The organism is Cloacibacillus sp. An23, assembly GCF_002159945.1.
Lineage (GTDB): Bacteria > Synergistota > Synergistia > Synergistales > Synergistaceae > Caccocola.
Genome location: NZ_NFJQ01000006.1, coordinates 1 through 56,049, shown reverse-complemented (window position 1 = coordinate 56,049; position 56,049 = coordinate 1). Strand labels below are relative to the sequence as shown.

The window sequence follows — 56,049 nt, the reverse complement described above, 5'->3', positions numbered from 1 at the left end:
CCGTCGCAAACGGAGCGTGGGGGACGCAGAACTTTATAACCGTATTCGGTTCCAACGTGACGATTAAAGACGTCGCCATCATGCCGAAATTCGACGTTGACGGGGACACCAACAAAACGGTCGAGGTATGCGGCGAAGGATTCACGATGGTCAACTGCACGCTCACTCCGAATACAAAATACAGCGACGCAAGCGGGACTATAACTTCGACGGCCGACGGCGGAAGCCTGTGTATAAGCGAGGGAACGAACGCAACTATTACCGGAACGACCTTCGTCAAAGCCTGCGTGTTCGCAAACGACCCGACAGAAGCCGACGTCGTTACTATAAGCGGCTGCACCTTCGACACGCCGGCGGAAGACACATACTTCATCGGCAACACCACATGGGCTACGCCTCCGAGTACCGATATGGGGACGATGAACGTCACAGACTGCAAATTTATAAATGTTCCGCTGGGCTATGACAAAGTCATACTCCACCGCATGGACGGGACGTTCAACCTCGAGAGAAACACCGTCACTCTCGCCGACGGTACTGCTGCCTCGTTAAAGGACATGATAGCGTTCGATTCACTTGAAAGAAACGGGGAGATAATAGAGCCGACGGCAGAAGGGGCTGTGGTGAAGCTTACAGAAGACGGACATGTTTACAGCATTACGCCAAAGAAGAGCGACGACGGCGCCTATACTCCTGTATCCGAAGACGTGACGCCTGACGTCGCTGCTCCTGTCGCGACGCCCGCGGGCGGCGAGTATACTGAAGCGCAGACCGTAACGCTGACGGCTGAGGACGAGACGGCGGCTATCTACTATACGACCGACGGCACAGACCCGACGGAAGCCTCGACTCTTTACAGCGGAGCCATTACGATAGACAATACGACAACGCTTAAGGCCATCGCAGCAGTCAACGGCGCGTACAGTGCGCCGTTGACTGAGGTCTACACAATAACGACGGGCGGCCCCACATCGCCCGACGTGCCCGAGGAGCCCACCTCGCCCGACATTCCTCCCAGCTCGGGCGGAAGCGGCGGCGGATGCTCGGCGGGCTTCGGCGCTCTCGCGCTGCTCGCGGCAGTTCCGATGCTGTTCAGAAGGAAGAAGTAGTTTTTTCAGGTTTAAGCGTCAAAAAAGCAGTAAGCGGAGCCTTGCGTCCCGGCTCCGCTTTTTTCGTATATTTTGTTTGCTGTCATGTAAGCCGTCATAACATATCTGTTTAACTCTTATGCCGAACTTTATGCAGCCACGCAAATCTTTTGCGCCCGATAAAGCGGGGCAGGCTCTGCGGGGCCTCCGTCCCATACCACGCAGCCGCTATTATGGCTGCAGCGCTCTAATTCAGCCTCAGTGTTCAGGACGGAGGTTCCGCGCTGAAAATTCGCGGGACGACGGTATTTTTATAGAGATATATGGGCATTCAGCCATGATGGAGAGACTGCAAATTTTGCTGCTCCGTGCGCCGTCCGCGGCGTTATTCTCCGTACCCGGCTTTTCCAGTTTTTATCAGAGGGCGCAGCTTGCCGCGTATTTTTTTGAGGCGCGCGGCTACCGCCTGCTGGCTTATGCCGAGCTCCCGCGCTATTTCGGCCTGAGTGAAGCCCTCCATGAGCGCCTGCGTCATGTCGAGCTCGCCCTTCGTGAGTATGCGGCGCAGAGTCTCGCGCAGTTCGGCTTCGCCGAATTTTTCGTCCTCGGCCCCTTCCGTCTCCTCTATCGCCTCGAGCAGCACCTCGCCTCCGCCGTTTGCGCGCCCGCGCAGCCTCTCAGCCGCGTCGCGCACGCGCGAGGGTATCCTGTTTCGGAGGAAGAGCGGCAGCCATTTCCTGTCGCGGCACTGAGGGACGAGGACGACGAGCGCCATGTAGCCCTCCTGCACGAGATCCTCGTATTCCGCGCCGCGCCCCTGATATTTCGCCGCCGCCGATTTTACGAGCGGCGTGTAGTCGCGCGCTATCCGCGCCATTTCGCAGGCGTCAGTCATCGTTTATCTCCAGATGTATGAAGTTCCGTTCAGGGTAGGCTATCGCTTTCGAAAATCCCGCGCGCCGCGCGAGGCCTCGGACGTGATCCTGTTCCGCGCGCGGGACGGCTATGTCGGCGGCGAGGCCGCGCATGTGGCGGCTGCGCGCCGCGCCGCCGACCTCCGCGTTGTGCCGCGCGCAACGGTATCCGCTCGTTATTACGACGGGCCGCCCCCACGATCCGCGCAGTTTTTGCAGCGCGAGCGCGAGGCGCGGGTGCAGCATGACGGTGTGACAGCATGGGCACTGAAATTCCCGAAGGCTGAAGTTTTCGGTTATCTTAAAGTCGTTGAGGCGCATTTATCTTTCCTCCTTCGTCATGGCCGCCGCGCCTTATGCCGCGGCGCGGCGGCGGTCTCGCCTCCACGTCACCCATTGCGGGCGGAGGCCTTTTCCATTACGTTTCCGAGGTTTATCACGGCTTTCGTCAGCTCCTCGAGCCGCCTGTCCATCCTTATGAGAAGGTATGACGCGACGGCTACGGAAAAGCCGTTCTGCACCATGCTGGCCGCAAACTCTTCCATTTTCACCGCCTCCTTCCGGCGCGCGGGCGCAGCAGCCGGAGCAGCGCCGCGAGCGCCGGGCGCATTATTTTTACAAGTTTTTCCATTTTTTGCGGGACGTTCTCCTTTTATAGTTTTTTGCCAGGGTTTTTTGATGAGATGATTATAGTATGTGTTTGCTAAAAAAGAAATACTATATGTTTTTTAAAAATCGGGGAGGGGCGTCCCCTCCCCTTCTGGTTTACGCCGTGGGCGTAAGTTCGATTGCGGTCGAGGTGCGGTCTATGAGCTCCGCGCTCTCGCAGGAGGCGAGAACGACCGCGAAGGGCTGCTGTTCGAGTATGAGCTCCACCGCGGCCTGCACCTTGGCCGCGCCCTCGGGGTCGGCGAGGGTCGGAGCCGCATAGTCCATACTGACGTAGAAGCTCTTTCCCGCGTCGGTCACGAATTTGATTTTTACCGTTTTCATTGCTTTCACCTCCTTCGTCCTTTTTCCCGCGGCTTTCGCCGTACTCTGCTAGGCGCTTTCGATGAGCTCGGTGTCGTACTTCCTGACGGAGGCGACCGGGTACTCGAGGAGCTCCCCGAGCGCCGAGGCGAGCGCGCTGAGCGTGTCCGCCGTCGCCGCGCCGCCGATGTTGGAGAGCGATACCGTCTTGGTGACGCTCTTGCCCTCTTCCTCGCCGAGCGAGATGGTGAGGCGGAGCGAGCTGCTTACATGCTTGAACTGTGCCATTTCGTGTTCCTCCTTTCTCCGTTTGATGACAATAATAGTGGGAAGGAGACGTTTATTTTACAAATAGTTTTCTTTTTCTTTTCCGCACGATTTCTGAGTAATCCTTCGGAGAGGGCGCGGCGATGCTACAATAGGCGCGTGTATTACAGTGAAAGGAGTTTGATGACGATGAAGAAATTTCTCGCGGCGCTGCTCGCGGTACTCATATCGGCCTCCGCTGCCGCCGCTTATCCGCCGCCCCCTCCGCCGCACGGCAGAGGCCCGGCCGGGCCGCCTCCCAGAAGGCCGATGGGGCCGCCGCCTCCGCCTCCGCACCACCGGCATCCGCACGACTACTGCCGCGACGGAGACCTTTTCAGCGGCCTCGCCGTCGGACTGCTGATCGGAGCGCTCGCGAACGCCGGGCACGACGACTCAGCCGCCCAGGCGCGGGCGAAGGCCGAGGAGGAGCGGCTCGCCTACGAGCGCGACGCCGCCGAAGTGCGCGACGCCGCGCGCAGCCTCGCTGAGACGCAGAGCGAGAACGTCATGCAGATAGTCTCGAAGCTCGGGCCCGACCACGCGCTCGAGGATCTCGACAACTACTGGCAGGCCCACGGGCAGCCGACGCTCCAGGACGTGAACAGGCCGCCGAGAAAGCTCAAAGTCGCGGGCTTCAGCCGCAACATGGCGCTCGTCTACGACATCGACCGCGAGCGCAGCACGGTGACCGTGACGGTGAGCGCGCCGGACTACGACGTTTCGGAGACGCGGTCGCTGCCGTATGTCTATACGCCGCCCGTCCCTGCCGCGCCCGTAAGGAGCGTGGAGCGGACGCTGGGCTTCACGGTCTCCGACGATTCGCGCAGCCCCGACGGACGTCTCGTGATAACCTCTGTGACCCCGGGGACCGCCGCGGCCTACGCGGGCGTCGCAAACGGCGCCGTGCTCTACGCCGTAGACGGCAACGACACGGCGCAGGCGGGCGCGGAGCAGCTAGAGGCCTACGTGAACGGCAGAGCCGCAGCCGGAGCGACGGTGAAGATAACCTTCTCCGACGGCGCGGGCCGCAAAACGGTGGAGATAAGGCCCTAGCCTCGCGAAGGCGAAATATACGGAGCAGCGGCGCGGGAGTCCCCGCGCCGCTTTTTCGCACGCCTGGGACGGCGCGCAATCGTGCGATGATTTATTTACATCGTACGATTTATGTTATAATTTTGTACGATAAAAGGAGCTGATAACATGTCTATAACTGCCACAGAATTCAAGGCCAATCTCGGAAAATATCTCGCTATGGCGGAGACAGAGGACGTTTACATAACGCGCAACGGCAGGGTCGTCGCGCGGCTGACGGCTCCGTATAAGAACAGGATGGAGCTCGCGGAGTCGCTCTTCGGCGTCATCCCGGCGGACATAACGCTCGAGGAAGCCAGAGACGAGAGACTGAGCGGGATATAATGCGCGCGCTCATCGATACGTGCGTCATAATCGACGCGCTTCAAGAGCGCCGCCCGTTCGCGGACGAAGCGAAGGAGGTATTCCGCGCCGCCGCCGCGTGTCTTTTCGACGGCTATATCGCGGCGAAGGCGTCGGCTGACATTTATTACATCATGCACAGGCACACGCACGACGGCATGGCGGCGCGGGAGACGCTTCGGAAAATCTACACGCTTTTCAGCCTTCTGGACACGACGGCGGAGGACTGCATAAACGCCCTCGCCCTCGCGATGTCGGACTACGAGGACGCGATTATGTCAGCGACGGCGGCGCGCGCAGGGATGGACTGCATCGTGACGCGCAATATCAGGGATTACGCCGTGTCGCCCGTTCCAGCCTACACGCCGGATGAATTTCTGTCACTTATACGCCGGACTTCCTAATACCAGTCGTGTTTCTCGTTCCGGTCGAGCGCGTTGATTTTTTTCATTTCTTCGTCCGTGAGCGAGAAGCCGAAGATGTCGAGGTTTTCGCGGATGTGCGCGGGGTTCGACGAGCCGGGGATGACCGTCACGCCTTTCTGCAAGTTCCAGCGCAGTACGGCCTGAGCCGCGGTTACGCCGTGCGCTTCTGCTATTTCTTTTATCGTCTCGTTTCCAAGCAGCTCCGCCGTCCATCCGCGGCCGCCGAACGGGTACCAGCCCTGCGCCGTTATGCCGAGGCTCTGTATGTAAGGTATCACGTCGTTTTCCTGATAGTACGGATGTATTTCGTTCTGCACGAGCGCGGGCCTGATCTTCACTTTCGGCAGGAAATCTTTCAGTTCCTTCACGTACCAGTTAGAGAGGCCGAGCGAGCGTATTTTCCCGGCCTCCGCCGCGCGCTCCATCGCGCGGTATGCTTCGACGTCGCCCGCGCCGGGGTGGTGCAGCAGCATCATGTCCACATAGCCTATATCGAGCTTGCGCAGCGCCTCTTCTATCGCCTCGTCCGCGCGCGCGAACTGGCTCGGGTAAATTTTTGTTATCACGAATACCTCTTCCCTCGTCACGCCTGAGTCTCGCACGGCGCGCCCGACGGCGGCCTCGTTGCCGTACATGTACGCCGTGTCGATGAGCCGCCCGCCCGCGGCGAGCAGCGCCCGGACGGAGGCGTAGCACTCCTCGTCTGAAAGGCTGTACGTTCCGAGCCCGGCGAGCGGCATTTCGTGTCCGCTGCCGAGCGTCACGGTTTTCGTCCCGAAGTCGAAGCCTCCGGGGTTTTCAGCAGTCTTTCGCTCTTCCGCAAAGGCGCAGGCCGCGCCGCAAAGCAGAGCGAAAAGCATAGCGCAAAGTATAGTCCGCGTCATATCGTAATTCCTCCCTGAAACAGGCTGCGGCGCAGAATATTTTCGCCGCCTCCCGCATTATTGTGTCGCAGTGCGAAAATGTAAAATGCCCGCTTTCTATCGCGGCCCATGCTCCAAAGTAATGGCCCTCCGCTTCGCTCCCGCGCTTTACTCAGCCGCGGCGCTGTTTTACAATTTATAAAAAACCGGGGGAATCACGATGGACAGACCTCTTCTTCATATAATCAGCCACACGGACCTGGACGGCGTAACGGCCGCGGCGCTCGCGTGGCACGCGAAGGGCGGGCGCGTCGCGCGCGTCTCGCTCACCGGCTACGGCGAGGTGGATACGCTGATCCTCGAGACGCTCGCCTCGGGCAAGGAGCCGCTCGTGCTGGACCTCTTCTGCCAGAAGGAGCAGACCATAGACGAGGTGGACAGGCTCTACGACGAGACGCGCCCGCCTTTCCTATTCGACCACCACAAAAGCACCTTCGAGCGCTACGGCAACAGGAAATGGGCCGTCATAGATACGAACTACTGCGGCGCTCTGGTCTACTGGAACTGGCTCTCCGAGCGCGCGCAGGACGCCCGGACGAAGGACGTGCTCGCGAAGCTCGAGCCTATAGTGCGCATCGCGAACGACCGCGACCTCTGGCTCGGGCAGATGCCGGAGAGCCGTCTGTGGCAGGCGCTCGTGACGATGTGCGGGCAGTGGGCCGTCTTCGCGCGGCTCGCGGCGAACCCGGACGCGGCGCTGACGCCCGAGGAATTCGACGGCGCGTCGGAGTTCACCGAGCGGCAGGAGGCGCGCTTCGCCGAGGCGAAGGAGCACATATGGCGTCACGGCAAAGAGCTGGCCTTCCTATGCGACGGCATTCTCGAATACGGCGACGTTTCGGACTTCTGCGGACTGCTGCTCGACCGCGACGATAATCCGCCCGAAGTGGCGGCGGTGGCGGCGCGCAGGCTCGGCGGCGACTGGGCCGTCTCGATGCGCAGCCGCGACGGCCTCGCGGGGCGCGTGCTCGCGCTGCTCAAAGACGGCAAAAAAGTGCGCGGCGGCGGACACGGCGACGCGTCCGCGCTCTACTTTCCGCGCAACTACACGCAGGAGCAGATGCGCGACTCCATACTCGCCGCGATAAAAGTGGAAAAGGAACGCAGCGCGGCGCCGAAGGTGACGCTCGGCGACCTTTTCAAAGGGCTCGCGTAAAATGAAAACTCTCGCCCTCATATACGCCTCGGAGGGAACCGGGCACAAGTCGGCGGCCTTCGCGCTGCGCGAGGCTTTCCTCGCCGCGAACCCGGACGGCGAGGCCTTCTGCCTCGACATACTGGACTTCGTGCCGCCCTTCATGAAAAGCCTATTCTCCGGCGGCTACGACGTGATGGCGCGCAGCGCGCCGTGGCTCTGGTCGCGCTTCTACTGGGGCTCCGACAGGCGCGGCGGACAGGCCTCGGCCTTCGAATGGGTACACGGACAGTTCTGCCGCGCATGCCTGCCGAAGCTCCGGCAGCGCCTCGCCTCGAAAGGCGCGGAGGCCGCGATATTCACGCACTACTTCGGAGCCGCGGAGTTCGCGGCGATGAACAGGGGACGCGCGCCCGTGTACTTCGCCGACACCGACTTCGAGACGCACCGCTTCCAGCGCAGCGCGGAATTCGCCATGAGCTTCGCCGGCAGCCCGCGCGCCGCGCGCCAGCGCATAGCCGAGGGGATAACCAACGTCGTGACGACCGGCGTCCCCGTCGCGCGCAAATACGCAAAAATGCCGTCGAAGGCTGAGGCGCGTGAAAAGCTCGGCCTGCCGCATGACGCTCGCGTCGTCCTCGTCAGCGGCGGCGGCATCGGCGCGGGCCCCGTCGCCGAGGCCGCGAAGTCGCTCGCCTCGCGCGGCTTCCACGTGCTCGCCGTCTGCGGCGGCAACGCAAAGCTCCGCGCGCGCATGAAAGCCTACTTCATGTATAAGGAAAACGTGCGCGTCGAAGGCTTCGTCAAAGACATGGAAAACTACTACGCCGCGGCGGACCTCGCCGTGATGAAGCCAGGCGGACTCTCCGCCTCCGAGGCGCTCTGCGCCGGGCTGCCGATGCTGCTAGCCGACCCGATACCGGGACAGGAAGAGCTGAACCTATCCTACCTGACCGCGAACGGAGCGGCGCGCCGCCTCGTACTGCCGCAGCGCGCAGCCGAAGCCGCCGAAAAGCTCTTAGAAAACGGCGAAGCGCGCGAAATGAGCGAAAAAGCCAAAGCGATAGCCCGCCCATACGCCGCCGCGGAGATAATCGCCGCCGTGACGGAAAACTCGGAAATCTGGTAAGCGCCCAAAGCTGAACGAAAGCGCCGCTCTCTGCGGAAGGCTTACAGCAAGCTTATAGCATTTTCCATTTTTGTGAGAATCACGCCGCCCCGCGAATTTCCGTCTCCGAGTGAAGTGGGGCGGCGGTCGTTTGCAGTTTAGTAAGCTCGCTATGCAATGTTTACTGTGCGTTCTTAACTGCCTGGTATCAGATAAGATAACGGTTAAGAATGTCGGAAATACTGTCGTTCAACGTGTCAAGGATACTTTCAGCCTCTTTGATCTTCTCTTCAAGTTCGTTTACCTTGGCGACCGTTTCGTCCTGCGCCTTTCTGTCCGGCACGGTGAACGTGATTCCCTGAACCCTGTCTATAGACGCACGCAGCGAACGTGAGAAACCGATTTTTTGCCCTTCCCTTTCTAGTACGTGCGCCATGTAACGCGGGTTGACCTGCGGCGTTTTGCAGCGCAGGACGCCGCAGTGGTCGGTCGGATAAAATTCTATGTTTTCCGGCATGTAAGCCGTCATCCAGTCGCCGTCTATGCCCCACAGGACGGACGGAACGGAAAAATCCGTAATCAGCAGTTCGTTTATATATCCGAAAGGCTCAGTAACGTTCGCGCTGTAGACCGGAATCAAGCCGTTTTCCACAAGCTGCGTGCTGACGACGCGCTTCCCTATAGAAATGTCAAATTTTTCAATATCACTTAAACTTAGTTTTGCCCCCCCCCCGTTAGCGATATCTAACTCATTAAATAACTCTTCTATTTTGTGTCTATACGTCTCAATAGACATACGAGTTGTATTATATTCTTCGTCTATCTTCTCGCATTCTTCGATAATTTGCTGTTGTACAGAAATGGGCGGAACTGGTACATTAAACTGAGGTATCAAAGTCTTGTTACCTCGTGGCATTTTTGTTCCTTTATGGTCTGCCATCATAAAATCAAAGAACACGTCAAGCGATAATACCGCAAACAAGTATTTGGGTAAAATCAAATTCTGATTTGTCACCCTAAATACCAGAACGTCTGGGGAACAGCCGCCATCTATATCTGCATACCATATCTTTTTAAGATATGGCCGTATATTCGATACAAGAATATCATCTCTTTGATAGCGGACAACCGTCTGGATATTTGGAATGCCCTTATAATCCACTACACCTCCTCTGTTTCTAATCATGTTATCGGTTGTTATGAATGAGGTAATGTCAATATCGTCTAAATTTCCCCTATCCATAACATACGGTGCAATCTCACCAAGTTTTTTTAGCGGATACTTGCTGCGGATTGATATTTGCTGCTTTCTTGCCGCAGACAGTTTGAGAGTCTTATTAAAACTTGGTCTCGAAAAATCAAGCATATCTTTTGTATCTACCACAGCTCCGTACGCTTGATGCTCTTCACTAAAAGACGGCGCGGCTCCGTCAAACGACTGCCTGACGGCATGGGCTAAAGTATTCTCCGCTTCGCGGTCTGCGTCGCCGTACATTTTGCCGCCGGGCGCAATTATCTGAATGCCTTCGTTCCCCTTGCGGTTGGACCAGTCATAGCCGAGAAACTCTCTTTGTGCGTTATTATCGGACGGAGCTGTGATAATAACTGTGGTCTGCCGGAAAACCAGCGAGAAATAGAATACCTTTTTTCTTTCAATCTCGTTGGCGTAATTATAGAACGCTTCAAGATACGCAGCTTTTTGCTCCTCGACGTTCATCTTTTTGTAGACTTTCTTATCTTTCAGTTTTTTTGCGTCGGACGAACCGGCGAAAGCTGAGGCGTACATCTTGAAATACGCTGTTTCCTCCAGCTCGGTCAAGGAGTATTTCTTAGCCAAGAACGCATTGTATATATCTTCGTCAACCTCTATCTGTGCCGCGTACGCTTCGAGAATTTCTTTGTCTGTCCACCCGTTGAGCGATGCGCCGCTGAAAATCGCCTCGACGGAATCTTCGGTCAAATCAGCCGTCTTCGGCGGCTCGTTGAATTTTTCAAGAAACATGATAACTGTGTTCGTCCCTGTCGCGCCGAACGTTTTTGAGCCGAGCGAGACGATAGCCCTGATATAGAAATTTTTGAGAAGCTGCTCGCGCGCGCCCGTGTAACTTGCGCTGTCGTTGGAAAGAATCGAACTCGGCAGTATTACGGCGGCGACGCCGCGCGGCTTTAAGAGCTGGCCTATGCGTTCAACAAACAGGGTTTCTATCTCTCCGCCGTTCAGCCCGATACGGTCAAGGAGCTCAAAGCTGTTGTTTTTCAGCTGTAGATGCTGTTTGAAGTCCTTGACCGAGTACGGAGGATTCGCGACGAGAATGTCGAACGCTCCGTTTTCAATTCCCTTGTCCGGCACGTTTTCGAGGCCGTCGCCGAAGATGATGTTTCCCTCTCCCGCGCCGTTCATAAAAAGCGAAATCTTGGCGACGCGCGCGAGGCGGTAGTCTTTTTCAATACCGTAAATATGGTCTCTCGCCCATGCGTTGTTTCCGTCCGACTTCACGAAATAATTGATTGCCTCGACCGCCTCCGTCAGGAAGTGCCCCGCGCCGCAGGCGTAATCTATAACCTTGGGATAGACAGTTCCACGCTCGGATTTCACCATGCGCGCGACAGGCAGGCTGTCCCATATAAAGCGCGTTACCGGCACCGGCGTAAAAAACTGGCCCTCGTTCTGCTTGAAGCCCTTGTTGAGAAGCTGCTCGAACAAATCGCCGAGGAACTGATGCCTTGACGGATAGACGATTCTGTATTTTTCAAACAACTGCACCATTTCCACAAGGATTTTCCCGTTTTGATAAAAAAGTTCTTCGTTATGCACGTCCTTGAAAGCAAATTCGTTGTTTGAGTAGAATTTCAAAATGCGGATCGTCTCTTTTAAGTTCTCGATTGCGTTTTTTCTCTTTGAATCGGTATAGTTTGCAAAAAGCTGCTCTGGGTAATCCGCGGAAACATAATATATTTTCTCGCGCATGAATTTCTCCATGCCGTCGCGGTGAAGCCTCTGGAGACGGTCCTGCAATGTCTCGTATGTGTCCGTGCCCTGCTTGTACTGGAATTCGACTTCGTCGTCTTCTTCCTTTGTGCTTTCGTCTACGAGCTTGCAGATGAACAGGGCTACAAGGCGGTTAAAGGCGTTTTCTTTGTCGCTGACGTTGTTGTGCCGCAGGATTTCTTCAAACTTGTTGACGATTTTGTCTTCCGGGGTGAAGTCGTACAGATTTTTCTTGAGCAGCGGCTTCACGCCGATTTGGTAGGCGACGGAATCGGCGGAAAAGATTAAATCGTCATGAATTTGACAGGCGTAGGTTTCTTTCCACGCGGCGTGTTTTTCCAGAGCGGTATGCGCGTCGCGATAGAGTTTTATCGATTTGTCTTTCTTGGCGAGGATTATGATATTGGCGTCATCGGAGCAAGAAATCGACGGAGCCGTATATTCCACGCCCTCTTTCTTGAAATCGGAAGCGTACAGCACGAGCCACTTACACGACTGCTCCTGCTGCCAGTAAGAAAACAGCTGCGCGCCGTCGCTCTTCGTATCTTTCAGCGCTTTTTCAAACTCTTTGCCCCACGTTTTACATTCGATGATAAAGAGCATATCCCCGTTTTCATCAGTTACGCAGACATCTGCGCGCCCGCCCTTCGCGTCGTGACCGAGATGCCATTCCTTTTCAAGCTCTATGTGTTCAGGGCGGTATCCTTTTTCAAGAAGGCGGTTCACGCACTCAAACACTACGAAGTTTTCTGGCGCGCTGAATCCGTCGTTGCGTTCCCTGCCTTTTATCGCGTCGGGATAATACAGCTTTTTCGCGGAAAAATCCGCGCTCATAGATACTCCGAAAGCGGGGAAATTTTTCTCATACAATTCGCCGTTTTTTGTGAAGCCCAAAAAGAGCAGCAATCCGCTGAAATTGGATTCCGTTATCATGCGCTTTTTCCTTCCAGTTTTTGTTATATCAGCCGCGGCAATTATCGTGCGCCGCGCTTGCCAGCCCTTTGCGCCGCTTTGGCGGCTAAATATGCCTTTGCCGGTCTTTGTGCGGATTCATTCTACCTCTGTCATTTATTTTTTTGACAGCGATATACCAAATTATTATACCTATATTATTTGTAACGGCAAAGAGATTTGGCTCCGGCTGCCACAACGCGTCTGTTAAAAAGCGCCTAAACAGGAGATTTAACTGCGCGGATAGAAAATGCTCTAGGTTCCTCTTTTCGAGGGCGGAGCCTCTCTGTTGGGGGTTGTGAAGATTTATGGAGGGTCGCTGACCTTAGCGCCGCAAGTCGCCACGCTTGAAAAATGAGAACCGCACAAAAGTGCGGCCCCCGCGGCGGCGCTTCGCAGAGCGGCGGCGGGAGCCGTGGTTAAAACTGGCGCGGCAACGCTTTAATTATTTTTCTGGCGCTGCGGAAGATCAAGTATCAGATCCTTCGCCTTCCCCGCGCGCAGCAGATAGCTGTCAGTCGGATGGGCGAGAAGCTTCGCAACGTCTCTGCTCACCTCCATGAGCTTGTCCAGATCTATGCCGGTCTCCACTCCCATCTCGTCGAGCATATGTACGACGTCTTCGCTCGCGACGTTGCCGGCGGCTCCGGGAACGAAGGGGCAGCCGCCGACCCCGGCGAACGACGTGTCGAACCTGTCGAATCCCGCCGACATTCCGGCGAGGATGTTGGCTATGCCCAGCCCTCTGGTGTTATGGAAATGCAGCCACCACGTAACCTCCGGATATGCCGCTTTCATCTCCGTGCACATTTCATACACCTGCGTCGGATAAGCCTGCCCCGAAGCGTCGGAGAGCGAGATCTCGCGCACGCCGACGGCGAGGTATGCCTCGACGATCTCCTTCACGTCGGAAAGCGGTATCTCCCTGTCCCACGGCGAGCCGAAGGCCATCGATATCGAGCCGGAGACCGCTATCCCGCCCTCCTCCGCCGCATCGACGCATTTTCCGAAGCCCGCGACGGTCTCCGCCGGGGTGCGGTTAAGGTTCGCGATGTTGTGCGCCTTGCTCGCCGACACGTTGAGCTTGACCTTACGGCAGCCGCAGGCTGCGGCGCGCTCCACTCCCTTCAGGTTCGCTATCAGCGCGCGGTATTCCACGCCGTCCCTGAACGTAAGGCTGCGAAACACCTCGTCCGTGTTCGCCATCTGCGGCACTGCCTTCGGATGGACGAAAGAGCCGACCTCGACGACGGGATATCCCGCCTCAACGATGCCGTTTATCAGACGGACTTTATCTTCCGCTGAGATTATATTTTTCTCGTTCTGCAGGCCGTCCCTAGGCCCGACCTCGCAGAGAATTACTTTTTTTACAGGATTCATCCATGACATGATATATACCGCCTTTCTTTATTTTTCATGACATTCCTTTTCTTTATAATAACTTAATAAGAGAGATTGACATTTCGTCATGCCGGGCTTGACCCTGCATCCAGCGTCCCTAAATTCACATACGTTACGGAATTTGAAGACGCTGGATTCCGCGTCAAGCGCGGAATGACAATAAAGACAACCGTTTATCTTTGTTAGTTGAATGACCATAAACTGCGGCCGCCGTATTTCAGCCGGCGCGTTCAGCCGCGTGATTTAACCGCCCTCTATATACGCGTCGTATTTTTTGAAGTCCCTGCTCCTCTTCCTGATGATCTCGAGCAGAGCGCTCCCGTAGTGCGTGAATATCCTGTTCTTCACACGGGCCATGACGACTTTGTTGGTCGAGTTCAGCCCGAGTATCGGGAAAATATTCAGATGCTCCTTCTCTTCCTTATTGAGACGGAAGACGCTCGGCAGGTACATCGTAAGGCAGAGGCTGGCGGCGAGGTTTTTCGCGGAAAGCGCGTGATGCAGGTCCGGGTGCGACGACACGTGGATGCAGTTCAGTGATATCCCAAGCCGGTGCAGAACGTCCGAGATCATGATGCTCGAATTGAAGGTCGGAAGGTTGAGCGCGAACGGCACTCCGGTCATAAGCCGAAGGTCTGCGCCGCTTTTGAACATCTCCGCGTATTCCCCGGCCTTGTCGCCGAAATAGGTCTTCATCATGCTGTCGCTGATCACCAAATAAAGATTCTCTTCCAATATGGTTTCGACGTCGAACTGCTTTTCAAGCCCCGGCGAGTAATTCAGTATCGCGGCGTCAAGCTCGCCCGCCGCAAGCATCTTGTGCAGCCACGTGGATTTCGCGCTTTGAGTGTAAAGCGAGACCAGCGGGAAAGTCTTTTTATATTCCTCGATGATGTCGGGCAGAAGTATGCGGAAGCGTCCCTCTGTCGTGCCGAGCCTGATCTCGCCGGTAACGTCGTTGTTGTAGTCCGCGAGCCTGCTGCGAAGATTCTGCTCGAGCGAGCCGGCCTGCTTCAGCGTCTCGTACACCATGCGCCCCGCGTCCGTCAGCCTGAGCGACGGTTTTCTCTCAAAGAGCGTCACGTTCAGCTCCTCCTCGAGATTCGCGAGGTACCGGCAGAGCGCCTGATGCGTGATATAAAGGCGCTTCGCCGCGCCTGATATGCTGCCCTCCTCCGCTAAGACTATGAAATACCGGTAATTTATAAACATCTCGCCATACCTCTGATAGATAAATTTTCCATACAGCCGGATAAATGTGCTAACTGTTCTAAATTTTATATCACCAGAACCGCGCGCGGCTGCAAAAGATTTTTACATTGTTGAAAAATCAATTTGCTTTATTACGTAGGTAAAAGCGCCTAGACTATTAAGCGTCGACAAGGCAGCAAATTCTCAAAACTTTAAAAATTTATATGCTGGGAGTGGTGCTTCATGCCAAGAGAAGCGCTCGAAGGAGTGCGCATATTAGACATAGCGACCGTTATAGCCGGGCCGTGGGGAGCCGGGCTCCTCGCGGACTTCGGAGCCGAGGTCATCAAGGTGGAGATGCCCGGGCGCGGCGACGCGTTCCGCGGGATGGGGCCGCACAAGGACGGAGTCAGCATGCGCTGGCCCTGCATGGGGCGCAACAAAAAAAGCATAAGCCTCGACTTCCACTATGAAGAAGGAAAAGAGCTGTTTCTGAAGCTCGTGGCCAAGAGCGACGTCATCATCGAAAACTTCAGAACCGGCACCCTCGACAAGTGGGGCCTCGGCATGGACGTGCTGCGGAAGGCCAATCCCGACATCATCGTCGTCCACGTCACCGGCTACGGACAGACCGGCCCGTACGCGAAGCTCGCTGGGCTCGGCACGCCCGCCGCGGCCTTCGCCGGAATGACCTACGTCACGGGATACTCCGACAGGCCGCCCGTCAGCCCTCCGTTCGCCCTCGCCGACTACATCGCCGGACTCAACGCGGCGCTCGGCACAATGATAACGCTCTACCACCGCGACGCGCTCAAGGGCACGGCGCAGGAGGTTGACATCAGCCTATATGAAGGCATTTTCCGCATGGAAGAGAACTTCGTCGCGCAGTACGACCTTCAGGGGAAAATAAGGGAACGTTCGCCTATGCCGAGCGGCGCGTCCTGCCCGATAGGGACTTTCCTCACGAAGGACGGCAAATACGTGATACTCGTATGCAGCACCGACCCGGTATTCAACCACCTCTGCGACGCGATGGAGCGCCCGGACTGGCTTCCGAAGTACGCGAAGGCCAAGGACCGACTCGCCGACCCGAACCCGATAATGCAGGCAGTGACGGACTGGGTTGCGTCCTACACCTACGACGAGCTCACCGCGCGCTGCAACGAGTGCGGCGTGCCGATTTCCCCGGTCTACAGCATCAAGGACATATTCGAAGACCCGCAGTACGCGGCGCGCCACGACATCGTGGATGTGCCGTGCGAGGAATTCGGCAGCGTAAAAATGCCGGCCGTCTTCCCGGTCCTTTCCGAAACTCCGGGCAAAATCAAATGGCCGGGCCAGAAGATCGGCGCACAGAACGAGGACGTATATCGAGGGCTGCTCGGCCTGAGCGAAGAGGAAATAACCGCTCTGAAGGAGCGAAAAGTAATCTAGATAGTGCTGGCAAGAGATATTTTTATAATACTCTTAAAAGCAGGATGGAGTCATAGTAAATGCTGGAAGATTATCATAGACATGATATTAGCGATGAAGTATGGGACATGCTGAAACCATTCCTTTACGGAAGGAATAGAGCATAGGATGACAATGCGCACGACAATCGAAAGTTTATTAACGATGTATTCTAATTGAGAATCAAAGCGCCTGGCGGAACTGCCGCCTTAATACGGTAACTGGAACAACGCCAGCATGCGTTTATGCCGGCAGTGTTACAAAGGTGTTTGAGAAAGAATACACAAGGCTATCATAGACGAGCCTGACTACGAGTGGCCCTTGAGTGGTGAGTATATCTCGTCAATTTCTAGTACCACTCGTAAATTTTATTGAGTAAATCATGGGGGAAATGTTTATGACATATTTAGGTGCACTTGGCATCGCAATGGTCGTCATAATGATGGTATTGCTTCTCAGGGGTAAAAATTCTCCGGCAATTCCGTTTGTTTTGATTCCCATTATATTTGCGCTTTTGGCAGGTTTCAATTTATCTGAAATTATTACTTTTACAGTTGATGGCATGAAGCAGGTATCAAGCGTAGCGATCCTGTTCATCGGAACGATTACATATTTTTGCATCATGGGAGAGGTCGGAATGTTTGACCCCTTAGTCAACCGGCTTGTGCGTTTTGCCGACAAGGGGGTCGTCAGTATATTCCTCGCAACCTCAGCAATCGCTATGGTCACGCATCTGGACGGCTCCGGTGCCAGCACATACTTATTGACGATTCCTATCATGCTACCGTTATATGAAAAATTTAAAATCAAAAGACTTGATTTGCTGCTGACAACCGCTCTTATGGCCGGAGTTATGAATCTTCTGCCATGGGGCGGCCCGTTTGTCCGCGTAGGAGCGGTGTTAGGAATCGACCCGAACATTTGCTGGCATATTATGCTCCCGACTCAGATATTCGGCGTGATTTTAGCGTATGTAATTTCTTTCTGCTTGGCAAAGCGGGCGATAAGATACGGCGCAGGCAACACGCTGAATTCAAGCGTTGACACAAGCAATATGATCGTGTCGTCGGGAGACGAATCGCTAAAACGCCCTAAACTCGTCGCCATTAACTGGTTCGTAACTGCGATTATACTAATCGCCCTATTTTTCGGTTTGGTTCCATCGCATGTCATATTCTTAGTCGGCGTAGTAGTAGCGCTGCTCATCAACTTCCGCGGATCAGAAGCTCAGAACGAGCGTATTAAAGCGCACGCCGGACAGGTTATGGCTATGGTGATTATCGTAATTAGCTCCGGTGTTTTCCTCGGAATTTTTTCAGGTACAAAGATGGTCACAGAAATGGTAACTATGCTTATCAAAATCATGCCGCCTTTCCTCGCTCCGGTCTTGCATATCATCGTCGGAATATTCGCGGCTCCGCTTGGAATGCTGATCGGCGCAGACCCATACGCGTATGGTTTTCTCCCCGTCATTTTGGGAGTTACTGAGGCCGCCGGAGTCAGCGGGACTTCAACTGCGATTGCCGTCGTAATGGGCGAATGCGCGGGGTGGACAATCAGCCCCGCAGTATCTACCGTCTATCTGGGCTGCGCGCTGATAGGCTGCGAATTAAAAGACTGGTTAAAATACTCTATACCTATCGTATGGGGATTTACCGTCGTGTTGCTGGTCTTCGCAATAGTTACCGGGGCTATTTAACATCCCGGGCTCATCTTTTGACAGATAAAAAACGCTGTGGAAAGGAACCGTAATACATGCATCTAGAAGCAGATTTATACTATAAGGGCAATTTAGAGCAGGAAAAGGTTATACTCTTTGTCCCAGGAACTGCGTTAAGCCCTGAGATTTATAAAAATGTTCGTATCCCTTGCGGGTACGAGGCCGTCTATCTGTCTTGGCATGATGCACCTGGCTATCACAGCATAGAGAGTACGGCGGATAAAATACTACGCCTAGTTCGTCAGCACGCGTGCCGCAACATCATTCTTGTCGGGCATTCTTCCGGTGGATTTATCGTAATGCAGACTTATTTTTCTCTGCCCAATAAATCAATCATCACTGGAATACTGCTATGTGACACTGGCTGCAATACGATAGGGCATATCAACAACAAGCCTCCGGAAGAGATCAAGGCGTCGTGGAGCGAGGAAAAAACACGTATAGCTTTCTTAGAAAGGTGCTTTTCGAGCAGCATTGACGGCGAAACATTTGCACATCTAGAAGCATACAGCGCACGCATCAGCCCTCAAGCTAGAATCGAGCCATGGGTTTCACAGCTTCATCTGGATTTTACACAACGGCTCTGTGAAATCTCCTGCCCAACAATGGTTGTCCATGGAATAGATGACAAAGCGCGTCCCATAGCGCACGCTCAGCAGTTGGCGCATGGTATTCGCACTCTGAGCTGTTCATAATAGACCATGCTGGACACACACCGATGCTTGAAAACCCAGAAAAATTTTCTGAGGCATTAAGTTCCCTTTGCAAAAGGGCGGATAATGTTGCACACGCTTTGTGAACTTTTCATGAGCCGTCATCGTCGTATACTTTTCATGAAAATTAATTGACGAAATTTTCAAGTTCAGCATCTGAGAAGCTTATCAATATGTCCTCAAATGGCCTCGCACAAACGAGGCCATTTCTTTAGACACAAAAAAAAAGCGCCCCGGGTTCCTCTTTTCGAGGACGGGGCCTAATCTGAGGGGTTTTTTGTGAAGATTTAAGGAAGGTTGTTATCTTCAACGGCGCTTTCCGTGCTGATCGGCCCGGTGTGCCGTGTTGTCGTCTGTTTTCGGGCTTGGCGTCGTTCCTCGCCCTCAACGCCATTATAATACGGCGGAGAAGCTTTTTGCGGTAGATACGAATTTGGAATATCGATATAATTATATCTATATACCCCGGCAGGCTGCCGCTTTTCGCACATGCGCGATGTTTGAAAAATATAATACGGCTGTCTTAATGATGCGCACGGCGGCGGCTCTCCCACTGAAAAAAGCAAAGTCGTTTACGTCGTTCAGGCGATTTTCCTGTTCCGTCACGGGCGCAGCGGGCGAACGAAGCAACGAAGTTATGACAGGCGCGCCGCGTCTTTATGAAACGGAGCGCCGTTTTCCCGCGCCGTGTTTTTGTCTGTCTGACTGTATTTTTACCGCACCGGCGTGTAGTCCAGCTTCGATTCCTCGTCAGTGGCCTCGAGCTTGAATATCACCGGGCGCAGGCCGTCGTTGCAGCTGCATATCGCGACGCCGGGCTTTCTTATCCAGTCGCCGTAGTAGAAGACGCCGCCGCCCGCGCCGTGCGCGAGCGCGAAGACGTACTGGTATATCGCTTTCCACGCCTCGTCGCAGAAGCCCTCGGGCTTTGCGTAGTCGGCGTAGAATTCCTGCCCGGCCAGCATCATCGGGCAGGGGCCGAGCCCTTCCGCTCCGTATTCTTCCGCTAGTTCTTTGTCGAGCGTCGTCTTGAGCACCGTTATTTTTACTTTTTTCATCGTTTATCCCTCCGCACACATTTTATGAAAATATCTTCACGCACGCACGGCGTGTTACAATACGGGAAAAGTCCCGCAAAGGAGCGTGATTTCCACGAATACGCCGTGTTATTTTTTCACGGGCGATTTTTCCGCCTTTCACGGATATTTCCTTTCGCGTCCGCACGAGGCGCGCCGTTTCGCGCGCGGCGAATTTCTGTGGCGTCCCGGCGAGCCTTTCGGGAATATCCACTACATCATGTCTGGCGCGGCGCGCTGCTGCGTCGAGCACGAGAACGGGCGGCGCAAGATAATCTCGTTCCACGGCGCCGGGACGATTTTTCCGGTCTATCACGAGCGCGATTATAAGATCGAGCTCGCGGTGACGACGGAGGCGCTTTCTCCCGTCGAGACGCTCGCGTTCACAAAATCCGGCTTTCGCGCGATGTTCGAGGAGAACCGCGCGCTCGCCGCCGCGGTCGTCGAGTGGTACGCCTCTTACGTGAATCTGCTGCTTTATGATACGGCGCACCAGGAGTACAACGGCTCTTTCCTGAAGCTCTGCAATCTGCTTTATCTGCTCGCGCCGTCCGGAGGGCTCGAGGCAATAACGCAGGAGGAGCTGGCCGACGTGCTCGGCACGAGCCGCGTGAATCTCACGCGCGGCCTCGCGCAGCTCCGGAGCGAAGGCGTCGTCCGCACGCGGCGCGGCTGCGTGGAAATCATCGACCGCGAAGCGCTAGCGCGCCGCTGCTCGCTTGAGACGGTCGATCAGCCCGACGATTAGATTGTACGGGCGGCGACGGGATTTTTCTGCTACAAATGATACATACGGCCACAAGGAGAGACGGAGCGGCGTTTCGCCATGTCGGGCGTTTTAATCCGTTCTCTTCCACTTCAGCAGCAGAGACGAATTTATTATGACAAGCACAGAGCCGGCGTTGTGGACGAGCGCGCCCGCGACGGGATTCAGTATCCCGGCGGCGGCGAGCGCTATTGCGGCGAAGTTGAGCGTCATTGAAAAGGCCATGTTGAGCTTTATCGTCGTCATCATGCGGCGCGAGAGCGCGAAGAGGCGCGGCAGCACGTCTGTGTCGTCGCCTACAAGCACTACGCCGGCGGACTCGACGGCTATGTCGCTGCCGACGCCGCCCATAGCTATGCCAGCGTAGGCGGCGCGCAGCGCGGGCGCGTCGTTGACGCCGTCGCCCACCATGCAGACAGGCGCCCCGGCGGCCTGAAATCCCTTTATCGCGTTGATTTTATCCTCTGGTCGGCATTCGCAGCGCGTTTCTTCTATTCCCGCGAGGCGCGCGGCGCGGGCTACCGCCTCGCTCCTGTCGCCGCTGAGCAGCACCGGAGAGACGCCGAGCTTTTTCAGGCGGCGCACGGCGTCGGGCGCGCCAGGGCGCATTTCGTCGGAGAAGGCGGCGAAGCCCGCGCACCTCCCGTCGAGCGCGAGCCAGACGATTATCGCCCCCTCGCTCTCAAGGCCGCGCGCGGCTTCCTTGATTTCACCCCCGACCGATACGCCGCGGCGCGCGAGCAGCGCTTCGTTGCCGGCGAGCACATCGCGCCCCGTGACGGAGGCTTCCACCCCGAGTCCCGGGAGCATGGAAAATCCGTCGGGTTCGCGCACCGTCACGCCCCCGGCGCGGGCCCGCCCGACGAGCGCCCTGCCCAGCGGATGCTCAGAGCGCAGCTCCGCCGAGGCGGCGAGCGAAAGCAGCTCCGTGTCGGATACTCCGGCGGCGAAGCTGCGCACCGCGGCGACGGATGGCTTTCCGTAGGTCAGAGTCCCGGTTTTGTCGAAGGCGATTTTTTTTATCTGTGCAAGGCGTTCCAGAGCGTCCCCTTCGCGCACGAGCACGCCGTACCTCGTGCAGTTCCCGACCGCCGCCATGATGGCGGTAGGCGTTGCGAGCACGAGCGCGCAAGGGCAGAAGACGACGAGGATAGTGACGCCGCGTATCGCCTCGCCTGTGACGAGCCAAACGGCGAGCGCCGAGACGAGCGCCGCCGCGACTATCCACGCAGCCCAGCGGTCGGCGAGACGCACTATCTTCGCCTTGCCCGCGTCGGCGGACTGCACGAGGCGCACCATGCGCTGGAACGAGCTGTCTCCGCCCGCGCGCGTCGCCTTCATCGTGAAGCCGCCGTACTGGTTGATCGTGCCGCTAGACACTTCGTCCCCCGGCCCTTTGTCCACTGGCATCGGCTCCCCGGTCATAACGGACTGGTCGACCGAAGTCTGCCCGTCGAGCACGACGCCGTCCGCGGGGATCGTCTCGCCAGGCAGCACGCGGAGTACATCGCCCGCCGCGACTTCTTCCGCCGGTATCTCGGCCTCCGCGCCGCCGCGCAGCACTCGCGCAGTCCGCGGCGTGAGGCGCACGAGCTTTTCTATGCCAGCTCGTGCCTTCGCGACCGTCAGATCTTCGAGCAGCGCGCCTATCTGCATGATGAATGCCACCTCGCCCGCGGCGAAATCCTCGCCGATGCTCACCGATGCGGCGAGCGCCATCGAAACGAGCAGGTCGGCCTTCACGTCGAAGGCTGTGACGAGGCCGATGAACGCCTCAAGGATTATCGGAGCGCCGCATAGCACGATAGCTATCCACGCCGGGTCGAAGGGCAGCCCGCCGTACCCGAAAAAGCTCGCCGCGAGCGCCGCGCCCGAAATTGCGAGAAACGCCGCGTCGCGCCTGACGCCGCCCCATTCGAGAAGTTTTTCCAGTTTTTCTATCATAGCCGCAGCCGCCCTTTCGTATAAGACAGATAATCGCTGCGGACATTATACCTATAGGGGTATATGTAGGCAAGAGCGGCGCAAATAAAATGGCGCGCCGTAAAGCACGGACGCGGAAAACCACCGCGGCGCACGGCGTCCGCCTGGAGCGCTCCCCGTCGGACGCGGCGGCGTTCGGCCTATGCCGCGGGCGGCGTCATTTCATATTCGCGAAGCGCTCTACGGCTTTCGTGAAGCTCTCTATCGTCTTGTCCGCGTCGCCGTGCTCGATGCCGTCGCGGACGCAGTGCTTTATGTGCCCTTCGAGGACTATCTGCCCGACCCTGTGGAGCGCGGATTTAGCGGCGTTTATCTGCGCGAGCACGTCCTCGCACGGGATGTCCTCGTCCACCATCCTGTCTACGGCCTTCACCTGCCCTATGATTTTGTTGAGCCTTCTGTGAAGGTTCTCCGCGTCCATACATTGTCTCATGCGTCCTCACTCCGATACCTTGCTTGGTATTCTTCCCCTATGGTAGCATCGCGCGTCTCCGCGCGCAACGGCGCGAAAAAATCCCCTCCGCGCGGCGAAGGGGACTGCTTTTCGTTCGTATTGATTTTTTAGCGCCGCTACATCGCGCCGGCGGATTCTTCCACCATCTTGTCCACGTCGCGGCGCAGCGACTCGGGCAGGCCCAGGATGTCGAGCGAGAGGAAGCCCTTGATGATGAGCGACTGCGCCTCGGCTTCGGTGAGGCCGCGCGCCATTAGGTATTCCGTCTCTTCCTGGTTTATTTTGCCGACGGCGGCCTCGTGCGACATTTCGAGGTCCTGGTGGCGCGCTTCGAGCTCGGGGATCGCGTGTATCATGCCTTTGTTCGAGAGCAGCAGGCCGTTGCATTCAAGGTGCGCCTTGACGCCGGCGGCTTCGCCTATGAGATGTCCGCGCGCGTATATTTCGCCGCCGGTCGAGACTGTGCGCGATACTATCTCGGCGCGGCTGCCGCACCCGCGCAGGTAGACGCGCGAGCCGGTGTCCATCTTCGAGCCTTCGCCGGCCATGAGCACGGTGTTGAAGGCCGCGGCCGAGCGGTCGCCGTTGAGGTAGACCGTCGGGTACATCTGCAGGTCCTTAGCGGGCTTCAGGCAGATGTAGTTCGATATGTATTTTCCGCCCTCTTCGACCACGACGACGGTGCGCGGACGGACGGCCATTTCCTCGGCCCAGTCGTGTACCATCGTGAAGGTCAGAGTCGCGCCTTTCTTTACGTAGATTTCGGATACGCCGACGTGGAGGCCGGAGCGCACGTGCGGACCGGAGGCGCAGCCGGATATGACGCTGAGTTCGGAGCCTTCTTCGGCTATGATGATGTTGTGGACGTCCTGCGCGAGCGCGTCGGTTTCTATATACATGCAGGCCTGCACGGGGAATTCGGCTTTCGCGCCCTTTTCGGCGCGGATGAAGTAGCCGCCCTCTTTGCGGTTCGCTGCGCGCTCCGTAAAGGCGTCCTGCTCTTTTTCGATGAGTTTCCAGCTATAGTCCTCGAGGCCGTATTTGAACTGCGCGTATGAGATGGGCATGACCTGCACGCCCTTTAGGTTCGCGTTGCAGAATACGGTGTCGTGGTCGGCGTGGACTATCGTGCCCGCCGCTTTTTCCTTTTCGTCTATTCCTGCGCGGAGCAGACGCTCGCGGTCGGCCTCGGGCAGCTCGCCGATGCTTTTTATTTCTTTATGCTCCGGCGCGTCGCTGCGGAACTCGTCGAGATGTTCTTCGATTTTGAATTCTTTCATCAGGCATTCCTCCCCGCGCAGCCGGCGCAGCGGAAGCATTCCGTATAGCCGTGATTGCGTATTTCGTTCAATAGCTCCGCGGCGTTGCCGGAGCATACTATTTCGCCGTTCATCAGCACGTGGCCTTTGTCCACGAAGACGTGATCCATTATCTGCCCCGTGTGCGTGATTATGAGCCCGGATTTGTATTCGGCGCGGCGGCTCTTTATCGAGCGGCAGCCCGCGCCGTCGAAGCTGTCGCGCCCGAGCGCGATGCGCGCGGCTTTGCCGATGAGCGCCATGTTCTCAAGGTCTACGCCCGACTCCGGCTCGTCGAGGCAGACGAAATCCGGCGACTGGAGGATTATCTGGAGCATTTCGGTGCGCTTCATCTCGCCGCCTGAGAGCCCCGCGTTTATCTCGCGGTCGAGGAACTCGCGCGCGTCGAGCTTTTCCGCCGTGCTCTCTATCTCTTCGTTCGTCAGCGACGGGCGGCTGAACGAAATGAGAGAGCGCAGCGTGACGCCGCGTATCGTCGGCGGCCTCTGGAACGAGATGCCGACGCCGAGGCGTGCGCGCTCGTCTATCGTCGCGTTCGTGATGTCCTTTCCCTTGAACCATATCGAGCCGTGCGTCACATGGTAGCGCGCGAAGCCGATGACTGTGTTGAGCAGCGTCGTTTTGCCGGAGCCGTTAGGCCCGAAGAGCGCGTGGATCTCGCCCTCGCCCACCGAGAGCGAGACGCCTTTTAGAACCTCCGTGCCCTCGACTTCAACGTGCAGGTCTTTTATCTCAAGCAGATTTCTTTCAGCCATTATCTATGTTCAACCCCTTTTCCCGCGATATATCCGTGAGAAACTTTCCCACACCCACGCAATCAAGTATATAACTTAATATCGTTTTGCGGAAGATTACGCCCCGCGAAGAAACGCCGCGCCGCACGCCAGCGCGGTTAAGCGAAAAGCGCCGCGCCGGAATTTCGGAAAAACGTGTAAAAAGCGCCGTGATTTTGCCGGAAAAATGTGTAAAATAACGGCTTGTTCTGCTGGGAAAATGTGTAACGCCGCCGTGAAGCGCGGCGTGGAGCGGATTTTCAGCGGCGGCGCGTTTCGCTACATGCCGGGGTACTCGAAGTCACACACGCGCATCGACGAATAGGCCGCGTCTATCTCGGCCAGCAGTTTTGTGATTTTCGGGCTTCCGTGTTTTTTCGCCTCGTCGCGCAGACAGCGCAGCGTGTAGAAAGAGTTTTCCGAGCGCGGGCCGTCCGCGCCGAATATCTCGCGGTACATCGCGAGGTCGACCGGCATGTCGAAGCCGTCGCGCACGGCTTCGTATCCGTAGAGCATCCATACTTCGCGGAAGCCGGCCCACGCTATGGCGGCGGCGCACATCGGGCAGGGCGCGTGGCTCGCGACGAAGATGCAGCCGCGCGGCGCGGGGCGCTCCGCAAGAGCGAAGAAGCGGCGCAGCGTGTCTATCTCGCCGTGATATATCGGGTTTTCGACGCGGTCGTTGCTGCCCGCCGCAACTACGGAGCAGTCGTCCGCGCGCAGCACGAGGCCGCCGAATACATGGTTGCCGGCCTCGACCATGCGCAAGGTGAGCGGCAGCAGAGAGTCTTTCACCGCCAGCAGTATCTTTTCCATTTTTGTGGTTTCCGTCATTTTTCATATCTCCGTTCCGCGTCCGCGCCGCGTGCGCCGCGGAGCGGACGAATTTTAATTTATCTCGTTCCATTATACGCTTCGGCTCCCGCGTATTTTCCGCGCTCCGCATATTGACATGGAGCCGGCTCCAGATTTTAGCATGAGGTCAGAAACAAAATTTTTAAGGAGGAATATGTCATGCGTTCAAAAATAGCGGCGCTCACGGCCGCCGCGCTTTTCGCCGTAATTCTCGGAGCCGGCGCGTGCTTCGCGGAGGAGGCCCCGCAGTGGGCGAAGGAGATAGGCGCGCGCGGCCGCGTCAAGGCGGCGGAGGCGAAGACCGCCGAGCTTTTCAAGGGCGACGACGGCGCGTACTACAAAAACGGCGGCGAGCTCGGGCAGATGATGACGAACTTCGTCTACGGCGACGTGTATAACGTAGGCAAGCTGACGGACAAGCAACGCGCGCTCATCACTCTTTCGGTGCTGACTGTCAACCAGACGCTCGACGAGCTCAAGGCGCAGGTCAAGGCCGCGGTCAACGCCGGCGTGTCGCCGGAGGAGATTCAGGAAGCGATATACCAGTGCGCGCCGTACATAGGCTTCTCCAAGGCGCTCGCGGCGGCGGACAAGATGAACGAGGCTCTGCGCGAAAAGAAGGCCGCGCCGCCCAAGAGCATGGCGACGGTGACCGAAGCCGACCGCGGCGAAAAAGGCTATCTCACGCAGAAATCCATTTTCCCCGGCGGCCTCGACGGAATGTACCAAAGCTCGCCGGAGAACCGCAGACACGTCGCGGAGTATCTCGCCTCGATGTGCTTCGGCGACTTTTACACGCGCGGCGCGCTCGACATAAAGACGCGCGAGATACTGACGCTCTGCATAATCTCGGCGCAGGGCGGCTGCGAGGCGCAGGTCAAGGCGCACGTGCAGGGCAACCTCAACGTCGGCAACGACGAGGATACGATGGTCGCGGCGATAACGCAGTGCCTGCCCTACATGGGTTTCCCGCGGACGCTGAACGCGCTCGCCTGCGTGGACGAGGTCGTTAAACGGTAAACACACGCTGAGCGGATAAAAACCGCCGCCGAGGCGCGCCGCGCCCTCCCCTACGCGGGAATATCCGCGCATGATAACGCGCGCGCCCTTTTCGGCGGCGCGGAAAAATAAAAGAAACGGAGCTGACGTTGAAATGAAGAAAAACATAGGCGCGGTGCTAGCGCTCTACCCGACGCCCGCGGCGGTCGTAGGAAGCCTCGAGGACGGAAAGCCGAACTGGCTGATGATAGGACACCTCGGCATCATAGGCCACGACCGCATACTGATAAGCATGCACAAGGCGCATTTTTCGAACAAGCGCATAATCGCGTCAAAAAAGCTCTCCGTGAACATGGTCAACGAGGCGATGCTGCCGCGCGCCGACTACGCGGGGACCGTGAGCGGCGCGGCTGAGGACAAGTCCGCGTTGTTCGAGTGGCACGAAGGCGAGGCCGGAACTCCGGTCATCGACGAGAGCCCGCTCACGATGGAGTGCGAGGTCGTGGACAACTACGAGACGGAGACCTTCGACAACTTCATCTGCAAAATAGCCTGCACCTGCGCCGACGAGGACGTGCTGGACGAAAACGGCAAAATCGACTACGCGAAGCTGAAGCCGGTGCTCTTCGAGATGCCGACATACTCCTACCTGCGCACCGGCGAAATCATCGGAAAGTGCAGAAACATGGCGAAGAAGGAAAAATAACGGGACGAAGCCGCGGCGCGCGATTCCGCGCTTGACATGGAGTTTGCTTCAACGTTTAAAATATCCTTCATAATACTGTGAAAGGAGCATGAAAGTATGAAAAAAATCATCGCGCGCTTTTTTTGTCTCGCCGCGGCCTTCGCGCTCATGTGCGGCGCGGCCCTCGCCGCCGAAGGGGACGTTCCCGTCGTCTACTTCACGAAGGACATAAGCCCTGAGGGCCTTCTCAAAATCTACGACAAGATAAGCGCAGACATCAGCGGCAAGGTGGCGATCAAGCTGCACACGGGAGAGCCGAACGGCCCGAACCTGCTGCCGCTCGAGCTTATCAAGGCGCTCCAGCCGCACATACCGAACAGCAACATCGTCGAGACGAACGTCTATTACGAAAGCCCGCGCCAGACGACAGAGGGACACCGCGAGACTATCAAGACCAACGGCTTCGACTTCTGCAAGGTGGACATCATGGACGAATCCGGCGCCGTGATGCTTCCCGTCAAGGGCGGCAAACATTTCAAAGAGATGTCGATGGGCAAGAGCATAACGGACTACGACTCGATGGTGGTCTACACGCACTTCAAGGGCCACACGATGGGCGGCTACGGCGGCTCGCTCAAGAACATCGGCATAGGCTGCGCCGACGGCAAGATAGGCAAGAAGATGATCCACGCGGAAGGCGGACAGCAGTGGGGCGCGACGCAGGACCTTCTCCAGGAGCGCATGGCGGAATCCGCCAAGGCCGTCGTCGACCACTTCGGCAAGAAGATAACCTTCATCAACGTGATGAAGAACATGTCCGTGGACTGCGACTGCGCCGGCTCGACGGCGGCGGCCCCGGCCCTCGCCGACATAGGCATACTCGGCTCGACGAGCCTGCTCGCCGTGGACCAGGCGACGATAGACATGATTTACCAGCTCCCCGAGAACAAGGACGGCGGGCTGCGCGAGCGCATAGAGACGCGCCACGGCCTGCGCCAGCTCTCGTACATGAAGGAGCTCGGCATGGGCACGGGAGAATATAAGCTCGTCTCGCTCGACTAAAGGAAAAACGGAATTCAGCCGGGCGCGACGGCGTCCGGCGTTTTTTTAACGGCTAGGCCGCATCCGGACGGCCGGAATTTTTAAGGAGGAAGATATTTATGAAAAAGACGATATTAGCGTTACTCTGCGCCGCGGCGCTCGCCCTGCCCTTCGCGGGGGCGGCGGCGGCCGCGGAGAAAGCCCCGCGCGTCAACATGGCGGAAATAGTGGTCAAACCAGAATGCCGCGAAGCGTTCCTCGCCTCGGTGCGCGAGGAAATGCGCGAGTCGCTGCGCGTGGAACCCGGCGTCGTCGCGCTCTATATGGTCGCCGACAAAAACGACGAAAACAGGCTCCTTTTCTTTGAGATATACGCGGACGACGAAGCGTACCAGAAACACCGCGACATGCCGCACTTCAAAAAATACATAGAGACGACGAAAGACATGGCCGTCTCCAAAGAAGTCATACAAACGGCGCCGCTCGAGCTATGCGACAGGCTCGCAAGCGCGCCAGAGAAATAACGGACGGAAAGGGGATTTTCCGGAGATGCCCGCAATCACGGTGGAAGCCGCTAAGCTTACGAAAGAACAGAAAAACGCGCTCATCAGCGAGCTGACCGAAAGCGCGTCGAGAATCATGGGGCTGCCGAAGGAAATCATCTTCGTCTTCCTTAAAGAGAACAGCCCGGACAACATCGGCGCCGGAGGCGTCGCGCTCTCGGAGCGCGATAAAAAAACGCCGGCAGAGTAAAGGACACGGCGCGCGGACGGAAAGCCGCGCGCCTTCGTCATAAGGAGGGAAAATAGGTGATTTTAGGACTGTCGCTCATAGCGGCCGCGGCCCTCGCGTTGTCGGCGGGGGAGTGCGCCGCGGCTGACTTCGGCAGACTCGCACACCGCACCGACGGCGAGAAAGCCTCCGTCGTCCTCGCGACGCGCGGCGTGAGCGCCGAAGGGCTCGTGAAAATATACGAGGCGCTCGGACGCGCGCCTCGCGGCAAAGTGGGCATAAAGCTGACATTCGAGACGCCCGGCGGCCCGTACCTGCCGCCCGAGATGCTGCGCGGCCTCGCAGAGCGCGTGAACGGGACCTTCATCGAATCCAACGCGATGACGGCGCGCCGCTCCGACGCGGAGAGCCACATGGCGCTCGCCGCCGAGCACGGCTTCACGGCGGTAGCCCCGGTAGACATCCTTGACGCCGACGGCGAGCTCGACATGCCAGTGACGAACGGCAAGCGGCTGACGTTCCACCGCACCGGCTCGCACTTCGCGGACTACGATTCCGTCATATCGGTCGTGCGCTTCAAGCCGCACCACATCGAACACTACGGCGGCACGCTCAAAAACCTGACGATATGCCTCGCCTCGCCAGCGGGCAAATGCAACATACACAGCGCTGGCGCGACGACAGAACGCTACTCGCCCGCGCCGATGGAAGAACAGCTCGAAGCCTTCGCCGACGCCGTTAAAGCCGCGCTCGACTATAAAAAAGACGCGTGGGTCTTCATCAACGTACTCTCATCGACGGAGCCGGACGACGGCTGCGAAGGCACGAAGAACCCCGGCGACCTCTGCATACTTGCATCGCTCGACCCCGTAGCCGTAGACCAGGCCGCCGTGGACATGACATTCGGCGCGGCGGCGACCGAAGAGCTGCGCCGCGAGTGGGAGGACTACCACCACACCGAACTGCTGCGGTACGCCGAAGAAGCCGGAGCGGGCAGACGCGAATACAGGCTCGTTTCGATAGACTGACGAAGGGGCGGCCCGTCCGCCTCTTTTTCAGCGGCACGGAGACGGTTCCGACCGGCAGCGTTTGGACATATAAATATCTAACTTTTTGGGAAGAACATAATTTGTCATACCGGGCTTGACCCGGTATCCAGCGACTCATGTTCCACACAGCTTCACGCATTTAACGCCGCTGAATTCCGCGCCAAGCGCGGAATGACGATGAACCCCCGTTGTTTTCCCTTGTCAGTTAGACAACTACAAACAGCCGAAAGGAGAGACAGGAATGAAAAGCGTAAAAATTATTGCGGCGGCAGCCGCGGCGGCGCTCTGCGCGGGCGCGGCCTTCGCTGCCGAGCCGCCGGCGGTATATTTCACGAAGGAAATAACGCCCGACTCGATCGTAAAGGTCTACAAGGCTCTCGGACGCAAAGCCGAGGGGAAGAACGTCGCCGTGAAGATAAGCACCGGAGAGCCGCCGAGCAGCAACTACCTGCGCCCGGAGCTGATAGAAAAGCTCGTGCGCGGGGTGAACGGCACGATAGTCGAGTGCAACACCGCCTACGGCACGGCGCGCAGCGACGCGGAAAATCACATGAAGGTCGCAGAAGAGCACGGATTTACAAAGATAGCGAAGGTGGACATACTGGACGCGGAGGGTGAAACGGCCCTCCCCGTGCGCGGCGGCAGGCATCTCAAGGAAAACTTCGTCGGCTCGCACTTCGGGAATTACGATTTCTACGTCATTCTCTCGCACTTCAAGGGGCACGCGATGGCGGGGCTCGGCGGCGCGGTCAAGAACATCTCGATAGGGCTCGCCTCCGGGCACGGCAAGAGCGTCATACACAGCAACGGCTTCATCGAGTCGATGGCGGAGGCGGCGAAGTCCGTGACTGACGCGCTCGGCGATAAAATCCTCTACATAAACGTTATGAACCGCCTATCCGTAGACTGTGACTGCGACGGGACGCCCTCCGAGCCTGAGATGCACGACATCGGCGTGCTCGCCTCGCTCGACCCCGTGGCGCTCGACCAGGCCTGCGTCGATCTCGTCCGCGCCGCGCCCGACGGAGCCGCGCTCGTCGAGCGCATGGAGTCGCGCGACGGCCCTCGCACGCTCGAATACGGCGAAGAGATAGGGCTCGGCAGCAGGAAGTACAAGCTTATAAGTCTGGACTAAGCCGCTTCTGACGGCGTAACAGCGCAAAGGCGGATACGTTTAGCTCAAAGAAGAAAAACCGTCGCGCCGGACTTGTGAGGCCGGGCGTCCGGCGGCTTGCGCCTCTAACGGCCACATGCCTCTGACGCCGCCGGTTCCGGCAAAGCAACGGTGAAATTCAAAAAGTCCGGCGGCGCGCGCGAAACTTCACGCAGCCGCTGAACGGCGTAAGGCGCGCCGTTTCTCCTTAAGCGCCGCTAAACGTCCGTAAATATTCACGCGGCGTCCGGCCGCCTTGACTTCGCCAGATTTTCGGAAGTCCTGGACGGCGGACGCCGCGTCGTTTGTGAAACGCCGCTTGCGGCCGGCGCGCGCCGCTCCTCTCGCCCCGGCCTACGCGCTCGCAGGCTCCGTCTCCGCCTTCACCTTCGCCACGGTCTCGCGCAGTTTTTTCACAAACAGCTCGTCCTCGGAGGTGAAACGGTAATTCCTGCGGAAGATGAGAAAGTCGCGGAAAGCGTTGTCCGCGTCGCTGCACCGCTTCTGTACGAGGCCGAAGCGGTCGAGCGTCTCGCGCGGCATCGGAGAGACCCATATATAAGTGGAAGGCACGCGGCAGAGCAGCTCGAACTGTATGCCGCGCTCGTAGACGGCTATCTTTTTCTTTTTCTCGTGCTTCTGCGCCAGCACGCGCGCCTCGGAGACCGGCATCGCGGGAATCGAATTGTCGTCGTGGACTATCTCCGTATATAGGCGCAGCTCGCCGTATTTCAGCTCGGGACGGCGCGCGAGCGGGTGGGCGCGCGACATCAGCGCAAGGTACTCGAACTCCCACACCGGCTCGCATCCGAGCGAGCGCTCAGCAAGCGCGCTCAGGAAGTATTTTTCGTGCTCTCTCTGGCAGCGCAGTATGCCGAGGTTCGATACGGCGTCGCCGACGTCCTTTATGACCTGCGTCGAGTTGGTCTCGCGGTATTTAATGTCAAGCCCCTCCGCGTCGTCGAGCTCCGCCGCGAACTCCGTGAAGGCGAAGGCCGCGTAGCTCGCGCGCGGCAGCGAAAGGCTGAACTTTTTTACGCCGGAGGGTTTATAGAGCGCTTCGAGCTCGTCCACCTGTTCGAGGATGCGGCGCGCGTATTCTATGAACTGCTCGCCCTGCTCCGTCGGCTCGACGCCCTTCGGCGTGCGGCGGAATATGGTGATGTTCATGTCGTCTTCGAGCTCGCGTATCGCCTTGCTTAGATGCGGCTGGCCCATAAAGAGGTTTTCCGCGGCCCGCGATATCGAGCCCGTCTTCGCCACCTCTACCGCGTAGCGCAGGTGTTGTATGTTATTCATAAATTTATCCTCCGGTCGTTATTCTGGCGCTCTCTTAATAATAGCAGATAAATTAAAAAAATGTGTCCCGGTTTTATAAAAAAGGAAATATTTTTCCATTTCTTTTTTAAGCCTGGACGCGCGGATTTTCGGCGCGGCCCGGCCGGGAAAATACAGCTGCAAGCCCTATAAGCAAAACGTATGGTGCCGCGTCTGACACTGCGCGTCAAACCACACCGACGCAAAGCCGCAGCCTGTATAGTGCTTAACTTTTATATAAAAACGACTTCGTTCCGCGAATCTTCTGCGCGGAACCTCCGTCCTAAACACTGAGGCTAAAACAATGCGATATAGCCACAAAAGCTGCCGCTGGGGACGGGACGGAGGCCCCGCAGATCCTGCCCCGCTTCATCGGACACAGGGACGTTGCGGGGCGACATATATTTTTTTATAAAAGTTAAAGAACTATAACGCCTCCCAGCGGACGCGGCGTCCGTCGGCTCCAAGCCCGCGTATCCCGCGAGGCCGCCAACGGCCGCGTTTCTTAACAGGAGGCGCGAGGCGAGGCGGAACGCGCCGTGAAGCTGTATAATCTTCGCGTTATATTTCAAGTTGGGACGGTGTCGTCAATGCCGGAAAAGGATGAAATCTCGGGACAGCGCGCTCCGCGCGCGGCGGATTACGCGATGGCGCTATGCGCCGTAACGATATGGGGCGGGAGCTTCGCAGCGGTCAAGTACGCGCTCGCGCAGGCGGAGCCGTCGCTGATACTTTTCATACGCCTCGCTATGACCCTCCCCGTGCTCGCGCTCGGCTGCGCCGCGTCGCGCGAGCTGCGGCTGCCCTCGGCGCGCGAGGCTGCGCTGCTGGCTTTTCTTGGTTTTCAGGGGATTTTCTTCCACCAGGGGATACAGGCTGTAGCGATGAAGACGGCGGGCGCGGGCAACGCAAACTGGATGATGGTCGCGTCGCCGGCGGCCGTAGCGGCGCTTGGCTGGATATTCCTCAAGGAAAAGCTGTCGCGCGGAGCCGCCGCCGGGCTCGCGCTGGCCTCGGCCGGAGTCGCGCTCGTGCTCGCCGCCGGGACTGTGAAAGAGACGGCCGAGGCTTCGTTCGGCTCGTGGGGCGATTGGCTGATGCTCGCATCGGTGCTGAACTGGGGCGTCTTCCTAGTCGTCTCGCGCCGCTTCCTCAAACACGACATGCCGCCCTCGTTCTCAATCTTCTGGGAGCTGGTATTCGCCGCGCTATTCGCCTTCGCCGCGACTCTCGCCGTAGGAACCGACTACTCCGTCGTCCCGTCGTTCACGGCCGGCACATGGACGGCCCTCGTCTTCCTCGGCGCGCTATCCTCCGGCCTCGCCTATCTTTTCTGGTACAGAGCTCTTTCCGCCATACCGGTGGCGCGTCTGACGGTGTTCCAGTTCCTCCAGCCCCTCGCAGGCATGGTCATATCCTACCTGCTGATCGGCGAACGCTACACGATATGGCTCGCGCTGGGAGCGATGATGATAACGGCGGGCATCTGGCGCGTGAACCGACGTTAGTTTTTTGTAACGATAACTCAACACTTTGCCTGCCTCCGTTCCTCAATGCAGCGCCGTCTGGCTCTATCTCATTATGCATGTTTTACACTGCGCGCCCCATTACGGCGCGTCGAACTATGACGACGGCGGCTTGGACTACGACATGGACGCTCAGGCAACGGAGATTCTTCACACTGCAAAGCCGCTTGAATTATGGAAACATGCATTACGGCAATTCGCTCTACATGCGCTAGAAACGATTTGACACACCAGACGACCGCGCTCCATGCGAAGCTCCACGCAATGCTGCAGCTGGCGGCCTAGAGCCGCTTCTCAACGGGCGCGCTGACTTTCTGCCGTAAAACTCCGCTCATACGCAGGACGCATAAATTACAGCCAGGCTTGCAGGAAGATCCGTCGTCCGCCGGATTTTCACATACGTGGCTCCTATTACGCAGCTCCGCAAATGAATTCTGCACTGATAACACAGCGCGGAAGCTATAAATCTATTGCAGAATTATCGAGTGTTTTGAAAATATCGTAGTTTACCATATTCGGAATGACCGCTATGGTCTCGGCCATCCTAGAGGCGTCCTGCTGTGCCTCCACCTTTGCGCAGTGCGACAAATGATTTTTCAGCGCGTGGAAAATAGCGCCGTGACATACGTACGTGTTCCGAAGCATATCCTCTTTATCCGGATAGACGGTCATCGAGTAATACCTGTACCTCAGCAGGCTAGGGCGGATGACCGCGTACATCGACTGCAAATACGGGTTCCCGCACGACTTATATATGATCGCGTGAAATTTGTCGTCGATGATAGCAAATCTGTAGAAAGGCTCTTCTCCGTGAAAAGTTTCAAATTGTCCGAGCAGGTTTTCCATCGCGGACAAATCCTCTTTCATTATCCTTTTCGCGGCAAGCCCCGCCGATTCCCCGTCGATTTCAAAGCGCGCGAACGCGAGATGCTGCAAATCTTTCTTGGTGATAGTCGAAACCTGCGGCTTGCCGTCATGCGTTTCGACCAGCCCTTCCATAACAAGCTGTTCAACGGCGCGCCGCACCGGAGACCTGCTGACCTCAAGCTCCAAAGCTATGCGGCTCTCCATGAGTTTTTCACCCGGGGGCAGCTTCAAGGTGATGATCTCGCGCTTGAGATATGAGAACACCGCCTGCCACAGCGGAGTGAACGGATTTCTGTCCAAAACTTTCTGGATATATTCTCTCGGAGACGGCAACGCAAAAACCTCCCTCTTACCGCACGCGCACGCTGCCCTGTCATACGGAGTTCCCGCGCCGCGCCGAAGCGTGTAGTCCAATATCTTATAAAAAACCTAACTGTTCTCATAATACCACAAAGCCATAAACATATTGAAATATTGTGAGTTTTTTAATTAAACATTTAACCTCATGCACTAATATGCGATGTCTTTTCAGAATACACGGAAGCTTCCAGCGCGCCGCCGCCTGTCTTTTATTTGATACACATTTCGCGCGCAACATAGAATAAATGCCAGCGGCAAGCCATACAACCCAAAAGGAGGAATTTATTATGAAAGTCTGTCTTGTGGACTCCGACTTTTTCGTCGGATACGATTACGCAATCGAAAAGAAGCTCCTCGCCGAAAACGGCATAGAGCTCGTGCTCGAAACTTGCGCGAACGAGCGGGACGTTATAGAACGCTGCAAAGACTCGGACGTGCTGATGACGGTGCTCGTCAAGCTCAGCGCCGAAGTCATGGACGCCTGCCCGAATCTGAAAGGGCTCGTCCGTTACGGGATAGGCGTCGACGCGATAGACATAGAGGCGGCGAACAAGCGCGGCCTGCCCGTCTGCAATTTCACCGACTACTGCATCCCGGAGGTGGCGACGCACGCCTTCGCGCTCATTCTCGCGCTCTCGCGCAATCTTCTGCTCTTCGACAAAAACGTCCGGCAGGGGCTATGGTCGCGCGGCCCGAAAGGGATCCCGATGCGCCGGGCGAGCAGCAGGACGCTCGGCCTCGTCGGCTTCGGAGCCATCGCGTGCCAGCTCACCGCCTTCGCCAAGCCGATGGGCTACAACGTGGCAGCCTACGACCCGTTCCTACCCGACGACGTTTTTGAGAAACATGGCGTGAAACGCCTCACGAAGGACGAACTGTTCGAGCAGGCCGACATCATCTCCGTCCACACCCCGATGACGCCGGAGACGCGCCACATGATAGACAAAGAGGCGCTCGCGAAGATGAAGGACGGCGTGATCATCGTAAACACCGCGCGCGGCCCGATCATCTGCGAAGCCGACCTCATCGAGGCTCTGAAATCCGGTAAGGTCGGAGCCGCGGGGCTGGACGTCGTCGAGTTTGAGACGATAACGTCGAGCGACCATCCGTACGTCTCCATGAACAACGTCATACTAACGCCGCACGCGGGCTACGACGGCGTCGAATCGACTGAAGAGCTCCACGAAAAGGCGGCGAAGACGGCGGTCACGCTGTGCCGCGGAGAAATCCCCTACAACACGATAAACAAAAAGGCCATTGCGAAGTAAAGGAGCGAATACGATGAAAAACTTGCTGAAAGAAAAACTGCTCGCCGGCGGCAAAGGGATTGGGACGTTTTTTGAGATAGGCGGCTCGAATGCCGTCGAATGCCTCGGAGCTTCGGGGCTGGACTTCTTCATCATAGATTCCGAGCACGGCCCGTTCGAGCCGGAAAGCTCGGCGGACCTCGTGCGCGCGGCATGCCTGCGCAATATCACGCCGCTCGCGAGAATCAAGGACTGCAGCCGCCCGTCGGTGCTGAAGATGCTCGACATAGGCGTCCAGGGGCTCGTCGTCCCGTGCGTGGAGTCGGTGCAGGAGGTGCGCGACCTCGTCGGCTACGCGAAATATTACCCGGTCGGCAGCCGCGGCGTAATGTGGGGGCGCGACGCGATATGGGGCGAAGCGGACTACGCGAGTAAAGGGCTCACGCCGTATTTCGAGACCTGCAACAGCGAAACCCTGCTGATTCCCCAGTGCGAGACGGCGGGATGCCTCGCAGGAATAGAAGAAATAACGCATATCGAGGGCGTCGACGGAATATTCATCGGCCCGTTCGACCTTTCCGCCGCGCTCGGAAAGCCCGGAGAATTCGGCACGCAGGAGTTTAAGGACTCAATCGACAGAATATTGAAGGCATGCAAAGAGACCGGAAAATTCGCGATGCTCTACACCGGAGACGCGAAGTCCACGCGCGCCTACTTTGAGCAGGGATTCGACGCGGCTGCGGTGTCCCTCGACACGAAATTCTACATCAGCGCATTCAGGAATCTTGTAAGAGACATCAGGGAGGGATAGCGATGTCAGGCGGCACGCTAAAAGGGTTAATGGGGCCCGTATCCGTTGCGTGCGTCTGGTTCGGCACGCACATAGGGCCCGGCTTCGCCAGCGGCGCGCAGCTCGTGCAGTACTTCGTCGGCTACGGGTGGCTCGGCGTCTACGTCGGCCCCATCGTCCTGATGATAATCAGCTCGTGGATAGTCTATTACGTTCTTGAAACATGCAGGTTATATCAGGTGTACAACTACCACGATTTCTACAACGTCGTGTTCGGAAGATACAGAAAAATCTTCGTCGCCTACAAGGAGCTCGCCGTTCTGCTTTCGAGCATCGTCATAGCCCTCCATGTCCTACGCGAGCGGCGGGGCGCTGCTTGAGACGCTCGGAATCCCCTTCTTCATCGGCGGGCTTACCACCGTCGTCGTGGTCGTCGCGCTGCTGCTGTTCGGTGAAGCGCTCGTGCGCCACGCCTCGACGGCTATCACAGTGGCGCTGGTCCTCATGGTTCTCGCCATCGGCGTCAAAGGCGTCGGCCCGTCGTGGCCCGCAACGCACGAGTACATAGCCGACAGGACGATGAACGCCTCGTACGGCACGGTGATCCTCAACATCGTGCTCTACATAGCCATTTTCTGCTCGTTCATCGACTCCGGCATGGCGACCTCAAAAGGCGTAATAAAAAGCAAACGCGACTCGCTCGTCACGGCGGTCCTCGGCTCCGTGCTCGTCGGCGGATGCACGATGATAATGAACACGCTCTTCGCCTCGCAGATGCCCGGGGCTCTCACCGACAGCCTGCCGGTCGTCACCGCGCTCAAACGCATAGGCATGGGGACGCACTTCCATCTGATTTACGTAACTCTCGCCATGCTCGCCGTACTCAGCACAGGTGTTGGTTTCATGTGCGGCACGGTGGCGAGGTACGAAGGCGTCGTGTCGTCGAAGCTGAAGGTAGGCAGCGTCGCATCGCGCTTCCTGATAATAGCTTTTTTCATGGTCATAGCGATAGCGCTCGGACAGTTCGGCATTCTCGCGATAGTCAACTGGGGCTACAAGATTTTCCTGTCCTACATGGGCGTTCCCGTGATCTACATCCCGTTCATGTTCATACTGCCCTACTGGGTACATAAAAAATATAAAGCCGGACAGCTGTAACCGAAACGAACGACGAATAAAAACCGGCCGCGCGTCTGTGGAGTTTCCAGAACGCGCAGCCGGTTTTTATGGCAGTTTAACTAAAGACAAGAAACATTTACAATAATTCAACTTTACACTAAACATTATGCCGCCCCGCAAATCTTCTGTGCCCAGTGAAACGGGGCAGGCTCTGCGGGGCCTTCGTCCTATACTCAATAGAATCCATTATAGCTGCATAGCTTCATTCAGCCTCTGTGTTAGTGGCGGAGATTCCAGCCGGAAGATTGCCGAAATGACATAAATGTTTGCTGTTTTAGTTAATTCACTATATTTTTCTTTTCCGCCTCGTACGCGGCGGAAAAGAAAAATAATATCAAATAATAAAAAAGAGGCCAACCTTTCGGCTGGTCTCTCGAGGGTTTTTAAAAATGGTGCCGGAGACGAGAATTGAACTCGTACGGGTTGCCCCACACGCCCCTCAAACGTGCGTGTCTACCATTTCCACCACCCCGGCGCTCAACGCAAAAAAGTATATAAAAAGTTCGGCGTTTCGTCAAGCCTTTTTAGAAAGATTTTTTAGGATTTTTTCAAACGGGTTTTGCAAGGCCGCTAAGCCGCGGGCGAAGAGGCACAAATATTCTTTTTCTCCGTTTTTCACCGGCTTTCCCGCCAGTCCTGCGCGGCTGATTTTTTCAGGCAGTCCTGCATGAAGTCCCACGCGAGGGCGCATACTTCCGGCGTCCAGAATTCCGGGCCGCAGTGGCCGGCTCCGGCTATCAGGTACAGGCGCGCCTCTTTGCCGCAGGCGCGGAGTTTTTCGTAGAGTTCTACGCTTTGGCGGACGTTCGCGGTGCGGTCTTTGGTGCCGTGGAAGATGCAGACTGGCGGGAGTTTTTTGTCCGGCGTTATGTGGGTGACGGCGCTCGCTTTCGCGGCGAGTTCCGGGTGTTCCATGACGTACACGCCGCCGAGGAGTTTCCCTTCGGGGCTTTTGGGCGTGTGGTGGCTCGTGGTCGTCGGGAATCCGTCTTCCATGAGGAGCGTGACCGTGCCGTAGTAGTCGAGCACGCCGCGCACTTCGGCCGAGACGCCCGGGAAGAGGCTTTCGTCCATGTCGCCGCCCTCTTCAGCTATGGCGCAGAAGACGGCGGTGTGTCCGCCGGAGGAGTCGCCGCCTACGAATATTTCGTCAGGGTTTACGCGGTATTCTTCAGCGTGGGCGCGCATGTAGCGCACGGCGTTGCGCGCGTCGCTTATCTGCGCGGGGAATGGGGCCTGTCCCGTGTGGCGGTATTGGGCTATCGCGACCGCGCAGCCTTTTTTCACGAGCTCGTCCACGGCACAGACGGACATGTATAAATCCTGTTCTTTCCACGCGGAGCCCTGCACGTAGACGAGGCAGGGATGTTTTTTGTCCGGCTCGTTCCGCGTTACGGGGAGCAGTATGTTGAGACGCAGCGGCACGCCGTCCGGCGCGGCGTATTCGACTTCGCGGACGAAGCGCACGCCTGTTTCGTCCCCGGTGGTTTCGACGCGGACGGCCCCTTCAGGCGTTTCCGTGTATTCAGGAAATTCTTCGTAGCTCCATTTTTTGACTTCCATCTGACGCTCGCCTGCCTGTCTTGTGTTTTCCGCGATAAATTATATTATTTGGGCTGTCGGTTTGGGAACGGCGAATTTCGGCGCGCGGACGCGCTGGCGGTAAAGCGCCGGGGCGCGGCGGCCTTTTGCGGCGAAGGCGGCGTCATGACACATGGACGGAGCCGGTTTTTTCGCAAACTCCGGAGCGCGCGTTTCTCTTCTGCGCGACGCGGAAGGGCGGCGGCGCGCGCGCATGAAAAAAGCCTCTCCGCGATGGAGAGGCTTTTGCGTTTTCCGTAGTGATACGGGTTATTTGTCGAAGTCTTTGCGCTCTTTGATGCGCGCGGCCTTTCCGCTGAGTTTGCGGAGGTAGTAGAGCTTCGCGCGGCGGACACGGCCCTTGCGGGTCACTTCGATTTTGTCGATGCTCGGGCAATGGACGGGGAATATTCTTTCCACGCCTACGCCGTTGGATATTTTGCGGACGACGAAGTTTTCGCGGAGACCGCCGTGCTGGCGGCCGATGACTACGCCTTCGAAGACCTGTATACGGCTGCGGTTTCCTTCCACGACTTTGACGTGGACTTTGACCGTGTCGCCGGGGCGGAACTCGGGGATGGAGCCTTCCGCCTTATGGTATTTTTTCTCTACCAGAGCAATTCTTGGATCCTGCATGAGGTTTTCCCTCCTTTTCGTAATTGTTTTATTTTTTCATCTTTTACGGCGTTTTCGCGCCGTTGGTCTGTTGCTTAAGCCCGCTTCGCCGTCAGCGCCAGCCGAAGAAGCGGTCGAGCGTTATGCTCACGGCGCTGCGCACGGAGAGGTGGTTCCAGCCGTCTTTGCCGCCTGTTATGGGCGTCATTACGGCGTCCGCCACGTCCATGACTTCGTCGTGGAGGCCCCAGCCTGTCCCGAATATGAATACGGGGCTGTGGTCGCGCCGCAGTATTTCGCGCTTGAGCGTCAGCCAGTGCTGCGCGCCCTCGTGCCGCTTCGCCGTCGTCGCTATCTTGAACACGGGCTTTTTTTCTTTCTCTTCGGCCCAGGCGAGCGCCTTCTGTACGGAGGCGAATATCTTGAGCGTGGAGAAAGCCTCGCGTCTGTCGGGGTTGTAGTCCGCGCCCCAGCCCGAGGTCCAGTGTCCCGCGATGCGCTTCGCCATTTCGCGCTGCTGCGCGATGGGCGTGACGAGCAGGTATTTCTTTATTCCAAAGGTGCGGCAGGCGCGCGCGATGTCGTGCAGGTCCATGCCGGTTATAGCGGTGGACGATTTTTCGCCGCGCTTGTCGAGAACCGGATAATGCACCTCCATCACGTACGCGCCGCCCGAGAGCCACGGAGCGAGGCTCGCACGCGACGTCACGTCGGGCCGCCTGTCGAGCGTGCGCTCGACGGACCGCCGCCGCCTCCAGCGCTCGATGGCCTTCGCGTCCCCGTTCAGAAGCACCGCCGGCACATGCTCGCCGCGCCATTCGGCCGGGCGCGTGTAGTGCGGCGTGTCGAGCATTCCGCTGTAGAAGGAGTCTTCTTCGACGGAGCTTCCGCTGCCGACGACGCCTGGAATCAGCCGCGACACGGCGTCCACTATCGCCATCGCGGGCATTTCGCCGCCCGTCAGCACGAAGTCGCCGAGCGATATTTCCATATCGACGAACTTTTCCGTGAAGCGCTCGTCCACGCCCTCGTAGTGGCCGCAGACGATGACGAGGTGCTCCTTCCGCGCGAGGTCTTCCACGAGCTCCTGATGGAGGCGCACCCCCTGCGGGCTCGGGTAGACGACGTAGGGCTTTCCGCCGCCGGAGACCGATTCAACCGCCTTGGCCAGCGGTTCCGCCATGAGCATCATGCCGCCGCTGCCGTAGCAATAGTCGTCTATCTGCCGGTACGAACCCTCCGAAAAATCGCGGATGTCCACGACTTCGGCTTCGAGCCTCCCCGCCGCTATCCCGCGTCCCAGGACGCTCGCGGCGAGATAGTTGCGCATCAGCTCTGGAAAGGCCGTGATGACGGTTATTTTCATCTCAGTCCCACAATCCCTCTGGAATATTCACTGTCATGGTGCCGCCCTCCACGTCTACGGAGACTATCGCGTCTCCTACGGCGGGGACGGGCTTTTCCTTACCGTCGGGGGTCTTTACGACGTAGACGTCGTTGCTGCCGGTCTGGATGATTTCGCTCACCCGTCCGAGAGTCTCCCCCGTCGTCCCGTCGAGGACCGTCAGGCCGATTATGTCGTCGAGCCAGTATTCGTCCTCTTCGAGCTCGACCCTTTCGTCGTCCGGTACGGTGACCGAGGCTCCCTTCAGCGCTTCGGCGGCGTTTCTGTCGTCTACGCCCTGAAGGTGCAGGAAGAACGTGTTCTTCCCCTCGTAAGGCTCAAGCCTGCGCACTTTCCAGCTCTTCACCGGCTTGCCCGGCAGCGATATGTCGAGCGTTTTCATGCCTACGAAGCGCTCCGGGAAGTCCGTCAGCGGTATCAGAAGCATGTCCCCGCGGACTCCGTGCGCCGCCGCTATTTTGCCTATCTCGCACCGTCCTTCGAGAAAAGGATCAGTCTTCTTTGACATCGACGTCCACCTTTTCGCCCGACTTTATCGAGGCCGCCTTCGCAACGTGGCGGATGGCGTTGATGGTGGAGCCTTTCTTGCCTATCACGCGGCCCACGTCCTCGGAGTCAACCCTTATCGTTACGAGTATGACCCCGCCGTCGGAACGGTCCTCTTCGACACGGACCGCCTCCGGCTTCGTGACGAGCCTGCGCACTATCAGATCAACCAGGTCGACATAATTCGCCATGATTTATCCGCCCTATTCCGCTTCGGCCGCCGCGGCGGGAGCGTCGATGACTCCGGCCTTCCTGAGCAGCTCCTTCGCCGTGTCCGACGGAGAAGCGCCGTTGCCGAGCCAGAACGCGGCGCGTTCGGCGTTTATCTTGATCTCCGCCGGGTCCACGAGCGGGTTGTAGGTCCCGAGTATCTCTATGAAACGGCCGTCTCTCGGAGAATGAGAGTCCGCCACAACCAGACGATAGAAAGGAGCCTTCTTTTTCCCGTGACGGGAAAGACGTATACGTACTGACATTTTGCGTTAACACCTCCTGTGTCTATTCTTTTAATGCTTTATTGAAAACGGAATCATATCCGGCTCAATCACAATTTAACGGAAGAAGCCGCGCTTGCCGCGCCCCATCCCGCCAAGGCCGGGCGGCATACGGAAGCCGCCCTTGCCTCCGGCCATCTTGCCGAAGGTCTTCATCATGCCCTTCATCTGCTCATACTGCGCCAGCACCTGGTTCACCATCTGCACCGACGTGCCGGAGCCCTCCGCTATCCTGCGGCGGCGGCTGCCCTTGATTATCTCGGGGTTGCGCCGCTCCTTCGGCGTCATCGAAAGTATGATCGCCTCGGTCTGCTTCATGCGCTTCGGGTCAATCTCGGCGTTCTTCAGAGCCTTCGCCGCGCCCGGAATCGGCAGCATTTCGACTATTTTTTCAAGCGGCCCGAGCTTCTTTATCTGCTGGAGCTGCATCAGCATATCTTCGAGCGTGAAGCGGTTTTTCTTCAGGCTCTCCGTCATGCGCTCTATGTCGGCCTCGGAGGTGGCGGACTGTACCTTTTCGAGCAGCCCCTCCATGTCCCCCATGCCGATTATGCGCTGCGCCATGCGCCGCGCGTCGAAAACTTCGAGATCTTCCGTCTTTTCGCCGCAGCCCGCGAGCTTTATCGGGACGCCCGTGCTCGCGCGCACCGCGAGCGCGGGGCCGCCGCGCGCGTCGCCGTCGAGCTTCGTCAGCACGACGCCGGTCAGTCCGAGGCGCGCGTGGAAAGTGTCCGCGACGTTGACGGCCTCCTGCCCAGTCATGGAATCCACGACGAGCAGGATTTCCGTCGGCTCCATAGCCGCCTTCATAGTCTCGAGCTCCTGCATCAGCTCGTCGTCCATCTGGAGACGGCCGGCAGTGTCGAGCAGGATCATGTCGCAGAGGTGAGACTCTGCGTAAGCGCGCGACTTGCGCGCGACGGCGACGGGGTCGGTCTCGCCCGGCTCGGGGCCGAAGAACGGGATGTTCGCCTTCTCCGCTAGCACGCGGAGCTGATCCACCGCAGCGGGCCTCCGAAGGTCGCAGGCCACTACCAGCGGCTTGTGCCCCTTCGACATACGGCGCGCTATCTTGACCGTGGTCGTCGTCTTACCGGAACCCTGGAGCCCGACCATCATATAAATAGTCGGCGGCTTCGGCGAAATCACGAGCGGCGCCGGGGCTTCGCCCATGATCTTTATAAGCTCTTCGTAAACTATCGTGAAAATAAGCTGCGACGGCGTGATGGAATCCAGCACCTCGCGCCCGGTGGCGCGCGCGCGTATCGCCTCGACGACGTCCTTGACGACCTTATAATTGACGTCGGCCTCGAGAAGCGCGCGGCGCACCTCGCGCAGCGCGAGATTTATATCCTCTTCGGACAGCTTTCCCTTGCCGCGGAGGCTCGCGAAAATATTTTCAAAACGTTCTTTGAGCGAATCAAACACCGGCTATCCCTCCAGCAGCTTCATGAAATCTCTGTAAAAATCCTCGGGCAGACGCGATTTGTTCTCGTCGAGCGCCCGCCGCATGGCTTCAAGTCTGTTCCGCATCGAGACGAGGCCGAAAGAGCTTTCGCAGTCCTCCATGTGCTCGCGCGCGCGCGCGACGAGGTCGTGAACCCCCTGCCGCGAGACGCCGAGCGACTCCGCCGCCTCCGCGAGCGAAAAATCCCGCATCAGGATCATGTCGCACGCCATCCGCTGCTTCTCCGTGAGCCGCTGCCCGTAAGTATCAAACAAAAGCACGTCCCGAACGCGCTGATTCAGAGAATCCTTCTCCGCCAAGGCAGCCACCCCCAGTCAACTATGGGATTATACAGGGCGATGAGAGAAGTGTCAAGGAGAAAAACTTTACAGCAATGGGCGCAGCTTTTTCACACCGCACTCCGAAATGCTGCGGCATCAAGCGGCGCAAGCTTTCGCTCGCGTTTTATTTTCCGTTCTCAGAACGACATAGCCCTCCTCAGCGTTTGGAACGGTACATCGAAAGTATATCTTTCTTATTTCTATTCTTTATCGATTTTTCCACGTCCCTCCGTCTGGTACTAGAGTTCATGCGCAAGCTCCGTCCATATTGTCTGACGACGGCCCTCACGAACTTTCCAACCTGCGCGGCGCCCCAGAGTGCGGCGGACTGAGCAGCTCTTCCCATGACTATTCTTTTCTGCCGCCGGACAGATGACAATCCGCCTTCCTTATCCAGGCTTGCCAACGCGCCATATTCGTTATAGAATAAGCGCTATGAGTACGATATATACGATCCGCCTCTTTAATATCGTCTGTTGTCGCCGCACGGATTTATAAACCGCGCGGACGGCGAGCCGCGCGCATAGGAGCGCGGCCCGGGGCGGAACAGCATAACCGGAAATCGTAATATTTTTGTGAGGGCCTGCGAAAGCAGGCTCTCTTTTTTTATTCAGGAGGGACGCACATGAACGCATTGAGGATGATCAGGAGCGACTATCTCGCGGCTAAGAGGAACGACCCGTCCATAGCCGGCGGCGCGCGCGGATTTTTCGAGGTCGTCCTCTGTACGCCGGGCTTCCTCGCCGTGACAGCGTACCGCGGGCTGCATTTCATGCACTCGACGCTGCATATTCCCGTGCTTCCGCGGCTGCTTTCGCTTTTCGTGCGCTGGTGGACGGGCATAGAGATACACCCGGCCGCCAAGATAGGCCCAGGACTTTTCATCGACCACGGAGCGGGAGTCGTCATAGGCGAGACGGCGGAGATCGGCGAGAACGTCACGCTCTTCCACGGCGTCACGCTCGGCGCGACCGGCAACGAACGCGACCACAAACGCCACCCCACGCTCCGCGACAATATTTTCGTCGGAAGTGGCGCGAAGATACTCGGCCCGATAACGATAGGCTCGAATTCAAAGATAGGCGCGAACAGCGTCGTGCTGCGCGACGTGCCGGAAAATTCGACGGTCGCCGGCGTCCGCGCGCAGGTGGTGAAGATAGACGGCGTTCCTACGCGCCGGACCGGCGGCGAAGCCTACACGGCGGAGCTTGAGGCCCGGCTGGCCCGCCTTGAGGAAGAAGTGCGGCTGCTGCGCGCGGAACGCGACGCGGCCGGCGGCGCGGCGGCGATGCGTTTTTCAACGAGCGCCGGGCACGGACGCGGCGTCTATTCCGCAAGACAGTAGCCGCCTCAACCGACGGCCACGGCTGGCCGCATACGAATAGCGCGGCCTGCGGCTGTAATTTTTGCGGCGCGCCGTGAAGCGGAATGCGGCGGTGGTACGTCGTGCGCGCGGATGTGGTGCGAGTTTACTCTGATTGTACCGGCAGGGGGAAACAGCCGAAGTTACCGTCATTCCGCGCCTGGCGTAAAACGCCGTTCGAGTCATCGGACGGAACGAACGGAATATTTTAATTTCATCGACTTTTTGCCGGCAGACGCGGAATCTCACCGCGTTAGAACACGCGGCGGCTCGCGGCGCAGCGGCAAACAGACTGTGACGGGCCCGGTACGGCGCATTACGGCTTTTTCCCAAAAGCAAAACGATCATACTAAATAGTCAAGCAAACGCCGTCCCGTGAATATTCTTGCACGCAGGCCCCCGCACGGGTCTCCGGCCGCGGAGTCGAGGTCATGAGCTTCTACTGTGTCTCCGCTTAGGCGTCGGAAGCGCAAGGAGGGCGGCGGCGTTCCGGCCCGGTTGCGATAATTCCCGCGTACGTTCGTCATACGGCGTAAAAAAGCGGCCCTTTAAAAAGGGCCGCTTTCGTTTTTGATTTGTTGGGGCAAGGGTTTATTTCCCGAGGTTCTCTCTGAATTCCTTCATAAGTTCGGGGGTCATGCCGCGCTCGCCAAGCTTTTCCCAGGTGGTGATGCAGGCTTCCTTGATGGGACGGAGCTCTTCTTCGCTGTAGGTGAAGACCTGGATGCCCTTCTTCTTCATGAGGTCCATGTACTTCATATCCTCAGCCTGGGCGGTGTCGATGGACTTGATGGTGAAGTTCTTCGCGGCTTCCTGGAAGATCGCCTGCTCTTCGGGGGAGAGCTTCTGCCAGGACTTTTCGCTGATCATGAGCGGGAGGTACTCCATCGAGTAGTTAGTGGCGTACCAGTACTTGATGACGTCGCCGAGGCTCGTGTAGACGGCGGCCGTAGCCATCGCGTTGACGGAATCGCAGACGCCGGTCTGGAGCGACTGATAAACGTCGGCCCACGGAATGGTGATGGTGCGGAAGCCCATCGCCTGAGCGCCGAGCATGTAGGTGTCCATGTTCGGAACGCGGGTGAGGACGCCCTTGTCGACTTTCGGGTTGAGCGGTTCGTTGAGGGGCTTCGTAGAGCCGACGCCGATCATGCCTTCGACGTAGGAGCCGAGGACGCGGACGCCGAGGGCGAGGCCGAGTTCGTTAAGCTTGTTCGGGAGCCACGCGCCGGGGGCGAAGACCTTCTTGGCCTCGTCATAGCCGCTGACGTATCCGTTGATGTAGACGAGCTCGAAGCGGGGGTCGAAGGAGCTCGCGAACGAGGTCACCGACATATCGACGGTGCCGCGTATGAGCTCTTCCATTACGAGCGTGTAATCGCCGAGCTGGCTGGCGGGATAAACTTCGATTTTAACGTGTCCGTTAGTCTTATCAGCGATTTCCTTCGCAAAATCCTGCATCATCTTAGTGCACTGATGCTCGACCGGCTGCTGCCCGGCGAAGCGGAACACTATCTGATCCGCAGCGAACGAAGCCGTAGCCATCATCGCAAGAACAAGTACCGATGCCATAAATACTGCTAATTTCTTCATTTTGTGCTCTCCCTTCAGATTCTCGCTTTTTATAATTACGGCCCCCCGAGGCCGCAAAAGCCGCTTGTTAGAAGATACGAAAATAAGTAAGCAATTCTACTAACTTTAATGTAAAAGATATATCAGAACTGCCGCGATGTCAATGTTTGAAGCATTGGATAAGAAAATAAAAAATATTTTTTAAAATTTTGTATCATATTAGCGGGTGAAAAACAAAATCTTTATTACGGGACGCAAGGCGTCCGCAAAGCGCGCGCGCACCTGCATCAGCCCGCACAGCTCGTTCGGACGCGCTTCCGAGGCGTGCGAGGATGCCCGCTCGCGACACGGCGCATGCGGCGTAAACGACGCGGGAACGATGATCTCCCTTTCTCAGAAAATCAAAGTCGTTCAATGACAGGTCTGCATATACCGAAGCCTCTGATATATCAGACTGGAAAGAGCCCCGCCCCTTTTCCGTTTGAACGAGTGAGAAAACCGCCGCCGCGCGCCGGCTCCGCTTGCGCTTCCCGTCGTGCCGCCGTGAAAATAAATCTTATTGCTTCGGCACAGCCGTGGTCAGCCGTACGGGCCGTCATATACCGCGCTGACACATCGCGATATATGATTTTCTGGCATAGATCACAAAAAACCAATCGCGAGCTAGAATGAAAAAATACTCCGCCTGCCGGACATATATCGAAATGCGCCCGCTGTGAATGCGCTTTCTTAATCTCATATGGATGACATGGTTGATTGACTTATTTTTGAACAGCAATCAACTAAATACAGAGAACAGAGTCTCCGTCATGCCGTGCTTGGTGCAGCACGCCGCCCGCACAACGTGATAAAACGCGTAGTCAATGCATGGCGCGTTTCCCGGCAAACATCGGCCCCAGATCATTGAAATCCATGCGCGCACCCAAAACAGCGCCGTGGAGCACCTGGGGCAGCCAGATATGGCATGACAGGCGTCATTTCCTAAAGCAAAACGCCATACGTCCGCCCCAACTGATCGAGCGGCTATGTTACGTCGTGCCTTATTTTTGCAACGACTGGCCGCAGCATAGAACGGAAAACTGCGTTCTCGACGGCGGCATCTCGTTGTTCTTCGTTTCGTACGTAAAAATTCCGCATCAGGCGACCGCCCGTCCTTATATCATCGCTACGCTGCTATTGCGCGCGGCTTCAGCAACCGCCATTCGATACGTGCTCGCAGACGCGCAGGGCGAAAGCGGCGAGAATGATGAACTCAGGGTTGGACTCATCGTCTCCGACAAGATTCGCAAGAGCTATAGCCGCGGCTATCTTCATACCATCGTTTATGTCGCTCGCACGCACGTCCAGAGCGCCGCGGAAAATCCTCGGGAAGGACAGAACATTGTTGGTCTGGTTGTAGAAGTTGCGGTGTCCCATACCGATGAACCGCGCCGGCCTCAATCGCGAGCGCCAGCATGCTCTCTGGCGTCGGGGTCACCATAGTAAAGAGGATGGGCTTTGATGCCATAGTACGTATCATATCCTACGCGACGGCGCCAGAGGCGGACACGCCGATAAATACGTCCTCAGACAATAAAAAGTGGCTCCGTTGAAACTTCAGAGCCACTCAAGTTATAATTTGTGCAATATCTTAGTAGCGATTGACTTTCTGCCTGTGTATAAAGCAGATATCGCTTTTCATTGCGCAAAGAATGGGTCGTGCATTTTGTTATAATACACAAGCCACCTTTTGTCTAAAATATTTTTTATAAATTATACTTCTCACTGTGATATATCGCGTATATGCTTTCCAATTAGCAAATTGTCTTCTGTTCCTGCTTAATTTTCCAAACGAACTCGTCTGTATGACTCATAGTATCTTTCTGTAGACGATAGATATTATCAATAGTCACATCTGCAGATTCATGAACTATGCCTTCTGTCGGACCGGTAGCAATCCCCTGTTCTGCCAGCAACATAGCGTGGAGAGTTGCAAATAATCCGGTATATGCGCGGAATGCGCAGCTCGGTTTGGCGCCGTCACATATAATCCCAGCCTGATTCCCCAGGCTAGTACGGACGATGTCATTCAGAACATCAGCAGAATCGCCTCTTAAGTACGCAACGCCGCAGGCAGCGGCCGCAGGCGCTACTCCTCCGCAATAGCACTCCGGAGAGAGGTGCGCATATTCGTTAGAACGATAATCCAAATAGATATTCATCAGATTGGATAGTGTCACCGCTCGAATAATCTTCTCTTCGGACTCTTTTCTCCATTCGCCTGCCGCCATAGGAGCCATGGTGCAAATGATACCTTGGTTACCGCTGCCTGTATTGCTCATAGCCGTATAGCTTGTGCCTCCCATACGAGCATCTAAGCCGGCGATAGTCCAAGCCAATGTGTAATTGAATTCGTCTTTCGCCACCAGTCCCTTTTCCATATTCTGCATTAAAACACGTCCGCACTGCATCCCAAGAGGATTGTCCATGCCATCCTGACAGATATCCTTCGTCAGTTTCATCGCATAGCGGATATGGCCTAATTGCTCTAAATCCACAGTATTACAAAATTCTACAATTTTAGGAATTGTGAGAATGGATTTATCTACATTGTTCTTTTCTAAGGCTTCAGTGACTGGGTTTATATCCCTAGTATCTAAAATAACCTTTCCATCTGCCTCAATATAGCAAATCCCGTTATGTTCGTTCTGCAAAATAACTGTAGCGTTATGCTCATCTGTGACTATGTTAGTAGAAAGGTAAATCGACGGGACATCAACTTCCAACTCTTGGGTGAACGTACCTGCCGCCTGCAGCCGCTGCGATAGTTCCTCTGCTTTCTCCAGATCAGCGTCTGTGATCTTGGTCAAAACCTCCATATCGTCGTCTGGGTTCCCGGCGACTACACCCATGGCTGTTGAGATAAATCCGCCATGACGGCCATGAGAATTAGGAATAAGTACGGCTTGGACACCGGTCACCATCAAACCGGATCCTTTTAGATGAATTTCTTTAATTTCGCCAGGGGCGTATCTGCGAGCAAGAGCCGCCGCTAAAGCGAATGCCATTGGCTCAGTACAACCGCATGCCGGAATCAGTTCTTTTTCCAATAACTGCAGATAGATATCTTTTTTCATTTGGAAAGTCTCCCTTCTTCAACTTAAATTCTCGTGCGCGCGTTAATCATAAAAATGCTATGAGGCAATAATGCCTCTTATCGTTATATCCACCATATAACGACTTTGTTCGCGATAACGGACGCTTGATATGTAAAATACTCCTGCTCTTTCCCTCGCTTTCACAATAACATCTTGAGCGTAGGATGTCAACAAAAATATTTATTCAAAGTTATCTTTACAGCGATCAACTTATAATCCAATGGACGTCGAAAGTTTGTGGCAAACCGACATCAACGCAGCGGCAATATACAACTTTTTTAAGTGAGACTATATAAAAAATTAAAGAAGGAGCGTTTCGATAACATATTATGAAGAGAAACAAAAATAGGTTTCTAAATCTTTAAATTACAAAATCAGTGTTAATTATAACTAACAAGTGAACAAGATATTACTGTTGTCTCTCCATTATTAATATAACGGTGAGGCATCACAGCCTCAATTGAGATCGCACTGCCTTCCGGAATGCGATAAGAATTTGTCCCTATTACAATTTCTAGCTCACCCTGAAACACAAATACAAGTTCAGATTGGCTATTACGATGTCCATCAGAAATATAATTGCATCCAGGACGAAAAATACAATAGAAAAACTCGTAACCACTCTTGGGAGAAAATGGCGCCATACAATAAATCTCAGCTAAATGAGACTTATCCCGCAATGGCACCATGTCGTGGATCGAACGAATATCGCACAACCTAGCCGCACTTGTATCTAATAGCGTATCGAACTTTATTTTTAAGCCGTTAGCAATTTTCCAAACAGTCGATATTGTTGGAGTAGACTCATTGCGCTCAATTTGGCTCAGCATTGTTTTACTAACGTTGGTGAGGCGAGATACCTCACTGAGACTCAGATTCATCTGTTTTCTCAATTGCTTCAGGTTATCGCCAATACCTGTAAATTCGTCCATAAGTACAGCTCTTTTCTCTTCCAGTGAAATAGTAAGCGTAGATTAAAGTAACGTTAATGCGTAATTATTCAGCATATATGACCGCCCGGTGTACTATACTATATTTCGACAAAGTAATCAATAACATAAGTTGATTGACAAAAAATAATTTGTATTTTATACTTCGTTTTGTACACTATAACGGATGAAAGTACGATATTAAGAATATTTTCTGCTCTTTTCCTCCACATGTAGGTTCTTTCCCTCAAAGACCTAAATTAATTTGGAGGCGATGTTTGATGGAAAGCTGTAAAAAAATGGGCTTTGCGCTGATTGTTAATACTACAGGTGCCATTTTAGCCTACTTAATAGGCGCTGGCTTTGCAAGCGGCCAAGAGATTATGCAGTATTTCTCTAACTGGGGTTCGATCTTTGGTGTTTTTGAAATAGGGATCATATTCATAGTTTTTCTCACAATGACCTACATCAGCGTTGGCTATATTGGACGAACGCGAGAAGCCAGTAATGTTAATGAACTCTACGAGATTATCGGCGGAAAATACCTAGGAAAGCTTTTTAGCTTTTTCGTTTGGGCTTATAACCTGGGTTGTTACTTCTTCATGATTTCTGGTTTCGGCAATACACTTAACCAGCAGTTCGGTATTTCAATTCCTCTTGGTAGCGCGATCGCAGTCATAATTTCAGTCGGCACTGCTCTTCTTGGCCTGAGGAAAATGGTAGATATCATAGGAAAAATTGGACCCGTTGTTGTCGGTTTCTCCTTAATTTTAGGCGTTATATCAGCGTTTTTAACTTTCCCACACCTTAAAGAAGGGGTTGAACTCATGCAAAGCGGTGCGGTGGAAGTAAATCGTGCGGGACATAGCATACTTCTTTCAGCCATCTCTTATACTGGTACGTGCATTTTGCTGCCAATGGCTTATGTCGCGCACTTGGGACACGACCTTCGCGACTACCGATATAAAGATACAAAGAGTATATTTATGGCTGGTGCCGTTCTATATACAGCTTGCTGTATTATTCTGGCACTAAATTACATCGGCAAGATTGAGGAATGCGCTATAGCAGCTATACCCAATTTAGTTCTTGCCAACCAGTTCATTTCCGGCATGGCCGTTGTGTTCTCAATTATAATTATGCTATCCATTTATTCTACGATGTGCCCAATTCTTTGGACTTGCGCTTCCACAATCTGGTCTGATGAAAAATCAATGCCTTACAGGCTGTTTATCGTAATATGTGGTGTCGCAGTCTACTTCATTACACTGTTTGTGCCATACGAGATGCTCATCAATTACATCATGACATACTTTGGGTACGCAGGAGCATTCAGCGGGCTAGTTACAATCATCCGCTTTTTCATGCTCTGGAGTCAGGATCGCAAAGCGGTGCAAGCTTAATCTCATTTTTCATTAAATAATCATTTTTTGCTCAATCTTTCATGGGCTGTCAGATACATACCATAGCCTGTTTATTTTTCGAAGGAGGTAATTTATATGTCTATTATTGCTGTGATTGGTGCCGGAAATGGGGCTCATGCGTTGGCCGCTGATTGTAAATTAGGTGGCGCTGAGGTAAGAATGTACGAATTCACAAAATTCAATAATAAGGTCAAAGGTATCCAGAAAAGCAAGCGCATCCGACTCGAAGGCCTTGAAATGAACTACAAGAATTTCAAGAGAAACGGTACGGCAGTGTTGGATATGGTAACTTATGATATGGCGCAGGCAGTTCACGGTGCAAATCATATTTTGATTTCGGTTCAGGCTCAGGGGTTCCCCAGCGTATTTGAGGAACTAGCACCTTTACTCGAAGACGGACAGACAGTCAGCATTTTTCCTGATAACTTTGGTAGTTTAATTCTCAGACGTATCATGCGAGATAAGGGCATTACCACAAAGGTGATCATTGCCGGTTATGATTCCTTAGTATATGGAGCGCGGCTGGTAGACTTCAATAATTTAGAAACAGAAACTGACGTGGTAAACATTACCTATAGGGAAAATGAAATACGAGTTGATACCTTCCCATCTAGTGACTACGAAGAATATCTGCGTGTATCTAAAGAGATTCCAGCTTTAGACGCAACAGAATTGATTCATGGTGACACTGTCCTGGACATCAGCATTTCTAACGTAAACCCGTTACTTCATATTCCGGCTGTAGTAATGAACGCCGGAACGATTGAAAATTGGGGCGTAATTCCCAACCTGGGCGACAAAGATATCTACTATGACATTTATGCATTTGGGTGTTCCCCAGCCGTAGGTGAAGTGCAATATGCCTATTACGAGGACCTAGTCAACATCACAAAGGCATTCGGCGTTGGAATTTGCCCTGTAGAAAAAGATGCTTTAACATCGTCCAGAATGGGATTGATCGGGCAGTTCTTCTATGGTCCGGATTTCAGGTATCCTTTCGACCAGCCACTTGACCTTAATACATGGCTTCCTGCTCCTAAAGGAACGCGCTTTGAATTAAATTCACGCTATATTACCGAAGATGTACCTGTGGGATGTGTAACTGCAATCAACTTTGCAAAAGTCCTGAATGTTGACACGCCTGTTCTTCACGCAATGACAAACTTGAGCAACGTCATGATGAAAACAAACTACTATGCAGCAGGTTATACACTCTCCGATCTCGGACTGGATAACATGACGGCAGAAGAAATAGTAACCTTTATGCGCAGCGGGAAAAATGTTAATCTTATAAACTGACAGTTTGTTACAGGCACCGAAAACTACATTTGTTCCTTGATGATAACAACTTTGCCCAAATTGTTTTCGGTGCTTGCTTTCTTCAAGATCAAGGATCAAACGTTTATAGTTCCTAGATAGCAAAAATCCCCACATAACGTACAATATAACGAAAATTTGAACATTTAGCTTCTTAAACAAAAAATAGAAAGAAGGACGACAAATATGGAGAGGACGAGAGAATATATTCCGCCAGATGAATTAATGTATGGATTTGACCATGGCATCAATTGTGCCATGTACGTCTTTGGGACCTTAGCCCCAAAACTCGGCTTTGATACAGCACAGGCTCGTCGAATCGCGGCTTTGATAGGAGGTGGCATGGGACGATCAGCAACTTGTGGATGCGTTACGGGGGCATATATGGCTTTAGGATATAAATTTGCTAACGATCAATTAGGTGATGTAGAGCGTCTGAATCATGCCAAAAGTATACGTCAAGAATTTAATCAACGTTTCATTGAGAAATTCGGCAGCTTAGACTGTAGTGACATATTGAACGGGCTGAAAAATTGCGATTCGAATGACCTAGCAGAAATTCAGAAGCGAGACTTATACAGAACAACATGTACAAGAGCTATTAATTTCGCCTGCACTCTCACAGACGAACTAATACAAAAATATCAATAAACGATATACTAATTAGCCGTCCCTGAAAAACAGCCGTTTCAGTTACCCAATATCACATGAGCCTAACAATCCGCAGCCCCCTTTTTTCTGCGGATTGTCTGTATAAGACAAAATATAAACAAAAAGATCTCAGGTAGTTCAGGAGCTTTTTGAGGTTGTACGGTGGGGGACGGAACGGACCTCTCGAGATTCTTTTCACGGCAACAAGCCAAAAAGGGCTCCCGGCGCAGGGGGGAGATTCCTGTAGATATAAATATAATATAAAGCGAGAGAATAAAGCGAGAGAGGGACGGCCTAAGGCCGTCCCTCTCTCATTCAACTAATTCCGGCG

56 protein-coding genes and 1 tRNA gene (1 of these 57 only partly in view) are annotated in these 56,049 nt (G+C 55.8%); 27 read left to right on the top strand and 30 right to left on the bottom strand.

The window, feature by feature from the left end; translation table 11 throughout:
• A protein-coding gene (locus tag B5F39_RS14400) for a chitobiase/beta-hexosaminidase C-terminal domain-containing protein (protein ID WP_087365361.1) crosses the window boundary here: on the top strand, nt 1–1,109 show its 3' portion. Its footprint begins 325 nt before the window's first position; only the last 1,109 of its 1,434 coding nucleotides appear in the window; its start codon lies off the left edge, out of view; the stop codon is at nt 1,107–1,109.
• A 364-nt stretch (nt 1,110–1,473) separates the two neighbouring features.
• On the opposite strand, the gene B5F39_RS07040 is transcribed toward B5F39_RS14400, so the two are convergent.
• The 5 genes from B5F39_RS07040 to B5F39_RS07020 form a co-directional block, all read right to left on the bottom strand.
• Nucleotides 1,474–1,983 carry a sigma-70 family RNA polymerase sigma factor gene (locus tag B5F39_RS07040; protein ID WP_087365359.1) on the bottom strand — a complete coding sequence of 170 codons (510 nt, stop codon included), beginning with the start codon at nt 1,981–1,983 and terminating at the stop codon, nt 1,474–1,476.
• Complete coding sequence (locus B5F39_RS07035; protein ID WP_087365358.1) at nt 1,976–2,323, bottom strand: D-Ala-D-Ala carboxypeptidase family metallohydrolase; 348 nt, start codon at nt 2,321–2,323, stop codon at nt 1,976–1,978. The genes B5F39_RS07040 and B5F39_RS07035 overlap by 8 nt, the downstream gene beginning before the upstream one ends.
• A gap of 68 nt (nt 2,324–2,391) precedes the next feature.
• Nucleotides 2,392–2,547: a YvrJ family protein gene (locus tag B5F39_RS07030; protein ID WP_087365356.1), complete on the bottom strand. Its 156-nt coding sequence runs from the start codon at nt 2,545–2,547 to the stop codon at nt 2,392–2,394.
• 220 nt (nt 2,548–2,767) lie between these two features.
• On the bottom strand, nt 2,768–2,995 hold the full coding sequence (locus tag B5F39_RS07025) for a DUF2922 family protein (RefSeq protein WP_087365355.1): 228 nt from the start codon (nt 2,993–2,995) through the stop codon (nt 2,768–2,770).
• A gap of 48 nt (nt 2,996–3,043) precedes the next feature.
• Nucleotides 3,044–3,262, bottom strand: coding sequence for a DUF1659 domain-containing protein (locus B5F39_RS07020; protein ID WP_087365595.1), 219 nt, complete (start codon nt 3,260–3,262; stop codon nt 3,044–3,046).
• A 168-nt stretch (nt 3,263–3,430) separates the two neighbouring features.
• Here B5F39_RS07020 and B5F39_RS07015 point away from each other — a divergent pair, with 168 nt between their 5' ends.
• From B5F39_RS07015 to B5F39_RS07005, 3 genes are all read left to right on the top strand, one after another.
• Nucleotides 3,431–4,336 (top strand): PDZ domain-containing protein, encoded by a 906-nt coding sequence (locus B5F39_RS07015; RefSeq protein ID WP_143330675.1) that lies wholly within the window; start codon nt 3,431–3,433, stop codon nt 4,334–4,336.
• Nucleotides 4,337–4,483: 147 nt separating this feature from the next.
• Entirely contained in the window at nt 4,484–4,699 is a 216-nt protein-coding gene (locus tag B5F39_RS07010; RefSeq protein ID WP_087365352.1) for a type II toxin-antitoxin system Phd/YefM family antitoxin, read from the top strand.
• Nucleotides 4,699–5,121: a PIN domain-containing protein gene (locus B5F39_RS07005; RefSeq protein WP_087365350.1), complete on the top strand. Its 423-nt coding sequence runs from the start codon at nt 4,699–4,701 to the stop codon at nt 5,119–5,121. The genes B5F39_RS07010 and B5F39_RS07005 overlap by 1 nt, the downstream gene beginning before the upstream one ends.
• Here the strand turns inward: B5F39_RS07005 and B5F39_RS07000 are convergent.
• Nucleotides 5,118–6,026 carry an aldo/keto reductase gene (locus B5F39_RS07000; RefSeq protein WP_204245063.1) on the bottom strand — a complete coding sequence of 303 codons (909 nt, stop codon included), beginning with the start codon at nt 6,024–6,026 and terminating at the stop codon, nt 5,118–5,120. The genes B5F39_RS07005 and B5F39_RS07000 overlap by 4 nt on opposite strands.
• A gap of 199 nt (nt 6,027–6,225) precedes the next feature.
• Between B5F39_RS07000 and B5F39_RS06995 the strand changes: the two genes are divergently transcribed.
• Nucleotides 6,226–7,221: a phosphohydrolase gene (locus B5F39_RS06995; RefSeq protein WP_087365348.1), complete on the top strand. Its 996-nt coding sequence runs from the start codon at nt 6,226–6,228 to the stop codon at nt 7,219–7,221.
• Nucleotide 7,222: 1 nt separating this feature from the next.
• Nucleotides 7,223–8,329: a glycosyltransferase gene (locus B5F39_RS06990; protein ID WP_087365346.1), complete on the top strand. Its 1,107-nt coding sequence runs from the start codon at nt 7,223–7,225 to the stop codon at nt 8,327–8,329.
• Between the two features lie 187 nt (nt 8,330–8,516).
• On the opposite strand, the gene B5F39_RS06985 is transcribed toward B5F39_RS06990, so the two are convergent.
• Nucleotides 8,517–11,546, bottom strand: coding sequence for an N-6 DNA methylase (locus B5F39_RS06985; RefSeq protein WP_239391156.1), 3,030 nt, complete (start codon nt 11,544–11,546; stop codon nt 8,517–8,519).
• Nucleotides 11,547–11,591: 45 nt separating this feature from the next.
• On the opposite strand from B5F39_RS06985, the gene B5F39_RS14575 reads away from it, so the two are divergent.
• Complete coding sequence (locus tag B5F39_RS14575; RefSeq protein ID WP_239391154.1) at nt 11,592–12,377, top strand: hypothetical protein; 786 nt, start codon at nt 11,592–11,594, stop codon at nt 12,375–12,377.
• Nucleotides 12,378–12,689: 312 nt separating this feature from the next.
• Here B5F39_RS14575 and B5F39_RS06980 read toward each other — a convergent pair whose 3' ends face one another.
• Together B5F39_RS06980 and B5F39_RS06975 are read right to left on the bottom strand one after the other, a co-directional pair.
• Nucleotides 12,690–13,637, bottom strand: coding sequence for a hydroxymethylglutaryl-CoA lyase (locus B5F39_RS06980; protein ID WP_204245060.1), 948 nt, complete (start codon nt 13,635–13,637; stop codon nt 12,690–12,692).
• Between the two features lie 255 nt (nt 13,638–13,892).
• On the bottom strand, nt 13,893–14,861 hold the full coding sequence (locus B5F39_RS06975) for a LysR family transcriptional regulator (RefSeq protein ID WP_087365341.1): 969 nt from the start codon (nt 14,859–14,861) through the stop codon (nt 13,893–13,895).
• Between the two features lie 222 nt (nt 14,862–15,083).
• On the opposite strand from B5F39_RS06975, the gene B5F39_RS06970 reads away from it, so the two are divergent.
• From B5F39_RS06970 to B5F39_RS06960, 3 genes are all read left to right on the top strand, one after another.
• Nucleotides 15,084–16,274, top strand: a complete 1,191-nt coding sequence (locus B5F39_RS06970) for a CaiB/BaiF CoA-transferase family protein (RefSeq protein WP_087365340.1) — start codon at nt 15,084–15,086, stop codon at nt 16,272–16,274.
• Nucleotides 16,275–16,689: 415 nt separating this feature from the next.
• Entirely contained in the window at nt 16,690–17,991 is a 1,302-nt protein-coding gene (locus B5F39_RS06965) for a citrate:proton symporter (RefSeq protein WP_158095965.1), read from the top strand.
• 56 nt (nt 17,992–18,047) lie between these two features.
• A complete protein-coding gene (locus tag B5F39_RS06960; protein WP_087365336.1) occupies nt 18,048–18,707 on the top strand; it encodes an alpha/beta hydrolase in 660 nt (219 codons plus the stop codon).
• Nucleotides 18,708–19,438: 731 nt separating this feature from the next.
• On the opposite strand, the gene B5F39_RS06955 is transcribed toward B5F39_RS06960, so the two are convergent.
• The gene (locus tag B5F39_RS06955) at nt 19,439–19,783 is read right to left on the bottom strand and encodes a TIGR04076 family protein (protein ID WP_087365334.1); all 345 of its coding nucleotides are present in this window, start codon (nt 19,781–19,783) and stop codon (nt 19,439–19,441) included.
• An 85-nt stretch (nt 19,784–19,868) separates the two neighbouring features.
• Here B5F39_RS06955 and B5F39_RS06950 point away from each other — a divergent pair, with 85 nt between their 5' ends.
• On the top strand, nt 19,869–20,549 hold the full coding sequence (locus B5F39_RS06950; protein ID WP_204245059.1) for a Crp/Fnr family transcriptional regulator: 681 nt from the start codon (nt 19,869–19,871) through the stop codon (nt 20,547–20,549).
• A 90-nt stretch (nt 20,550–20,639) separates the two neighbouring features.
• On the opposite strand, the gene B5F39_RS06945 is transcribed toward B5F39_RS06950, so the two are convergent.
• The 5 genes from B5F39_RS06945 to B5F39_RS06925 form a co-directional block, all read right to left on the bottom strand.
• Nucleotides 20,640–22,511 (bottom strand): cation-translocating P-type ATPase, encoded by a 1,872-nt coding sequence (locus B5F39_RS06945; protein ID WP_087365332.1) that lies wholly within the window; start codon nt 22,509–22,511, stop codon nt 20,640–20,642.
• A 196-nt stretch (nt 22,512–22,707) separates the two neighbouring features.
• Nucleotides 22,708–22,983, bottom strand: coding sequence for a metal-sensing transcriptional repressor (locus tag B5F39_RS06940; RefSeq protein WP_087365330.1), 276 nt, complete (start codon nt 22,981–22,983; stop codon nt 22,708–22,710).
• 137 nt (nt 22,984–23,120) lie between these two features.
• Nucleotides 23,121–24,284 (bottom strand): SufD family Fe-S cluster assembly protein, encoded by a 1,164-nt coding sequence (locus B5F39_RS06935; RefSeq protein WP_087365587.1) that lies wholly within the window; start codon nt 24,282–24,284, stop codon nt 23,121–23,123.
• Nucleotides 24,284–25,078 (bottom strand): ABC transporter ATP-binding protein, encoded by a 795-nt coding sequence (locus B5F39_RS06930; protein ID WP_087365328.1) that lies wholly within the window; start codon nt 25,076–25,078, stop codon nt 24,284–24,286. Before B5F39_RS06930 ends, B5F39_RS06935 begins: the two co-directional genes overlap by 1 nt.
• A gap of 297 nt (nt 25,079–25,375) precedes the next feature.
• Nucleotides 25,376–25,930: a deaminase gene (locus tag B5F39_RS06925; protein ID WP_087365327.1), complete on the bottom strand. Its 555-nt coding sequence runs from the start codon at nt 25,928–25,930 to the stop codon at nt 25,376–25,378.
• Between the two features lie 180 nt (nt 25,931–26,110).
• On the opposite strand from B5F39_RS06925, the gene B5F39_RS06920 reads away from it, so the two are divergent.
• The 7 genes from B5F39_RS06920 to B5F39_RS06890 all read left to right on the top strand — a co-directional run bounded on the left by B5F39_RS06920 (nt 26,111) and on the right by B5F39_RS06890 (nt 31,592).
• A complete protein-coding gene (locus B5F39_RS06920) occupies nt 26,111–26,971 on the top strand; it encodes a carboxymuconolactone decarboxylase family protein (protein ID WP_087365325.1) in 861 nt (286 codons plus the stop codon).
• A gap of 133 nt (nt 26,972–27,104) precedes the next feature.
• Nucleotides 27,105–27,656, top strand: coding sequence for a flavin reductase family protein (locus B5F39_RS06915; RefSeq protein WP_087365586.1), 552 nt, complete (start codon nt 27,105–27,107; stop codon nt 27,654–27,656).
• A gap of 96 nt (nt 27,657–27,752) precedes the next feature.
• Nucleotides 27,753–28,697 carry a DUF362 domain-containing protein gene (locus B5F39_RS06910; protein ID WP_087365324.1) on the top strand — a complete coding sequence of 315 codons (945 nt, stop codon included), beginning with the start codon at nt 27,753–27,755 and terminating at the stop codon, nt 28,695–28,697.
• 98 nt (nt 28,698–28,795) lie between these two features.
• Complete coding sequence (locus B5F39_RS06905) at nt 28,796–29,200, top strand: putative quinol monooxygenase (RefSeq protein WP_087365322.1); 405 nt, start codon at nt 28,796–28,798, stop codon at nt 29,198–29,200.
• A gap of 25 nt (nt 29,201–29,225) precedes the next feature.
• Complete coding sequence (dmpI, locus tag B5F39_RS06900) at nt 29,226–29,429, top strand: 4-oxalocrotonate tautomerase DmpI (RefSeq protein WP_087365321.1); 204 nt, start codon at nt 29,226–29,228, stop codon at nt 29,427–29,429.
• A gap of 56 nt (nt 29,430–29,485) precedes the next feature.
• Entirely contained in the window at nt 29,486–30,436 is a 951-nt protein-coding gene (locus tag B5F39_RS06895) for a DUF362 domain-containing protein (protein WP_087365319.1), read from the top strand.
• 262 nt (nt 30,437–30,698) lie between these two features.
• Complete coding sequence (locus tag B5F39_RS06890) at nt 30,699–31,592, top strand: DUF362 domain-containing protein (protein ID WP_087365317.1); 894 nt, start codon at nt 30,699–30,701, stop codon at nt 31,590–31,592.
• A 372-nt stretch (nt 31,593–31,964) separates the two neighbouring features.
• On the opposite strand, the gene B5F39_RS06885 is transcribed toward B5F39_RS06890, so the two are convergent.
• Nucleotides 31,965–32,909 carry a LysR family transcriptional regulator gene (locus tag B5F39_RS06885; RefSeq protein ID WP_087365315.1) on the bottom strand — a complete coding sequence of 315 codons (945 nt, stop codon included), beginning with the start codon at nt 32,907–32,909 and terminating at the stop codon, nt 31,965–31,967.
• A 608-nt stretch (nt 32,910–33,517) separates the two neighbouring features.
• On the opposite strand from B5F39_RS06885, the gene B5F39_RS06880 reads away from it, so the two are divergent.
• Entirely contained in the window at nt 33,518–34,435 is a 918-nt protein-coding gene (locus tag B5F39_RS06880) for a DMT family transporter (protein WP_087365313.1), read from the top strand.
• A gap of 477 nt (nt 34,436–34,912) precedes the next feature.
• Here the strand turns inward: B5F39_RS06880 and B5F39_RS06875 are convergent, their stop codons facing one another.
• The gene (locus B5F39_RS06875) at nt 34,913–35,653 is read right to left on the bottom strand and encodes a GntR family transcriptional regulator (protein WP_143330674.1); all 741 of its coding nucleotides are present in this window, start codon (nt 35,651–35,653) and stop codon (nt 34,913–34,915) included.
• A 314-nt stretch (nt 35,654–35,967) separates the two neighbouring features.
• Here B5F39_RS06875 and B5F39_RS06870 point away from each other — a divergent pair, with 314 nt between their 5' ends.
• The 4 genes from B5F39_RS06870 to B5F39_RS06855 are packed head-to-tail and all read left to right on the top strand — an operon-like array spanning nt 35,968 to nt 38,875.
• Nucleotides 35,968–36,948 (top strand): C-terminal binding protein, encoded by a 981-nt coding sequence (locus B5F39_RS06870; RefSeq protein WP_158095964.1) that lies wholly within the window; start codon nt 35,968–35,970, stop codon nt 36,946–36,948.
• Between the two features lie 13 nt (nt 36,949–36,961).
• Nucleotides 36,962–37,738 carry an aldolase/citrate lyase family protein gene (locus B5F39_RS06865; RefSeq protein WP_087365307.1) on the top strand — a complete coding sequence of 259 codons (777 nt, stop codon included), beginning with the start codon at nt 36,962–36,964 and terminating at the stop codon, nt 37,736–37,738.
• A gap of 2 nt (nt 37,739–37,740) precedes the next feature.
• The gene (locus B5F39_RS06860; protein ID WP_087365305.1) at nt 37,741–38,097 is read left to right on the top strand and encodes a hypothetical protein; all 357 of its coding nucleotides are present in this window, start codon (nt 37,741–37,743) and stop codon (nt 38,095–38,097) included.
• Complete coding sequence (locus tag B5F39_RS06855; protein WP_087365303.1) at nt 38,066–38,875, top strand: hypothetical protein; 810 nt, start codon at nt 38,066–38,068, stop codon at nt 38,873–38,875. Before B5F39_RS06860 ends, B5F39_RS06855 begins: the two co-directional genes overlap by 32 nt.
• A gap of 411 nt (nt 38,876–39,286) precedes the next feature.
• Here the strand turns inward: B5F39_RS06855 and B5F39_RS06850 are convergent.
• From B5F39_RS06850 to B5F39_RS06805, 9 genes are all read right to left on the bottom strand, one after another.
• Nucleotides 39,287–39,371: transfer RNA gene (locus tag B5F39_RS06850), tRNA-Leu, on the bottom strand.
• A 140-nt stretch (nt 39,372–39,511) separates the two neighbouring features.
• Nucleotides 39,512–40,459: an alpha/beta hydrolase gene (locus B5F39_RS06845; RefSeq protein WP_087365301.1), complete on the bottom strand. Its 948-nt coding sequence runs from the start codon at nt 40,457–40,459 to the stop codon at nt 39,512–39,514.
• A 288-nt stretch (nt 40,460–40,747) separates the two neighbouring features.
• Complete coding sequence (gene rplS, locus B5F39_RS06835; RefSeq protein WP_087365297.1) at nt 40,748–41,113, bottom strand: 50S ribosomal protein L19; 366 nt, start codon at nt 41,111–41,113, stop codon at nt 40,748–40,750.
• Between the two features lie 91 nt (nt 41,114–41,204).
• Nucleotides 41,205–42,458 carry a tRNA (guanosine(37)-N1)-methyltransferase TrmD gene (gene trmD / locus B5F39_RS06830; RefSeq protein WP_087365295.1) on the bottom strand — a complete coding sequence of 418 codons (1,254 nt, stop codon included), beginning with the start codon at nt 42,456–42,458 and terminating at the stop codon, nt 41,205–41,207.
• A 1-nt stretch (nt 42,459) separates the two neighbouring features.
• Complete coding sequence (gene rimM / locus B5F39_RS06825; protein ID WP_087365293.1) at nt 42,460–43,005, bottom strand: ribosome maturation factor RimM; 546 nt, start codon at nt 43,003–43,005, stop codon at nt 42,460–42,462.
• Nucleotides 42,989–43,234: a KH domain-containing protein gene (locus B5F39_RS06820; RefSeq protein WP_087365291.1), complete on the bottom strand. Its 246-nt coding sequence runs from the start codon at nt 43,232–43,234 to the stop codon at nt 42,989–42,991. Before B5F39_RS06820 ends, rimM begins: the two co-directional genes overlap by 17 nt.
• A gap of 12 nt (nt 43,235–43,246) precedes the next feature.
• A complete protein-coding gene (rpsP, locus tag B5F39_RS06815; protein ID WP_087365289.1) occupies nt 43,247–43,519 on the bottom strand; it encodes a 30S ribosomal protein S16 in 273 nt (90 codons plus the stop codon).
• A 75-nt stretch (nt 43,520–43,594) separates the two neighbouring features.
• The gene (gene ffh / locus B5F39_RS06810) at nt 43,595–44,965 is read right to left on the bottom strand and encodes a signal recognition particle protein (RefSeq protein WP_087365287.1); all 1,371 of its coding nucleotides are present in this window, start codon (nt 44,963–44,965) and stop codon (nt 43,595–43,597) included.
• Between the two features lie 3 nt (nt 44,966–44,968).
• On the bottom strand, nt 44,969–45,313 hold the full coding sequence (locus B5F39_RS06805) for a sigma factor-like helix-turn-helix DNA-binding protein (RefSeq protein WP_255376016.1): 345 nt from the start codon (nt 45,311–45,313) through the stop codon (nt 44,969–44,971).
• Nucleotides 45,314–45,950: 637 nt separating this feature from the next.
• Between B5F39_RS06805 and epsC the strand changes: the two genes are divergently transcribed.
• On the top strand, nt 45,951–46,670 hold the full coding sequence (epsC, locus tag B5F39_RS06800; protein ID WP_087365283.1) for a serine O-acetyltransferase EpsC: 720 nt from the start codon (nt 45,951–45,953) through the stop codon (nt 46,668–46,670).
• A gap of 609 nt (nt 46,671–47,279) precedes the next feature.
• On the opposite strand, the gene dctP is transcribed toward epsC, so the two are convergent.
• The 4 genes from dctP to B5F39_RS06775 form a co-directional block, all read right to left on the bottom strand.
• Nucleotides 47,280–48,260 carry a TRAP transporter substrate-binding protein DctP gene (dctP, locus tag B5F39_RS06795; protein ID WP_239391152.1) on the bottom strand — a complete coding sequence of 327 codons (981 nt, stop codon included), beginning with the start codon at nt 48,258–48,260 and terminating at the stop codon, nt 47,280–47,282.
• A gap of 1,188 nt (nt 48,261–49,448) precedes the next feature.
• The gene (locus B5F39_RS06785) at nt 49,449–49,676 is read right to left on the bottom strand and encodes a malic enzyme-like NAD(P)-binding protein (RefSeq protein ID WP_087365277.1); all 228 of its coding nucleotides are present in this window, start codon (nt 49,674–49,676) and stop codon (nt 49,449–49,451) included.
• A 377-nt stretch (nt 49,677–50,053) separates the two neighbouring features.
• Nucleotides 50,054–51,376, bottom strand: a complete 1,323-nt coding sequence (locus tag B5F39_RS06780) for an L-serine ammonia-lyase, iron-sulfur-dependent, subunit alpha (protein WP_087365276.1) — start codon at nt 51,374–51,376, stop codon at nt 50,054–50,056.
• 401 nt (nt 51,377–51,777) lie between these two features.
• Entirely contained in the window at nt 51,778–52,329 is a 552-nt protein-coding gene (locus tag B5F39_RS06775) for an XRE family transcriptional regulator (RefSeq protein WP_087365274.1), read from the bottom strand.
• A 278-nt stretch (nt 52,330–52,607) separates the two neighbouring features.
• On the opposite strand from B5F39_RS06775, the gene B5F39_RS06770 reads away from it, so the two are divergent.
• From B5F39_RS06770 to B5F39_RS06760, 3 genes are all read left to right on the top strand, one after another.
• Nucleotides 52,608–53,729: a hypothetical protein gene (locus B5F39_RS06770; RefSeq protein ID WP_087365272.1), complete on the top strand. Its 1,122-nt coding sequence runs from the start codon at nt 52,608–52,610 to the stop codon at nt 53,727–53,729.
• A 96-nt stretch (nt 53,730–53,825) separates the two neighbouring features.
• On the top strand, nt 53,826–55,049 hold the full coding sequence (locus tag B5F39_RS06765) for an NAD/NADP-dependent octopine/nopaline dehydrogenase family protein (protein ID WP_087365270.1): 1,224 nt from the start codon (nt 53,826–53,828) through the stop codon (nt 55,047–55,049).
• Between the two features lie 204 nt (nt 55,050–55,253).
• Nucleotides 55,254–55,718, top strand: coding sequence for a C-GCAxxG-C-C family protein (locus B5F39_RS06760; protein WP_087365268.1), 465 nt, complete (start codon nt 55,254–55,256; stop codon nt 55,716–55,718).
• Nucleotides 55,719–56,049: the final 331 nt, after the last annotated feature.

Excerpts from the sequence above, each read along its gene's own strand:
- B5F39_RS07040 (WP_087365359.1), bottom strand. The coding sequence starts at position 1,983 with ATGACTGACGCCTGCGAAATGGCGCGGATAGCGCGCGACTACACGCCG.
- B5F39_RS07035 (WP_087365358.1), bottom strand. The coding sequence starts at position 2,323 with ATGCGCCTCAACGACTTTAAGATAACCGAAAACTTCAGCCTTCGGGAA.
- B5F39_RS07030 (WP_087365356.1), bottom strand. The coding sequence starts at position 2,547 with ATGGAAGAGTTTGCGGCCAGCATGGTGCAGAACGGCTTTTCCGTAGCC.
- B5F39_RS07025 (WP_087365355.1), bottom strand. The coding sequence starts at position 2,995 with ATGAAAACGGTAAAAATCAAATTCGTGACCGACGCGGGAAAGAGCTTC.
- B5F39_RS07020 (WP_087365595.1), bottom strand. The coding sequence starts at position 3,262 with ATGGCACAGTTCAAGCATGTAAGCAGCTCGCTCCGCCTCACCATCTCG.
- B5F39_RS07015 (WP_143330675.1), top strand. The coding sequence starts at position 3,431 with ATGAAGAAATTTCTCGCGGCGCTGCTCGCGGTACTCATATCGGCCTCC.
- B5F39_RS07010 (WP_087365352.1), top strand. The coding sequence starts at position 4,484 with ATGTCTATAACTGCCACAGAATTCAAGGCCAATCTCGGAAAATATCTC.
- B5F39_RS07005 (WP_087365350.1), top strand. The coding sequence starts at position 4,699 with ATGCGCGCGCTCATCGATACGTGCGTCATAATCGACGCGCTTCAAGAG.
- B5F39_RS07000 (WP_204245063.1), bottom strand. The coding sequence starts at position 6,026 with ATGACGCGGACTATACTTTGCGCTATGCTTTTCGCTCTGCTTTGCGGC.
- B5F39_RS06995 (WP_087365348.1), top strand. The coding sequence starts at position 6,226 with ATGGACAGACCTCTTCTTCATATAATCAGCCACACGGACCTGGACGGC.
- B5F39_RS06990 (WP_087365346.1), top strand. The coding sequence starts at position 7,223 with ATGAAAACTCTCGCCCTCATATACGCCTCGGAGGGAACCGGGCACAAG.
- B5F39_RS14575 (WP_239391154.1), top strand. The coding sequence starts at position 11,592 with ATGAATTTGACAGGCGTAGGTTTCTTTCCACGCGGCGTGTTTTTCCAG.
- B5F39_RS06980 (WP_204245060.1), bottom strand. The coding sequence starts at position 13,637 with ATGTCATGGATGAATCCTGTAAAAAAAGTAATTCTCTGCGAGGTCGGG.
- B5F39_RS06975 (WP_087365341.1), bottom strand. The coding sequence starts at position 14,861 with ATGTTTATAAATTACCGGTATTTCATAGTCTTAGCGGAGGAGGGCAGC.
- B5F39_RS06970 (WP_087365340.1), top strand. The coding sequence starts at position 15,084 with ATGCCAAGAGAAGCGCTCGAAGGAGTGCGCATATTAGACATAGCGACC.
- B5F39_RS06965 (WP_158095965.1), top strand. The coding sequence starts at position 16,690 with ATGACATATTTAGGTGCACTTGGCATCGCAATGGTCGTCATAATGATG.
- B5F39_RS06960 (WP_087365336.1), top strand. The coding sequence starts at position 18,048 with ATGCATCTAGAAGCAGATTTATACTATAAGGGCAATTTAGAGCAGGAA.
- B5F39_RS06955 (WP_087365334.1), bottom strand. The coding sequence starts at position 19,783 with ATGAAAAAAGTAAAAATAACGGTGCTCAAGACGACGCTCGACAAAGAA.
- B5F39_RS06945 (WP_087365332.1), bottom strand. The coding sequence starts at position 22,511 with ATGATAGAAAAACTGGAAAAACTTCTCGAATGGGGCGGCGTCAGGCGC.
- B5F39_RS06940 (WP_087365330.1), bottom strand. The coding sequence starts at position 22,983 with ATGAGACAATGTATGGACGCGGAGAACCTTCACAGAAGGCTCAACAAA.
- B5F39_RS06935 (WP_087365587.1), bottom strand. The coding sequence starts at position 24,284 with ATGAAAGAATTCAAAATCGAAGAACATCTCGACGAGTTCCGCAGCGAC.
- B5F39_RS06930 (WP_087365328.1), bottom strand. The coding sequence starts at position 25,078 with ATGGCTGAAAGAAATCTGCTTGAGATAAAAGACCTGCACGTTGAAGTC.
- B5F39_RS06925 (WP_087365327.1), bottom strand. The coding sequence starts at position 25,930 with ATGACGGAAACCACAAAAATGGAAAAGATACTGCTGGCGGTGAAAGAC.
- B5F39_RS06920 (WP_087365325.1), top strand. The coding sequence starts at position 26,111 with ATGCGTTCAAAAATAGCGGCGCTCACGGCCGCCGCGCTTTTCGCCGTA.
- B5F39_RS06915 (WP_087365586.1), top strand. The coding sequence starts at position 27,105 with ATGAAGAAAAACATAGGCGCGGTGCTAGCGCTCTACCCGACGCCCGCG.
- B5F39_RS06910 (WP_087365324.1), top strand. The coding sequence starts at position 27,753 with ATGAAAAAAATCATCGCGCGCTTTTTTTGTCTCGCCGCGGCCTTCGCG.
- B5F39_RS06905 (WP_087365322.1), top strand. The coding sequence starts at position 28,796 with ATGAAAAAGACGATATTAGCGTTACTCTGCGCCGCGGCGCTCGCCCTG.
- dmpI (WP_087365321.1), top strand. The coding sequence starts at position 29,226 with ATGCCCGCAATCACGGTGGAAGCCGCTAAGCTTACGAAAGAACAGAAA.
- B5F39_RS06890 (WP_087365317.1), top strand. The coding sequence starts at position 30,699 with ATGAAAAGCGTAAAAATTATTGCGGCGGCAGCCGCGGCGGCGCTCTGC.
- B5F39_RS06885 (WP_087365315.1), bottom strand. The coding sequence starts at position 32,909 with ATGAATAACATACAACACCTGCGCTACGCGGTAGAGGTGGCGAAGACG.
- B5F39_RS06880 (WP_087365313.1), top strand. The coding sequence starts at position 33,518 with ATGCCGGAAAAGGATGAAATCTCGGGACAGCGCGCTCCGCGCGCGGCG.
- B5F39_RS06870 (WP_158095964.1), top strand. The coding sequence starts at position 35,968 with ATGAAAGTCTGTCTTGTGGACTCCGACTTTTTCGTCGGATACGATTAC.
- B5F39_RS06865 (WP_087365307.1), top strand. The coding sequence starts at position 36,962 with ATGAAAAACTTGCTGAAAGAAAAACTGCTCGCCGGCGGCAAAGGGATT.
- B5F39_RS06860 (WP_087365305.1), top strand. The coding sequence starts at position 37,741 with ATGTCAGGCGGCACGCTAAAAGGGTTAATGGGGCCCGTATCCGTTGCG.
- B5F39_RS06855 (WP_087365303.1), top strand. The coding sequence starts at position 38,066 with ATGTCCTACGCGAGCGGCGGGGCGCTGCTTGAGACGCTCGGAATCCCC.
- B5F39_RS06845 (WP_087365301.1), bottom strand. The coding sequence starts at position 40,459 with ATGGAAGTCAAAAAATGGAGCTACGAAGAATTTCCTGAATACACGGAA.
- rplS (WP_087365297.1), bottom strand. The coding sequence starts at position 41,113 with ATGCAGGATCCAAGAATTGCTCTGGTAGAGAAAAAATACCATAAGGCG.
- trmD (WP_087365295.1), bottom strand. The coding sequence starts at position 42,458 with ATGAAAATAACCGTCATCACGGCCTTTCCAGAGCTGATGCGCAACTAT.
- rimM (WP_087365293.1), bottom strand. The coding sequence starts at position 43,005 with ATGTCAAAGAAGACTGATCCTTTTCTCGAAGGACGGTGCGAGATAGGC.
- B5F39_RS06820 (WP_087365291.1), bottom strand. The coding sequence starts at position 43,234 with ATGGCGAATTATGTCGACCTGGTTGATCTGATAGTGCGCAGGCTCGTC.
- rpsP (WP_087365289.1), bottom strand. The coding sequence starts at position 43,519 with ATGTCAGTACGTATACGTCTTTCCCGTCACGGGAAAAAGAAGGCTCCT.
- epsC (WP_087365283.1), top strand. The coding sequence starts at position 45,951 with ATGAACGCATTGAGGATGATCAGGAGCGACTATCTCGCGGCTAAGAGG.
- dctP (WP_239391152.1), bottom strand. The coding sequence starts at position 48,260 with ATGGCATCGGTACTTGTTCTTGCGATGATGGCTACGGCTTCGTTCGCT.
- B5F39_RS06785 (WP_087365277.1), bottom strand. The coding sequence starts at position 49,676 with ATGGGACACCGCAACTTCTACAACCAGACCAACAATGTTCTGTCCTTC.
- B5F39_RS06780 (WP_087365276.1), bottom strand. The coding sequence starts at position 51,376 with ATGAAAAAAGATATCTATCTGCAGTTATTGGAAAAAGAACTGATTCCG.
- B5F39_RS06775 (WP_087365274.1), bottom strand. The coding sequence starts at position 52,329 with ATGGACGAATTTACAGGTATTGGCGATAACCTGAAGCAATTGAGAAAA.
- B5F39_RS06770 (WP_087365272.1), top strand. The coding sequence starts at position 52,608 with ATGGAAAGCTGTAAAAAAATGGGCTTTGCGCTGATTGTTAATACTACA.
- B5F39_RS06765 (WP_087365270.1), top strand. The coding sequence starts at position 53,826 with ATGTCTATTATTGCTGTGATTGGTGCCGGAAATGGGGCTCATGCGTTG.
- B5F39_RS06760 (WP_087365268.1), top strand. The coding sequence starts at position 55,254 with ATGGAGAGGACGAGAGAATATATTCCGCCAGATGAATTAATGTATGGA.